A 57,671-nucleotide genomic window follows, 5' to 3' on the forward strand; every position below is an offset into this window, starting at 1 on the left:
ATCATAGAAAGCATTAAACGGCGGGTGCGTGATGGTAGCGTGCTGCGCTTAATCAGCCAGTTCTTAACAAGTGGGGTGATGGTTGAAGGCCATTGGCAGCAGACAGACACAGGGAGTCCGCAAGGTGGGGTAATCAGCCCCTTGATAGCGAACATCTATCTGGATGCGTTTGATAAGGAGATGATGCAACGTGGCCACCGCATAGTGCGCTACGCTGATGATATTCTTATCTTGTGTCGCAGTCGTTCAGCGGCAGAGAATGCGCAACGACAAGCGACCCAAATCCTTGAAGGTAAACTGAAGCTGACCGTGAACACAGAGAAAACCCACATCACACACAGTGATGCGGGTGTCAGGTTCCTTGGTGTGGAAATCGGGACGAAATATACCCGAATCCAAGCGAAGAAACTGGCATTGTTCAAAATGAAGCTAAAGGAGATGACAAAACGCAACGGGGGAAAACCGTTGTCACATGTCATCAACAGACTGAATCCACTGCTAAGAGGGTTCAGCCAGTACTTCAGGATTGCCAATGCCAGCAGGGCATTCAAGCAAATCGCGAGTTGGCTGAGACGCAGACTGCGCAGTGTTCAACTGAAGTTATGGAAAAAGGCGAGCCGCCTGCATCGCTGGCTACGACAGCGGGGCTACAAAGGCAAGTTCGCGTCCATGAGCATGACGAGTTGGCGCAGCGCAAGAAGCCCACTGGCAAGCTACGCGATGCCAAACAGCTGGTTTAACGAACTTGGACTGGTGAATCTGGAAGACGTTAGAACGGGAAATGTGCCCAGCAATTACGCTGGATAAACTGTACAGGAGCCGTATACGAGGCCCGTACGTACGGTTCTGTGAGAGGGATGAGGCGGTGATGCCTCACCCTACTCGATGTGCCTGAAAGAACACAATTTGGTTAAAAGGGAGACAACCAAAAGAGTACAAAAAATAGCCTGAAAACGGCATTTTTCAGAACGTATAAACGCCGCCAATATAGTAATAGACAAACCACAAAACCAAATCCTCTATCACTTTAAAAAATATTTTTAATTTCTTTAAAAACGTTTGTTTTTGAGTGATTTGCGATCTATAAGTTCCCTCAGCAAACGGCCAGTTTGCAAAATTATTAAACATTAAAAACAGAAATTATCACCCACTGAGGGACGTTTTTTTACATCGAAGAAACACCCAGTGGACAGATGACGAAAATCCAGGAAACCACTATGAAAACTTCACTGTCACAAGTGACCAGAAATGTGCGAATTGCACTGGCAGCATCTGCTGCTGTGGGCATGCTCGCATCTGCAAATACCTATGCGCAGGAAGCTGACGAAGCCGAAGCGAAAGATTTTGAACAAATCGCCGTTGTAGGTACCCGTGCTGCCCCTCGTTCTGTTGGCGAGTCTCCAGTACCGGTAGATATTATTTCCAGTGACGAGTTCCAAAACCAGGGCGCAACTGACATGGTCTCCATGATGCAGACTGTTGTTCCTTCATTTAACGTGAACGACCAGCCAATCAACGATGCTTCAACACTGGTACGTCCTGCTAACCTGCGTGGTATGGCATCAGACCACACCTTGGTGCTGGTAAATGGTAAGCGTCGTCACCGTTCTGCGGTAATCACTTTCCTGGGTGGCGGTCTTTCTGACGGTGCACAAGGCCCAGATATTTCTGTTATTCCTTCATCTGCACTGAAGCAGGTGGAAGTACTGCGTGACGGTGCAGCGGCTCAGTATGGTTCTGACGCTATCGCGGGTGTGATTAACTTCGTACTCAACGACGCCGATGAAGGCGGTATGGTTGAAGCCCGTTATGGTTCTTACTACGAAGGCGACGGCGACCTGATGCAAATCTCAGGTAACATTGGTCTTCCACTAAGTGAGAACGGTTTTATTAACCTGTCTGCTGAATACCGCACAGCTGATCCAACATCGCGCAGCGTACAGCGTGATGACGCAGCGGCCCTGATTGCTGCCGGTAACACTGCTGTTGCCGATCCTGCCCAAGTGTGGGGTTCGCCTGAAATTAAAGACGACATCAAGTTCTTCGCGAACTTAGGTCTGGAACTGAACGATAACGCCGAAGCCTACATGTTCGGTAACTACGCAGAGCGTGAAGTGGAAGGTGGTTTCTACTACCGTAACCCGCACAACCGTGGCGGTGTGAATGACGGTGGTACTGATGCCGACGGTAACCAGTTACTGCTGGTTGGCGACCTGACTGGCGATATGTCTGGTAACTGCCCAACTGACATTCAAGTGGGTGACAACGTGCTTGAAAATCCACGTTACATCAACGAAGTTGCTAATAACCCGAACTGTTTCGCATTTAACGAAATGTTCCCAGGTGGTTTCACGCCTCGCTTCGGTGGTACGGTTCAAGATATGTCACTGGTATTCGGTACCCGTGGTGAACTGCCGAACGAAATCGGTTACGACATCAGCTTAAACCTGGGTCAAAACGAAATCGACTTCGCGATTTCAAACACCATCAACCCTTCTTTAGGTCCAGACACGCCAACGTCGTTTAAGCCTGGTACTTATGTTCAGTCTGAACAGACTTTCGACCTTGACCTGACCAAGCCAATTGAAGTGGGTCTGAATGAGCCTCTGTATCTGGCTGGTGGTTTCCAGTATCGCCACGAGAGCTATGAAGCGAAAGCGGGTGATATTGCCTCTTATGAAATTGGTCCATTGGCTTCACAAGGCTTCGGTATCGGTTCAAACGGTTTCCCGGGTTTGTCTAACAAGAGCCAAGGCGAAGCATCACGTCACAACATCGCATTTTATTTAGATGCTGAATTGTACCTGACGGATGATTTCCTGGTTGCCGCTGCGGTACGTTACGAAGATTACTCTGACTTCGGTAACACCACGAAAGGTAAAGTGTCTGCGCGTTACCAGTTAACCGATAACATTGCACTGCGTGGTGCGTACTCTACTGGCTTTAAAGCGCCTACAATCGGTCAGAGCACCGTGCGTAACGTAACCACTGCATTTGGTGCGAGTGGTCAGCTGGAAGATCAGGCAACATTGCCACCAACAGATCCTATCTCTGTACAGAAAGGTGGTACGCCGTTAACGCCAGAAGAATCTGAGTCTATGAGCTTCGGTGTTGTTGCTGAGTTCGACAACGGTCTGTTCCTGACTGCCGACTACTACCACATTGAAGTGACTGACCGTATCAGTACAACTTCAGCAATCGCGTTAACTGAAGAAGACATTGCTGCTCTGCTGGCACAAGGTGTGAGCGATGCGTCTAGCTTCTCTGCGGTTAAGTTCTTCACTAACGATTTCGATACCACAACTGAAGGTCTTGATGTTGTTGCTAACTACAGCCAGGACATGTTTGGCGGTGAAACCAAGTACTCACTGGCATACAACTGGACTTCAACAACGGTTGACCAAGCTTCAGACAACATCACACCAGAGCGTGTACGTATGCTGGAAGACAACCTGCCAGCAACCCGTTGGAGCTTTACTGCCAACCACACTAATGGTGACTGGCGCGTACTGGGTCGTCTGAACTATTTCGGTAGCATCTTTGAAGATCACCTGGATTCAGGTCTGCCTATCGACAATATTGGTTCTGAGCTGAGCCTAGACGTTGAAGTGGGTTATCACTTTACCGACGACCTGCAGGTTGTTGTAGGTGCGAAGAATGCGCTGGATGAGTACCCAGACCGCAATACGCAGTACGATAATGAGATTGCTGGTGCTATGTATCCGGTAACTTCACCATTGGGTATCAATGGTGGTTTCTACTACGTTCGTGGTATTTACACCTTCTAATAGCTAGTACTGTCAATTAAAAGGGGGCTTTGCCCCCTTTATTGGCTGTAAAAAGTACGAAAAAATGCATGACTTATGTAGTAATAAACTGGCAATATAGCCTGTGTTGTAACGGTTTTGCTACATATACTGCGAAGAAAATATGACCAGAAAGTCGACTATTGCTGCCACATTTATAAAATACCGCACAAAAATGATGCGGGCTGTGGGCGCTATTGTCAGTTCGGATGATATCGAAGACATCGTGCAGGAAGCGTTCATAAAAAGTTACGAAGCAGAACTTACCCAAGAGATCCGCTACGAACGCACTTACATGCTCAAAACAGCAAGAAACCTTGCGCTTAATCATGTGAACAGTGCTGCCAGCCAGTTAAATCAGGCGGTAGACGATATGGACATGCTATCTAATGATCTCATTGGATATAACCTTGAAAAGCATGTCGAAAGTAAAGAACGATTTATTCATTTCTGTCGCGCCACTGAATCTTTGTCGCCAGAAGTGAAGCGAGTATTTTTATTAAAGAAAGTTTATGGCATGAGCCAGCGCGACATTGCTGAGCTTGTGGGGCTAAGTGAAAGTACTGTAGAGAAACACGTGGCGAAAGGCCTGTTACAGTGCTCTAAATTTCTGGCGTCATCCGGTGACACATCCAGAGACAAACCCGTTAAGCCTAAACATCATCAGGACAATCATAGTAGTTAAGCCATGAGTAATGTCAGTAAATTTACCAGCAAGGACGATATCCACGAAGAAGCGTGTTTGTGGATAAGCCGGATTGATCGTGGTTTGAGTAGTGAAGAGACCGAATCACTGCAAGCATGGTTGGGCGCAAGTTCCAGTCATCGCAGGATCCTTTTCGAAGTGGCTCAATTGTGGGACGACTTGAGCGTACTTAATGAATTAAAAGGGCTGTTCCCAGACCGTAATCAATATAATGGCGAAGCCCGCAAAGCAAAGAGCATTTTACGTCAAGCGCGCTGGAGCGTTGCCGCTGGTTTTATTTTGATGGTTGCCGCTGCTGCCATGATGGTGGATTCCTATTGGCTTAACCAGAGTGATTCCGGCTATCAGTTGGTCCAGCGAGTGGGAACGGCCATTGGTGAGCAGAAAACCCTGACCCTAAACGACGGTTCAGTGGTGCACATGAATACTAACTCCGCGATTCACATTAAGTTTGATGAAGACGAGCGGATCATTGATTTAATCAAGGGTGAAGCTCACTTCACCGTCGCTCACGATGCAAGCCGACCTTTCACCGTGACTGCTGGTATTAATACCGTCACCGCTATCGGTACGGCGTTTAACATGCAGTATACCAACGACGAGGCATTTGAATTGGTCGTCACTGAAGGGCGAGTTCTGGTGCAAGATAAAGTGTCTTCGATTTCCCGGGAGGAGATTGCAGATGTGATAAAGTCTGGAACAACTCGCGCTGACCTTAAGTTACTGGCCGCTGGTGAAAAAGCCAATGTCGACGGTATCCTCAGCGATTTGAGAAATCTTGATGATGATGCCATGGAGCAAGATCTCGCCTGGCAACAGGGCATGATTGTATTCAAAGGTGAAGCGTTAGAAGATGCTTTACGTGAAATTGAACGTTACACCGCTGTCAGCTTTGAAATAGATGGCGCAGAACTGCGTAAAAAGCGTGTGGCTGGATATTTCAAGGTAGGTGACATCAGTGGCCTGCTATCCGCACTTAAAAACAGCTTCCACATCGAGCACAAGCGAGTAGATGCCATGACGATTCAATTGTCAGAGCAAGAAAGCTAATTCAAGAGTAGCCCGCTTCATAGCGGCGCTATTTTTGTGCCTAATATCAACTTTTATAGCCGTGTTCACAGTGGATGTGGCAATTCTCAAGTTATCTCAGTATTAATTTTTATTATTCCGGCCATTGGTATATTGTGCCGGTCGTAGTATGTAGGTAGCGTTGTGGAAGTCAGAAAAGTCGTTATACTGCATTAACAGCAACATCAATACTTTGTAACTCACTATATGTATAGCCTGTAAGCGAATCAGCGCTGAATAATAATAACGAAACCACGTAATAGTGAAGAAATTCGACAATGTTAATTTTTAATACTTTTGACAACTAGCCTGTTCATGCGCTTTTCATTAGTAAGCCAACGCCTTAGACGACAGCTTCGCATCACCGGATTAGTTGCAGCCAGCTACTTCGCTGCATCTGTTGCAATGGCTCAACAGAAAATTGAATTCGACATTCCTGCGCAGCGGGCGGATGTTGCGTTAACAGAATTCGCTAAACAAGCGAATACCACCTTACTGTTTCCCTATGAACTCGCCGAGAAAGTGCAAGCTAATGGCTTGTCGGGTACTTTTACCCTGCAGGAGGGGTTAATTCATCTTTTGAAGGGAACCGAGCTCGCCGTGCAGATTGATGCTACTGGCATGCTAACCGTAAAGCCTATTGTTGAGTTACGCCAGCCACCACCGCGTCCACCTAAAACCCGCATTAATGATGACATCGGTTTTTCTATTGAACGTATCGCTATCGTAGGCACCCGCAGTGCACCACGTTCAGTGGTTGAGTCGCCGGTACCGCTGGACATCATTGCCGGTGATACACTCCAAGCTCAGGGCAGTTCCGATGTGTTAAGCATGCTGGCCGGTGTTGTACCGTCACTGAATGTAAACGATCAGCCCATAAACGATGCCGCTAGTTTAGTTCGCCCGGCCAATCTGCGGGGTATGGCTGCCGACCACACGCTGGTGTTACTTAATGGCAAGCGACGCCATCGATCCTCTGTGATTACGTTCCTGGGAGGCGGTTTATCAGATGGTGCACAGGGGCCTGATATTTCAGTCTTGCCCGCCGGTGCCATGAGACAGGTTGAAGTGCTTCGCGACGGCGCCGCAGCGCAGTACGGTTCGGATGCGATTGCTGGGGTTATCAACTTTGTGCTCGACGACCGCCGAGAGGGGGGATACCTCAGCGCAAAAACCGGTGAGTATTATGAAGGTGATGGCGAACTGGTTCATCTACAAGGGAACCTTGGCACGTCATTGGGAAGTGGCTTTTTTAATATCACGGCAGAGTATCAACAACGGAATGGCACGAGTCGTTCCGTGCAGCGCGCAGACGCACAAGCGCTTATCGACGCCGGTAATACGTTTGTTTCATCCCCCTCCCAGGTATGGGGAGCGCTGGATGTAAATAGCGACGCCAAACTGGCTTTTAATGCGGCGGTTCCGCTAACCGAGAAAGTCGATGTCTATTGGTTTGGTACCGCTGCACGTCGTGAAATTGAGGGCGGATTTTACTATCGTCACCCTCATACCAGACTGGGGATTTTTGCTGATCCAAACAGTGATACAGCCAAACTTCTCGTCGCAGACAAAGATGGCTTAGGGCAGGGGATAACGTGTCCTGATATTTTTATCACCGACAACAACGTGTTGGACGACCCCGCCTATTTGCAAATTGCGGATAATTCTACGTCGCTGGGCCAGAACTGTTTTGCATTTAATGAATGGTTTCCCGGTGGCTTTACCCCACGCTTTGGCGGTGTGATAAAAGACGGTTCTGCCTTTGCGGGCATTCGCGGTGAGCTCAATGATGATTGGCTTTTTGATCTTAGTGCCAGTGTCGGTTATTCGAATGTGAGCTATCGCTTGCATAACACCATTAATCCCTCGCTAGGCGAAGCGACGCCAACCAGTTTTACGCCCGGTGCGGTCAGTCAGTTAGAGCGTACCATCAACCTGGATTTTTCTCGTTTCTTTGACAGTTGGACGTCTAAACCTATCAGTTTCGCAACGGGTATGGAGTGGCGACGTGAGCGCTATAGCCAGCAGGCAGGCGATGAAGCGTCGTGGATTGAAGGGCCGTTTGCGAACAATGCAGAAGTTGCGACTTCTCCTGGCTTTGGGATTGGTTCTAATGGCTTTCCGGGTTATCAGCCGGTCACTGCAGGGGACTGGAGCCGCCACAACTGGGCCTTGTATGCCGATGTGGAAATGTACCTGAGTGAAGATCTGCAACTTGCCACCGCATTGCGCTCAGAGCACTTCTCTGATTTTGGCTCTACCCTAGATGGTAAGGTTAATCTGCGATACCAGTTAAACGATATCGTGTCTTTTCGAAGCTCTCTAAGTTCGGGCTTCAAGGCGCCCACGGTGGGGCAGAGCAATGTCATCAATATTACTACGGCCTATGCGTCAACGGGTCTGGAAGATCAAGCAACGCTGCCTCCTACGCACCCTATATCGCAAATGCTGGGTGCCGAACCGCTAACCCCAGAAGAATCGATTAACAGCAGCATTGGACTGGTCGCCTTTTGGGACGAGGATTTTTATCTCACCATCGATTATTTCAATATTCGTCTGTATGACCGTATCAGTACCACATCCGCCATTCCCCTTACTGCAGACGACGTGGAACAACTCATCGCACAGGGTAATCCGGAAGCCGACAACTACCGCGCTATTAAATATTTTGCCAATGATTTTGATACCGCGACACAGGGTGTCGATATTGTATTGAATTACCGGTTTGATTTGGCTGATGTGACCAATGCGCTAACGACATCATTTAACTGGACAGATACGCGGGTTAAGCGGCTTTCGGCTTTTCCGCAAACTCAGCCTGATGGTGAAGTGTTACTGGTACCTAGTCTGACACCGCAGCGGGTGCGCATGCTGGAAGACAACCTTCCTGCCGTGCGGATAACCACTACCTTAAAGCAACACTGGCAGGCCTGGTCTATGCTGTGGCGGCTTAAGTACTATGGCGCGTTTTATGAAGACCATGTTGATGCGGCTGCGGGAATGGATATCGACGGTAGCAGCATGATTACCCTGGATGCGGAATTAAGCTGGCACTATTCTGAAAACCTGACGCTGGCGTTAGGGGCTTCGAATGTATTTAATACAACGCCGCAAATTAATCCTTATGCAGATGTAGTAGGGGCGCTGTATCCACCTACATCACCTTCAGGTATGAACGGTGGATTCTGGTATTTGCAGTCGCGATATGATTTTTAACAACGTGTGCAGGTTCGTGTTCGAAGAAAGCTTGAAGGCGTTAAACGTGCTAGGGCGCTGAACCCTGGAAGACGTAGAATAAAGCTGAAATTAAAGGGGAAGGCTAGTTAGCAAACCTCTTTGAATAACGTTTCATCGATAATTGTTGAATCGATAATTTGCTGAGCCATCTGAATACACTTTCCGCATTGATTACCCAGATCGAGTTGCTGACGAAGTTCACGGATGTTACCTACGCCATCTTGTTCTACTGCATTTTTGATGTCTTTATCTGTTACGCCATAACACATGCAAACAAACATACTACCAACCCGTTAAATTAAATCGTTAATGATAATAATTGCTATTTGTATGTTTGGCAAGGTTGAAAGATCATTTTTATGATTAAACTTTAGACTAAATACAGTGGCGATTAATAATATCGATAGATTTTGACAACAGAATACTTGGCTTTCATTTATCCGCACCTATATTGAAAGTGCCGCAATGGCAAAACTATAACAATCTGAAAAAATTTGGAGCAAACAATGAGCGTACTGGTAGGCCGTCCGGCCCCTGACTTTACTGCAGCAGCTGTTTTAGGCAGTGGTGAAATCGTTGATACTTTCACTTTAAGCGAAGCAATTAAAGGTAAAAAAGCGGTTATCTTCTTTTACCCGCTGGACTTCACTTTTGTGTGTCCTTCTGAACTGATTGCTTTTGACAAGCGTTACGAAGAGTTCCAGAAGCGCGGTGTAGAAGTGATTGGTGTATCTATCGATTCTCAGTTCTCTCACAATGCGTGGAGAAACACGCCAGTAAATGAAGGCGGTATTGGTCCGGTTAAGTACACACTGGTTGCTGACGTTAAGCACGAAATCTGCCAGGCATATGACGTTGAGCACCCAGAAGCAGGTGTCGCGTTCCGTGGTTCCTTCCTGATCGACGGTGAAGGCAATGTACGTCACCAGGTCGTTAACGATCTGCCTCTGGGCCGCAACATCGACGAGATGCTGCGTATGGTTGACGCACTGAGCTTCCATGAAGAGCACGGTGAAGTATGTCCAGCAGGTTGGACTGAAGGTAAGTCTGGCATGGACGCATCGCCAGCAGGTGTTGCTAAATACCTGTCAGAAGAAGCTGACAAGCTTTAATCGACGGTGTGATATCTACAACGCCGCGCTAATGTAAATCAGCGCGGCGTTTTTGTTTCTAGCGCTTCCTGGCAGACAGACTCTTACCAAGATGTTCCAGTGTTTGTCCTCGGGTTTCGGGGAAAAAGCTGATGACACAAACAAGTTGCACAGCCATCATCAGGGTAAAGAAGCCAAATAACAGCGCAGGTGAAAATTGATTGAGTAGCCAGGGCATCAACAAAGCGATGAGGGCTGCAAAAATCCAGTGGGTGCTGCTTCCCAGCGACTGCCCTTTGGCCCGCACGGCATTAGGGAATATCTCTGAAATAAACACCCAAATTACCGCTCCCTGACCCATGGCGTGCGCCGCAATAAACAGGAAAATCAGTCCTACTACCATGATCCCCTGCCACTGAAAATAGAAGGCGCAGGTTAACAAACTCAACGAAATCAGATAGCCAATCGAGCCGATATACAGCAGTTGTCGTCGACCCATTCGATCAATTAATGAGAGGCCCACGAGGGTGAACGCCAGATTAACCAATCCAATGCCCGCACTGGAAAGTAGCGCAGAAGAGGCATCGAGACCGGCGAGCGTGAAAATACGGGGTGCAAAGTAAATAACAAAGTTAATCCCTGATAACTGATTAAACATGGCAACCAGAAAAGCCAGTAGCACAGGTAACCGGTAGGCCGCATGAAATAGCGAAGGACTGGTATGTGTGGCCGCATCGAGTTTCACCGATTTAAGCGTTGCTTCGGGTGTAGGGTCACCTGCCAGACGCAACACCTCAAGGCTTTGGGTTTCATCATGCTTATGCAAGAGTAACCAGCGCGGACTTTCTGGCACATTCATTACCAGAAGCAAATAAATAAGGGCGGGTACCGCTTCTATGCCCAGCATCCAACGCCAGTCGAGGCTAAACCATTCTGCGAGTAAGTAGTTAGACAGAAAGGCCAAAAGAATGCCGAACACAATCTGAAACTGATAGGTCGCGACCATTCGCCCCCGTTTTTCTGCAGGCGCAATTTCAGCGATATATGCAGGTACAGCAATTGACGAGACACCCACACCAAAACCGCCAATGAATCGCATCAGGCTGAATATATATGGGTCTGTAGCGAATGCAGAGCCTAAGGCTGAAACCACATACAGCACACCTATGGCGACCAGAGTGGGTTTTCGGCCGAATTTGTCACAAGGAAAGTTAGCCAGCAGTGCGCCGAGCACCGTTCCCCATAAGGCAGAGGACATAACCAATAGGCCATGGGTCAGATCAGAGGTTTGCCAGAGTGCCTGAATAGGCTGGTCGGCACCCGATATCACCGCTGTATCAAAACCAAATAAAAATCCGGCGAATGCAACGGTGAAGGTCCATAACACGATAGGGTGTTTCATAACGTGAACAACTTAAACGATTCAGATTAAGTTAGTGTACGTTACGTTTTGTTAACAATAAAGTGAATAACAACAAACAAGTGAGTGTGTGAGATTTGCGTGGGGCTAGTGGAAAAGGAGAGGCTGTGCTCTCCCCATATCGATAATACGTGTTATGTCTCGCGCGCGGCTTAAGCGTTCTCGGCTACAGGCCATCCGCCTAACGATTTGTAGCGGTTAACGATGTAACAGAACAACTCAGCGGTTCTCTCGGCATCATAGAGCGCGCTGTGTGCTTCACTCTGATCAAACGGGATGCCGGCTTCACGGCAGGCTTTTACCAGTACGGTTTGCCCTACAGCAAGACCTGCTAAGGTAGTGGTATCAAACGAGACGAAAGGGTGGAATGGCGTGCGTTTAATATTGCTTCGCGCAATAGCAGCATTCACAAAACTCTGATCAAAGGTCGCATTGTGGGCAACAATGACCGAGCGTTGACAGTCTGCATCTTTTTGCAGTTTTCTGATTTGCTTGCACACTTCCTTCATAACTTCGGTTTCATCAAGGGCGCCGCGTAATGGACAATGTGGATCAATACCGTTGAAATCCAGCGCAGCCTGTTCGAGGTTCGCCCCTTCAAACGGGTTAACATGAAAGTGTACGGTTTTATGAGGGTGTAGATCGCCGTTTTCATCCATCTGAAGTGTCACCGCAGCAATTTCAAGCAGGGCGTCGGTGGCGGCATTGAAACCGGCAGTCTCCACATCAATAATGACGGGGAAATAACCGCGAAAGCGATGCTTCAGTACATTGGCATTTTCAGACATAAACAGCAGAAATCCTTGATAATAAAGGCGTGCATTTTACAGATAGTCGCTGAAAAACCAGCCTCGGCGTTCAGGAATATCATGGCGAAAGGCGTGATTATCGCAAGAACTGCTTTGGGTATCTACCTTTGAAAACTAAGCAATGCTGTGAATACGCGAATTGTTGTCGTGCTGTGCTAAACTTTTTTCTCATCGTGGCGATAAAGAAAGTGCAAATCATCTTTTGTAGCAGGGCGGAATATGTTTCGACAGGTAGTAATCGGCATTTTTTTGATTAGTGCGCCAGCAATGGGCGCAATGCGGCAGTATGCCGCTCCCGTGGAAGCATCTGACTGGATGCTGAAAGAGCAAACGCGCCTTCAGTGTACTCTTGCTCATACCGTGCCGGGCTATGGTGATGCGCTATTTTCAAGTGTGGCTTCCAAACAGTTAAACATGGAATTTGAACTGGACATGGATTTGTTACCAAAAAAATTCGATGTCGCTGCGGTGTATTCCGTGCCGCCTACCTGGATGCCAGGAGCAATGCCCAAGAATATTGCTGACATGACGCTACGAACCCAATACAACGGCGACTTACCTGAGCAAGCTGCATGGACCATGCTAAGCGAGCTCGAAAAGGGTTACTGGCCCACGATTTATTACAAAGATTGGTATAACGAGTACGATAAAGTTGCCGTGGCACTGAATGCCAGTAACTTTACACCTGTATATCGAAATTTTGTGAAATGTGTTTCGCAACTCCTGCCTTACAATTTCGACGATATTGCTTATACCGTGTTGTCCTACGAGAAAAGCAGTGTTGACCTCACAAAATATTCGCAAAAGCGATTGAGTATGATTGGCGAGTACTTAAAAGAAGATAAAGAATTGGAGCTAGTACTTCTCGATGGCTACACCGATAGCTATGGTAGTCGCTATAGCAACGAGCAGTTATCTATTCGTCGTGCGGAGCAGGTGAAGTCATTCTTCACCTCAATGGGAGTGGATGCTGAGAGAATTGAAGTCACCGGGCATGGTGAGAAACGCCACATTTCACCAAACACCAATGCCGATTCACGGGCAATGAACCGTAGGGTTGTAGTGCGCTTGTCTAAAGGATAGACATGTTACAGTGAGAGACTAAAACGCCGGCAACACTGCCGGCGTTTTACTATTTACCACTTTGTAGCAGAAAATTCTTCACGGGGGGAATTTGATCGGTAAATACGCCATCTACTGCCAGTGGCCCCGTCAATAATCCAATGATCTGCTCTGCAGTCATTCCCGTGGGGAGTGCATCAATCCGAAATGTATAAGGGTGGATAACCAGGCCTTCCTTTTTTGCCGTTGCTAGCCAGGGGCTCGGAACAATCTTACCTTGCTGTAGTGCTTTCATGTCTAATAGCTGTGGGAGCCAGGGGCCAATGCCGTCGGCGTATTTTGCTATGTCTTGCATGCCTTGCTCGGTTAGTAGTGTCTGATAATCGGTCGCAGACTCGCCCCAACTGTTGTCGGCCAGCAGTAAGACAATCTTGCCTTTAAAACCAAGCTCGTTGCGTAAACGCTTCACTTCAGCAAAATCAAAACACTGCACATAAATGTTCGCATTCTCGCCATTGAGATTGTAGCGCGCCAATGTGTCTAGTAGTCGTTGACTGATATCTACGCCTTCTTTTTTATGCCAGGCAGGGGATTTGATTTCAGTATAAAAGCCAATATTGCTATTGAACTCGCGGTTAAGTTCACTGATAAGCTCAATGTGTTCATCTAGCGTAGCAACGGTAAACAGAGCTTTGCTGCCATGATAGCGATTGGCAAACACTTGTTTTCCATCAGTATCCGACCGTTCTTTTACTTGCAATGTACGTAATTCCGCTAGCGTGAAATCCAGTGCGTACCAACGACCATCGTCACGAACGCGATCGGGAAACTTCGCAGCCACATCGGTTACGGTATCCAGATGAATATCGTGAAGCACAACCAATTCGCCGTCTTTCGTCGCCACCACATCTTGTTCGATGAAATCGGGTTGTTGAGCAAATGCCAGGGTAGCAGCTTCCAGGGTATGTTCAGGCAAATAGCCAGATGCGCCGCGGTGGGCAATGATATCGAAGGCGCTGGCTTGGCTGGTGATCAGCGCGGTGGATAACGCAATGGCTTTTAGTTTGCTGGTAAACAAGAGTAATCCTTTTTTGTGATGCTCGCCGAAAGATCATGACGATGCTTTAAATGTTAACACGCGTTATAGACAGTAATGTGGCAGTGGCACTATCTCAAGAAAAAACGGTTAGATAGGGCGCTGAATGGGTTCGGCAAAAGTGATTGAGTGAAAACTTAAAAGGGGGATTATTCGCTATTTTAAGCGCTAGGTTGAAATGCTATCAATGGCGGCGAAGGGCAAAGAACGGGTTTGCAGGCAAACAAACCCGTTCAATTCGTTACTTATGACGCTTAAAAGGAGGACGATTACCTTTTAATTTGGGTTTGTCCTCATCTTCAAGTAATTCTAACTGCGCTACATCGTAAACCGGCATGCGAGTGGTAACCCGTCGATAGGGAGGCTTGCCGCGTTTAATGACTTCTTTTACTTCCACGTACTCTGTGGCGGCTTCTCCGAGTGCTTCGAGTTGAGCAACGTCGGAAACCGGTACCGTTTTAACTACACGCTTGAACGGCGGCTTGCCAGAGTAATCTACAACTTGAATGTCGATAGTGTCTTGATCGTTACTTGCCATTACTAAGCTGCTCATCGAAGAGGCTAAAGCGAATGTGGCTAATCTTAGCGCGAATTTCATCATGGTGTCCTTATCTGTTTTTGCATCAAAATGGTGCTTGATTATTGTGATAAACAAATAATTAACAAGCAATCCTATCTGGTGATAGCATTTTGCTATCAATGTGTATTTATTTTGGTGATGATTGCTATCTGTTTAGGCCATTTTAGGCGCACTTTCATAAAATTTGCTTCTTAGTGGTGCAATCTCGTTGTGCGGTGCTCATTAGTGGGGCGATAGCCAATTTGATGAAGACTTTGATGTCTGTGAGATCAGGCACTTACATACTGGCCATATAGTTGCTGTGTAATTGGGGTTAGTAAACAGGACAATGATCATGAAACCCCTGAATAACCGTGCACAGTCGTTTAATCTATTAAAGAGCCCATTAAAAAGCGTACTGATATTCTCGCTAACATTGCTGTCGATGCATGGGCTAGCCAGTGAGCAAACCATCAGTCTACAACAACATGCGGGTGGCACGCTGTACCTGGATGCCACGCTCGACTCGGCGATTAACGCATCATTCCTACTCGATACGGGTTCCAGTTTATTGACACTCAATGAGCAAACCTTCAAAGCGTTAAACCGAAACAAAAAGCTGATTGCAACCACTAAAGCCGCTGCGCGAATGGCCAACGGCAAAATTGTCACGGTGTCCCAATATCGTCTCGATTCAGTGCGTATCGGTGGGCATTGCGAAGTTGGGCCGGTGGATGTCTCTGTGCTGCCAAGAGGCAGTAATATTCTTGGTGTGAATGCACTACTCAAAGCGGCGCCGCTAACCCTGACAGCGGAACAAATAACACTGTCAGGATGTTTGCAAGAGTAAACACTGGTAGCAGTTTTGGAGTACATTTAAGAAAGATTGCGGTTAGAGCCTTATTAACGGCAAGAGACTATATTTCTCGTCGGTCCATTCAACAGCGAGATCCGAGTTTGAACGGGTACTATTGGCTTGGAAAGGAAAATGCTCAGCAGTAAAGTCATGATCATTCGTGAGTACAACCCAGTCAGAACCAAAATTGCTTTGTAATTGCGCTGTGCTTCTCCATTGAAATATAGCCTTATCAAAGTAAGTCGCATGGCTTAGCAACACGGGCATAAGATCAATGTGATTGTTGGATATATGAATAATTAATAGTCCATCTTCCTCTAGTCGTTGCCAATAAATATTAAAAGCCTCTCTGGTAAGGAGATGAGCAGGAATGGCATCACTGGAAAACGCGTCAACGATGATTGCGTTAAACTTCTGTTTTGATGAATTCAGTTGTCTGGCAATCGCAATTCTCCCATCGTCAACATTCACCGTTACAGAGCCTTGTGCATTTTTGAGATAAGAAAAATATTTGTTGGCCATTTCGTAAACGGCTGGATTTAATTCAAAGAAAGTAATGCTGTCGTTCGGGCGAATGTAACTCGCCAGTACGCCAGCGCCCAAGCCAATAACGCCAAGATTAATTGATTCCCTTTGCTGTAAATAATTTACAGCGACAGCAACGCCGCTGGTTTGCTGGTAATAGGAGCTTTCACTCGCGCTTCTTAATTTTAGAGGTTCGGAGCCATGAACTGTGGTGCCATCTACGAGTCTCCGCTCTGCTATATTGCCTGCCGTTACATCTTTAACCGTCACGTATCCATAAAAATTACGTACAGTGGCAACATCATACTGGTCAAAACGGTTTTCAATATACAGGTAGCAAACAAGGAGCGTTGTCAGAACACATATGCCACCAAAGTTCGTAATCATTCTGGTTTTCTGACTAGCCGCTCTCGGGGCGTTACAGATATAGACAATTACCACCAAAAATAACCCCAGAACGTATTCGGTGATTCGCTCGAAGATCAATGGGGCAATGATTGACGAGAACAAGCTGCCTAATGCGCCGCCCATTGCAGTAGCCACGTAAAATGTTGTCATACTATCACTGGCTGGTGCGCGGGAACGAAGTTCTCCATGGCAAATAATGCAGCAAACCAATAATATCAAACTGTAAATGATAAGCTGAGAAAGGGTATTAAACTGGCTGCCCAAAAAGTACATTATCAGACCAAAGAAAATGGCAGCGAACAACAACGGCAACATCTTAGTGCGTTTGTACGTTTTTTTGGAAGAAAAACAGAACGTGTAACTGGCTAGATAGATTAACAAAGGTAGCAACCACACCAGTGGCATTGGTGGAATATTGATACTCATTAACTGGGTAGTAGCAATGAGCATGATGGAGCTGGTGGCAGACAGCGTAATCCATAACAGTACCTGCTTGCGGTGCACGCTATTAGGCTGTGGAGTTTTATTGTTTACTGGTTTTGATGGCTTAACGGTATACAGGCTTGCCATAAGAACCAGTTTTAGTATCACTGTAATCACATATAATTCGAACCAATAATGCTTCTGTTCAGACGTTGGCAAATAAGCCTCAAAGAAGAAAGGGTAGCTTACTAACGAAATCAGAGAGGCTAGATTGGAGAACGAATACCAGTGGTAAGGCACCTCAGTATGGCTAGTACGACAGTACCATTGCTGCAGTAGCACACTGGTAGCTGCCAGCAGGAAAAATGCGAGGCCAATTTCGGTGGTGAGTTTTCCAATTACGGCTAATGCCGGATAGTCATTATTGCTGTACTGGACAGACTCACCGTTAAGCGTGATTAAGGTGGAAAGAAGAAGCAAGAAAGCATGGATGATAAACTGTGAGTGGAGTTTAAGTTTACTCAGGCCGTGTGCGTAAAGATATCCAAGAAGTAACATGCCTTGGTAGAACAGCATACTCGCAGACCATACTGAAGAACTGCCGCCGAATTCAGGCAATAGGCCCTTCGATATAATGGGTTGGATCTGAAACAGAAGGAACGCACTGCACAAAATAGGTAGTATAAAAAGAAGTCGTTTCACGGTTAGCAACGTTATTGTAATTATGTTGCGTGAAGCCTCTCCGGTATGCCATTTAGCAGCAATGTAGTCAGGCTTATTTTTTCCTTAAGAAAAGCTTAGTGTTTGTTTTTAATGTATTTATGAGATGTAGATGGACAAGTTTCAAATAGGGAAGTTTGATGTTGATGTGAAGCGTTGTCGGATTTCATCGGCAGATCACGTTGCTGTCGTTGAACCCAAAGTGATGGAAGTGCTTCAATATCTGTATCGCAATGCTGGCGAGGTAGTGAGTCATGAACAGCTGTTTAATGCGGTTTGGCCCGGCTCGATATTCAACACCAGTTCAGTGCAGCGTTGCATTGCGTTACTACGCAAAGCGCTCAATGAAGATTCCAGAAATGCCGCGATTGTTGTGACCCATCCTAAGCGAGGATATTCGCTGGAGCTTCCCCAACAATTACCCAAAAAACGCAGAAATTATCATTACGCCTATTCATTGGCATTCATCGGTCTGTTGGCTCTCGGTGTCGGTTTGTGGCTCGCAATTGCACCTGCACAAGTAAAAATGGATTACGCCAGATTATTGCCATTGAGTTCTAGCGGTGCCAGCGAGTCATTCCATGCTCTTTCTCCTGACGGGCAATTTCTAGCCTTTGTTCGCGAAGGTGAAGTTGAAAGGAAAAATGAGACACAAGGAAATATTTGGCTTAAAGAATTAAATACGGGTAAAGAGCAAAAGCTAACAAACTATGATTCCCACTATTCCAGCTTGGGCTGGAAGCCCGACGGTTCAGCGCTGGCCTTTATGGAAAAAACTGGGGGCTTATCAACCATGTCCTATTTTGCCTTCGACACGTCAACACACAAGGTGATTAGCAAAAACGAGATTGTAAGCTTTCCGTTATTTTACGTAAGCAGCGATAAACTTGAGTGGCATAGCGAAAACCGCATTTATTTTGTCGAAATGGATAAGCGTAACAACGATACATGGCTATCGTACATTGATGTATCCAGCGAAAATAAACAACAGTTGCTGAAAGCGACAGGGCAGGATTGGCTAAAAACGCTGGCCCTCTCCCCTGATGAACAAAGTATCTTGCTGGGTTATGAAATGGGGCAAAATCGTTACCGCATCGATGTACTCGATACCGAAAAACTTCAAGCTGATGTACTTATTAAAATAGAAGACAGCCTTTATGGGCTTAGCTGGCATCCCTCCGGAAAGTCAGCACTTATCAGCAACCGCACAAAGCTTCAGATCGTTGATATGGAGGGTGAATTGTCGGAAGTCGCGTTTAACAATTACAAATTTATTCAGAATGCGCAGTTCGATCCGACAGGACAGGAAATTGTCATGGAGTTGCGTAACGTAGATGTCGATATCTTGCGAAAAACAAAACTCGCTCCGGATACTTTTGAAACCTTGGTTGACACATCTTCACTGGATTTCCTACCGGTATTCTCACCGGATGACAGCCGCTTCGTGTTTGAATCTCACCGCGCAGGGCTTAAACAGTTATTTGTTTATGAACAGGGAATGCAGCGAGTGATTTTCTCCAATCCTGACAACGAAGAACTCTTCGGAGTAGTGTGGACGCCCGATGGTGAACGGGTTGTTGCAGCCAGTAGTGAAAAGCTGTTTTATGTTGATGTAGCAACTGGTAATTACACTGAAATAGCTCACGGCCACGCACCATTCGGATTACGCGAGCATTTTAAATATGAAAACGCGGTATTGGTAACATACAGAGCGGATGATGGAATAACATTCTACGTAGCAAAGTTGGATCTGGACAGTTTAAAACTCACAACCTACGAAACCGAAGGTGAGCGGCTGGTGTGTTATTCAGCTGCACTGGGGCCGCAGGATCAAGTGTATTTTGCCAACAATAAACAAGTGTTTCGTATCAGCCCTCAGGGACAAACTGAGAGCGTTTGGACAGCAATAGAACGAACAATCAGTGGTATTCACATTGTAAACAATGCGCTTTCAATGAAACTGGATAGCGAAGACGGATTTATCCTTTCCTCTGTTGATATGAATAGCGGAGCGAGAGAAATTATTCATCAGGGAGTGGAAACCGGCGACATGCTGATAAATACGTCGAATGATGAGCAGCAGTTTTTGTATTTGAGTAAACCCGTTAGAACCAGTGAGTTGGTAAAATTGCAATAGCAGACGGGGAGAGTTCCTTCCTCCCCTTAATCATTTCACTCGTAATCCGATGCGTAAGTATCTTCATAGGAATGGGAGTAAAACTCGAACAAGTTGCCGAATGGATCTTCAAGATACACCATTTGTGCTTGCTTAAGCTCATCATCAGGATGATAGCGGTGAATATCCATACGCACTTTGCCGCCATAGGCTTCAACCCGCTGAATCGCCATATCGAACTGTTCCTTAGGTAATTGTACGCAGAAGTGGAAGATACCAAGGCGTGAGAAATCTACCTGGTGGCGTTCTTCGCGGTCTACCATTTCAAACAACTCGACGCCGATCCCGTCGGAGGTGACCAGGTGAGCAATGTTGAAACCCTTAAAACCTTCGCCGAATACTGCGGTGCACATACGGCCAATGGCTGATTCCCGCTCTTCGACAACCTTGGTGTTGTTCATTACAATTCTAAGGCCTAACGCGTTGGTGTAGAACTCAACGGCCTTATCCATGTCGCCAACCATAATGCCCACGTGATTCATTTTCATAGTGTTCTCCTCAACTAAAACAACATGAGCAAGCGTAAGGAAACTACTTGATTACGTGAAATTATCATTAATAATTAAATTGATAATTTTCTGTTATGGTCTTTCTATGTTGAATCCGATTTGGTTACACACCTTTGTCACGCTGGTGGATACAGGGCATTTTACTCACACGGCAGAAAAGCTGTTTATGACACAGCCGGGTGTGAGTCAGCATATTAACAAGCTTGAGCAGGCATGCGGCCATGTGCTGATTAAGCGCGAAAATAAATCTTTTGATGTGACTGAGCAGGGCAAACTGGTTTATCGCTATGCCAAGGGGTTGGCCGCGCGGGAACACAGTCTGTTCGAGCAACTTGCTTATGATGATCCTCACGTGGGAGACATCACCATTGCCAGCTCTGGCTCAGTGGCGCTATTGCTTTATCCTCAGTTGGTTGATCTGCAAAGCCGGTACCGACAATTGTCTATTCGGTTTGTTGCCGCGCCAAACCATCAAATACTGCAAGATGTGCAGGATAATCGCGTAGACGTGGGGATTGTCACAGATATTAATAATTCACAATTATTTGATTCCCATAAACTGGGTGAGGAAGAGCTTTGTTTGGTGGTCCACAAAGAAACCGATTTAAACGTGGATAAAGCTGACTTACTGATGCAAGCCGGCCTGATATCTCACCCAGATGCGAGACATTATTTGTCACTTTATTTTAGTCAATGCCAGGTGCCATCGCTGTCGAAAATTAATATCAGCGATATACCGGTAGTCGGTGCGGTTAACCAAATTGGCCAGATCTTGCATCCCATCGCACAGGGCATCGGGTTTACTGTGCTTCCGAAAAGTGCAGTCTCAGCATTTCCGTTAAACGCACAGTTGCAGATTGTGCCGCCGGTACGGCCTGTAATCGAAGAGCTTTATCGAATTACCAAAAGAAACAGAGTGCTGCCAGCACGTTTTGATACCGTCAATCAGGTGATTGAAACGGTTTGGTGAATGTGGCGATTTCCCGTGCTGGCGCACCACTAAATCTCAGTTTTCTCTTTGAACTCGCACAAATCTTCAATTATGCAGGAGCCGCAACGGGGTTTGCGAGCGATACAGGTATAACGACCGTGCAGAATAAGCCAGTGGTGCACATCAACTTTAAATTCTTTGGGGACCACTTTAAGTAGCTTTTCTTCCACTCGGTCTACATTCTTGCCCATGGCGAATTTGGTGCGATTTGATACCCGGAAAATGTGGGTGTCGACAGCAATCGTGGGCCAGCCGAAAGCGGTATTGAGCACCACATTAGCGGTTTTTCTACCTACGCCGGGCAATGCCTCTAGTGCTTCGCGGCTTTCTGGCACTTCACCGTTATGCTTCTCAACGATAATTTTACTGAGCTTGTGTACGTTCTCTGCTTTCGCGTTGTACAGGCCGATGGTTTTAATGTATTCCTTTAGGCCATCTACACCTAAATCTGCAATGGCTTGTGGCGTATTGGCGACGGGGAATAGCTTAGCTGTGGCCTTATTCACACCCACGTCTGTAGCCTGTGCAGACAGGGTTACCGCAACCAGCAATTCAAATGGCGTAGTAAAATTGAGTTCGGTGGTCGGATGGGGATTCGCATCCCGCAGGCGGGTAAGTATTTCCCGTCTTTTTGTATTATTCATAGCGCAACATTAACTTTCAGCGGTTACCCTGATACGGGTAACGGTTTTCGTTTCAGGCTGTTGTCTCGCGGCCAGGCGAGCATCGATAACATTCTTCACGGCAATCAGTAATCCCATGCCAAGAAAGGCACCTGGCGGCAGTATAGCCAATAAAAATGGCTGCTCTGTATCAAACAATGTGATGGTCCAGTTAGTCGCAATACTGCCAAAAAGCCGGTCTGCGCCGGCAAGCAGCGTGCCTGAGCCCAACGCTTCTCGCATGCCGCCTAAAACCATAAGCACGGCTGTAAAACCGGCGCCCATCATCAGCCCATCTACCGCTGCAGGCAGAACCGCATTTTTCGACGCATAGGCTTCGGCGCGGCCGATGATGGCGCAGTTGGTTACGATGAGGGGAATAAAGATACCCAGAGTGAGGTATAGCTCGTAGGTGAAGGCATTCATTAATAACTGAACAATGGTCACAAACGCGGCAATCACCATGACAAATACCGGGATACGGATTTCGTTACGCACGATGTTGCGTACCAGGCTCACGGTAACATTTGAACCAATAAGCACCAGCATGGTAGCAAGACCAAGTCCCAGGCCATTAATGACGGTAGCGGTCACCGCCAATAAAGGGCATAAGCCCAGCAGTTGCACTAACGCTGGATTATTTTTCCACAGACCTTCAACGGTGAGCTCTTTTAATTCGCTCATTTTGCGTCTCCTGTCGGTACGGCACAATTAGATGGTGCCGAAAATAGCTTGTCTTGATTGGCTTTCACGTACAATAACGAGGCTTTCACAGCGCCGACAACGGCTCGAGGCGTAATGGTAGCACCGGTGAATTGATCGAATTCGCCACCGTCTTTTTTCACTTGCCACTTTCCGAGATTATCAGCCTCAAAATGTTCACCATTGAAGCTGGTGATCCAATTGCTCACCGCCAGTTCAATTTTGTCGCCTAGTCCAGGGGTTTCCTGATGTTCCACCGCACGCACACCCAATACAGTGAGTTCAGTATTTACCCCAATCACCAAATCGATGTCACCGCTATAACCGTCTGGTGCGGTGGCTTCAATAACAAGTGCCGAGGGAACGCCATCTAGTCGGCCACGATACACGCGGTGCTGACTATCGGCGCTACCTAGCATGGGATCTGACACGATTGTACAGTCGGCATACAGTTCATTATCATGGGTGGACTGCGGCACGACCTCATTAAGAATAGACAGCAAACGCTGTTGTCTCTGCTGTTCAATGCGCGTTTCAGTGCCGTAAAACGTGACACCGATGAGACCTGTCGTTACCAGCGCAAATGCGCCAAGCATTACCCCATTTTTAATTATGGTGTTCATTATTGCTTACCCCGCGAATAGCCATAAGTGCGCGGACGGGTGTAGTAATCGATAAGTGGTACTGCCATGTTCATGATGATCACGGCAAAAGCCACGGCATCCGGGTAACCTCCGAAAGTACGGATTATCACTATCCAGAAACCAATCATAGCGCCGAAAACCAGACGACCTTTTTGTGTGGTAGACGCTGATACCGGGTCGGTGGCGATAAAAAATGCACCGAATAACACGCTACCGTTGAGTAAATGAAATAACGGCGATGCGTAAATGTCTGGATTAATAAGGTGCATGAGCAGTGCACATATTATTACGCTTAGCACCATGCTACCGGGAATATGCCAACTGATCACTTTCAGCCGCAATAACAGCAAACCGCCTAGCGCGTATGCGAGACCAACCCAAGACCAACCCGCGGCGGCACTGTCTGCAACACTGCTATTAAACAACCCCGAATTCAGTAACTCAGAGTATGTTTGCGACTGCGTTAAACCCGTTTTAACGTAATCGAGAGGGGTGGCCGACGTGATGCCATCTATCGTTGTTTTTACCTGCGTAATATCCATTCCATCCACGGAGAAGCCGGTAAAAATTAAACTTAAGGTGTCAGCAAAATTCAGTTCTGTTGCCTGTAACGAGACCGGGGGAAGCCACTGTGTCATTGCCGCAGGGAAAGACACCAGTAACACAACGTATGCAATCATTGCCGGGTTAAAGAGGTTGTAACCCAGTCCACCATAAAGTTGCTTCACGATGGCAATGGCAAAGAAGGTGCCAATCACTGTCATCCACCAAGGTAAGGTGGGAGGAATACTCACTGCCAGTAAACAGGCTGTGAGTACAGCACTGTAATCGCTGAGGTTGCGTATAACGGATTTATTCCGCAAAGCGAGAATAGCGGCCTCGGTTGCAATTGCGGTAATAAGGGCAATAATAGCCTGAACCATTACACCCCAGCCAAAGAAGTACAGTTGACAGGCAACGCCTGGCAGCATGGCATAGAGCACCAGACGCATCACCTGTCCGGTATCCCGTTTGGTGCGCAGGTGAGGGGAGCTAGATAAGGTTAATTTCATTAGGCTTTATTCTCGTTTTCTTTCTGTGCCTTCTTGGCCTTTGCCTTGGCGACTGCGGCGGCGATACGCTTTTTCTTTGCCTCTGCGGCGCTGTCTTCAGCGCTTACATCAGGACTCTCTGGCGCAGGTGCCTGCTCACTTTCTTCTACCGGTTTCGTTGCTGGCGCTGAAGAGTCTGACTGAGGTGCGGATTGCTGTTCGGCCTCTCTCGCCGCTTTCTTCGCCTTGGCGCGTGCGACGGCGGCAGCCACGGCCGCTTTACGATCGTTCGCTGGTGCTGTTGCTGGCGCTGGTGAATCTGCGGGAGTCACAACTTGGTCAGAAGGGGTCTCTGCTGTTTCAGCATTCTGCGCAGCCTTTTTCGCTTTTGCCCTTGCAATAGCGGCGGCGACTGCAGCTTTCTTGTTACCGGCGGGCTTCTCAGTGGCCTGGGGCGCGTCCGCTGTTGTTGCTTCCGCGTTTTCTGCGGAAGCTTTTTCGCCGGTAGCTTGAGCAGCTTGTGCGGCCTTTCTCGCTTTTGCCCGAGCCAGTGCAGCGGCGACTTTATCTTTTGCCGGATCGGCTGTTGCATCGGCCGCTTTTCTCGCCGGCTTCTCAGCCGCGGCTAATCTGGCTTCTTTAGCTTTGCGATGCTTCTCTTCTCGCTCTGCTTTTTCTTGTTCAAGACGGGCTTTACGGGCTTCAAAACGCTCTTTGGCTTTTTCCGATTTTGCTTTTTCGTCGAGCTCGAGGCGAACATCGGCCTTTGCTTTACGGTAATAATGCACCAGAGGAATTTCACTGGGGCACACATAGGCGCAGGCACCACATTCAATACAGTCGAACAGATTGTATTCCTGAGCTTTGTCGTATTCGCGGGCCTTACTGTGCCAATATAATTGCTGGGGCAATAAGGTGGCAGGGCAGGCATCGGCACAAGCGCTACAGCGAATACATGCCCGTTCGTCTTCGCCTTGCGTCAGTTCATGGGTTTCAGGAACCAGCAGGCAATTGGTGATTTTAACCACTGGCACTGCTGCGTCATTCAGGGTAAAGCCCATCATTGGCCCGCCCATAATCACTTGCGGTGTTTTTTGTTTATCCGCTAAATACCCCGCCTGAGACAATAAATGATTCACTGGCGTACCAAGGCGGGTACGGTAGTTGCCGGGGCGTTTTACTGCTTTACCCGTTACCGTGACAATCCGTTCAATGAGTGGCTTGCCAAATGAAATGGCATCATTGATTGCATGACAAGTACCTACGTTGAACATGGTAACGCCAATATCCAGCGGCAGGCCTTTTCGCGGTACTTCACGGCCTGTCACCACTTGAATAAGTTGCTTCTCGCCGCCAGCCGGGTACTTCGTCTCGATGCTCACTACACGGACATGAGGGCGTGAAACCACCTGTTTTCGAATGGCGTCCAGTGCTTCTGGCTTGTTGTCTTCAATAGCAAAAACCACACATTTAGGTTTTAGCAAATAGCTGAGGATATCGATGCCAGTGAGGATACTCTCTGCATGTTCTCGCATTAGGCGATCATCAGAGGTGATGTAGGGTTCACACTCCGCACCGTTGATAATGAGGAATTCAACCTCGTTATTCGCTGATGCTTTGATATGAGTGGGGAAACCTGCACCGCCCATACCTGAAATTCCTGCGTCGCAAAGCTTTTCAATCAGGGCTGTTTTATCAAGCGCGGTGTAATCATCGCACGGGGAAAGTGGTGCCCAGATGTCCTGGCCATCGGCTTTCAGCACCACGCAAAGTTCGTTTAAACCACTTGGGTGCGCGGTAACATGCTGCGTAATGTCGGTAACAACACCGGAAGTCGGTGCGTGTACCGGTACGGAAAACGGCTGATTACTTTGCGTAAGGGGTTGGCCTTTCATGACCTTGTCGCCCACGCGCACAAGCAGGGCACCGTCTGTTCCAATATGCTGTCGTACGGGAATAACAAATTCATTTGCCAGCGGCAGATCGGCAATCTGTGTCTGATTCGACAGCGCTTTGTGGTCCTGAGGATGAACACCCCCTGGAAAAGTGGCAAGTTGGCCTTTATCCAGTCGTGAAACGACGTCTTCAAATTCCGGGAACATCACGCTTAAGACACCATCTTTATCGGAATATCGCCCTTAGGCGTTTTATCAAAATCCCATTTCCAGGATGCTGGTGTTACCTCCACAGGTAACATATCAATACAATCTACCGGACAGGGATCAACACATAAGTCACAGCCAGTACATTCCTGGGTTAATACGGTATGCATTTGCTTCGCTGCACCCACGATGGCATCAACGGGACAGGCTTGAATGCACTTTGTACAGCCAATGCATTCATCTTCGCGAATAAAGGCGACTTTTTTAACGTCTTCCTCGCCATGAGCGGCATCCAGTGGCTTCGCTTCTTTACCCGTTAAATCGGCAAGTTTCTTAATGGTTGATTCACCACCTGGTGGACATTTATTAATGTCATCACCATTGGCAATCGCTTCGGCATACGGGCGGCAGCCGGGATAACCACATTGGCCGCATTGCGTCTGCGGGAGTACTTCATCGATTTGTTCTACCAGTGGATCGGCTTCCACTTTAAACCGAATGCTTGCATAGCCAAGCAACAAGCCAAATGCAACGGCTAACACGCCTATGACGATAAGGGCGATAGATACTGTCATTATAATTTCACCAGACCAGTAAAGCCCATGAATGCCAACGACATTAATCCAGCGGTAACCATCGCAATTGATGCACCTTTGAATGCTACCGGAACATCGGCAGCGGCGAGGCGTTCACGCATGGCTGCGAATAAAATAAGAACCAGCGAAAAGCCAACGGATGCGCCGAAGCCATATATTAAGCTTTCCACAAAGTTATGTTGTTCGGTGAGGTTTAACAAAGCGACACCTAAAACGGCACAATTGGTAGTGATAAGCGGGAGAAAAATACCGAGCAGGCGATACAAGGTGGGGCTGGTTTTGTGCACCACCATTTCTGTGAACTGCACCACTACAGCAATTACCAGAATAAAGGCAAGGGTGCGAAGGTAGCCAATTCCTAATGGTGCCAGCAAGTAAGTTTCTACGAGGTAACTGGTTACGGATGCAAGCGTGAGAACAAAGGAGGTGGCCATCGCCATACCAATAGCGGTTTCCAGCTTGCCAGACACACCCATGAACGGGCAGAGACCCAGGAATTTAACCAGAACGAAATTGTTTACAAGTACTGTGCCCACTAAGAGCAACAAGAAATCTGTCATAGTAAAGTTGCGGACGCGAATCTATGGTTTGAAATAAAACACTCAGGCTACTGCCTGTCAGGTGGCGTATTATCGCTTTTTGTCGCGTGATTAACAACTTAATACAAAAGAATAATGGTAATCTTAAAATGAATAATTTGAGAGAATTTAAAGAGGGGAGGGAATTATAAATCGAACTAAGAGAGATTTGGCTCCCCCTCCCCGACTCGAACGGGGGACCTGCGGATTAACAGTCCGTCGCTCTAACCAACTGAGCTAAGGGGGAACCGAAATTGACATTGAAAAGTTGGCTCCCCCTCCCCGACTCGAACGGGGGACCTGCGGATTAACAGTCCGTCGCTCTAACCAACTGAGCTAAGGGGGACCTGCCTTTCAACGGGGCGGAATATTAATGACGTAATCGGTTACTGTCAACAAACGTTTTGAAGATTTTTTACTGTTCGCTCAAAAAATAACTTTTTTAATGCTTATCAGTCAAAAAAGCATCAAAGCGATTAAAAAACGCACTTGAAGAAACCCAGTTGAGGTAGGTTGTTGAAAATAAAGTCAGAATTTTGACAAGGCGAAGTCTAAATATATTGGATTAAATGCTTATAACTATTTTTTAGTCATAAGTATGAAATGAATATGAAAAAGACTTTGACTACTGTATTAAAGTACAGTTATTAATAGAACTGTAACGTTGTTCAGCCAATTCTAAGGTTAGTCTTCACTTACATAAAATGATGCGGGATCGGCACAAATACCCGAGAATACTGGCCTTTAGCCAGTTATCCACTAAATCTGTGGATAACTATGTTGATAGGTGGGCTTTTAGTTTAATTATTCAGCGATCGTTGTGCTTAATTAAGCCTGGTGTCTTACGCTGATATCTTAGTATTTTATTTGTTATCAATGGTTTATTGAAAAAGATCTAGGTGCGTAGACTATTTGATCTGATTTGTACAGACATTGACAAACTTGTGTGTTAATTCGCTAGTCGCGCTTAATAAGCCATCAGTATTTTGACACCTGAGCATAAACTTAACGCTAATTTAACATTTTGTGCGATCCAACCGTTTGCGGTTTATTAGGATAATTGGGTCAAAAGCCTGACAAGCACTGTCAAAATGCTGTCATCTGAGTGTCACAGAATTACAAACCGAGATCTCATACGATTGTTGTAGTAATAAAGGTAACTTTTGCCGCTTAACCCCGCCGCCGGGAAGATATGATGCTCTGAGAAGATTAAACCTCTATGCCGATGGTATAACCATACGAAACCTGGCATTTAGAGACATCATGATGGCGTAAATAAACAGTGACTGATTAAATCCCATATAGTCGTGCAAGCGGGGAGGCAGTCAAGTAAACTGAATGGCTAACTGCTCTAACTCCATTAATCCTACTGGATTAATTTTTATTGAGACTGATGTGACAGATTCGAAAAAAAATGTGCGTGCTACAAGTTTAACAGAAGGTGATGTTGGCACCATTTTGAAGCGCATGACCATTCCGATGATTCTGGGAATGATCATGATGATGAGCTTCGGCTTGGTGGATACCTTCTTTGTCAGTTTGCTGGGAACGGAGCCCCTGGCAGCAATTAGTTTTACTTTCCCGGTAACGTTTACCGTGATTAGTCTGAATATTGGCTTAGGCATTGGTACCTCCGCCATAATCGGTAAGCTTCAGGGCAGCGGCAACCTGGAAGAATCTCGGGAATATGCGACTAGCTCACTGATGTTGTCATTTTCATTGGTCGGTGGGTTAGCCGTTATCGGTTATCTTACCATCGATCCTATCTTTGCTTTACTTAATGCCGATGCGTCATTAATGCCACTCATTCACGACTACATGACATTATGGTATCTCTCCAGCGTGTTTCTGGCTTTGCCGATGGTGGGTAACAGTGTATTGCGCGCCAGTGGCGATACCCGTACACCCAGTATTTTAATGGCTGTAGGAGGCGGACTTAACGCTGCGCTTGATCCTATCTTTATCTTTGGTGTAGGCCCCATTCCAGCCATGGGCATAGAGGGGGCTGCTCTGGCAACCTTACTCGCCTGGATTGTGGGAGCAGTTTGGATAATTTGGTATATGGCGGTAAGAAAACAGTTAATGGTGCCGCGCTTGCTTACGTTTAGCGAATTAAAGAAAAGCGCGCTGCCGGTTTTACGTATAGGTTTGCCTGCTGCCGGTGCTAACATGTTAACCCCCATTGCCGGCGGTGTAATGACGGCGGTGGTGGCAAATTATGGTGCAGAGGCAGTGGCTGCATGGGGAGTTGGTAACCGGCTTGAATCGATCGCCTCTATTGTCATTCTGGCATTATCAATGACGCTGCCGCCCATTATCAGCCAAAATGTGGGAGCCAGTTTATATGACAGAGTGGAAGCGTCTTATCGCCTGACACTGAAGTTTGTCGTTTTCTGGCAATTACTGGTGTTCGCCATTCTGTGGCTATTATCGGACTGGATCGCTACCTCGTTTGCCGAAGAAGCTGAAGTGGCGTCTTTAATTCACTTATTTTTAATGATTGTACCATTGGGATATGGCTTTCAGGGCATCATTATATTAACGAATTCATCATTGAACGCGATGCACCGCCCGATGGCGGCGTTGGTGCTCAGTTTCATCCGATTATTTATCTTCTACGTACCAGTATCCTATGCGGCCAGCCTGTTCTTCGGACTCAAAGGCCTATTCTGGGGCGTAGTGGCTGCCAATCTGTGTATGGCAACGGTGTCCTATATTTATTTTAACCGGGCGTTGTCTGAACATCGTCAGGAACCAGGAGAGCAAACAGCATAATGAGTAGAGGCTTTGAACTGCAATCCAAATATCAGCCAGCGGGCGACCAGCCAAAAGCAATAGAAGCGCTGGTTGACGGGCTTGAAAGCGGCCTGGCGAGTCAGACATTATTGGGGGTGACCGGCTCCGGTAAAACCTTCACCATGGCTAACATTATTCGGGATGTGCAGCGTCCTACGCTTATTCTTGCTCACAACAAAACGCTGGCAGCACAGTTGTATGGCGAAATGAAAGAATTTTTCCCCAACAACGCAGTGGAATATTTTGTTTCATATTACGACTATTACCAGCCAGAAGCCTATGTGCCGAGCACCGATACTTTCATTGAAAAAGATGCCTCGATAAACGATCACATTGAGCAAATGCGGCTATCTGCTACCAAGGCGCTAATGGAGCGTCGAGACGTAGTTATTGTAGCCAGTGTGTCGGCCATTTACGGTTTGGGCGACCCCGAATCCTATATGAAAATGTTGTTGCACCTGCGTCAGGGTGACACCATGGATCAGCGTGACATTTTGCGCCGTTTAGCAGAGTTGCAATATAAGCGCAATGATTTGGCATTTGAACGAGGCACATTCCGTGTGCGCGGTGATGTGATTGATATCTTTCCGGCTGATTCTGAGAAGCAGGCGGTGCGGGTTGAGTTGTTTGATAGCGAAATCGAGAAAATCAGCTTGTTTGATCCGCTCACCGGCGCGGTGGATAAATCCGTAGTACGGGCAACGGTATTTCCTAAAACCCATTACGTGACACCCAGAGAAAAAATTCTCAATGCCATTGAAGATATCAAAGAAGAACTGAAAGGGCGCAAAGCGCAGTTACTGGAGAGTAATAAGTTACTAGAGGAACAACGGATTTCTCAACGTACTCAGTTCGATGTAGAAATGATGCTGGAATTGGGTTATTGCTCGGGTATTGAAAACTACTCACGTTACCTGTCGGGTCGTGCACCGGGCGAGCCGCCTCCTACCTTGTTGGATTATTTTCCTGCCGATGGTTTGATGTTTATCGATGAGTCTCACGTAACCGTATCGCAGATTGGCGCTATGTATAAAGGCGACCGCTCGCGAAAAGAAACGTTGGTGGAATTCGGATTTCGTTTGCCTTCGGCCCTGGATAACCGGCCGTTGAAGTTCGAGGAATTTGAACAGATCTCCCCGCAAACGATTTACGTGTCTGCCACCCCGGGTGATTATGAACTGAAAAAATCCGACGGCGAGATTGTCGAGCAGGTAGTACGTCCAACCGGTTTGCTTGACCCAATCATTGAGGTGCGCCCTGTAGCGACTCAGGTAGACGATGTGTTATCTGAGATCCATAAACGTGTGGCGCTGGATGAACGCGTGTTGATCACCACGTTGACGAAACGGATGGCAGAAGATTTAAGTGAATACCTGAATGAGCACGGCGTTAAAGTACGTTATCTGCATTCAGATATCGACACCGTTGAACGTATCGAGATCATCCGCGACTTGCGGTTAGGGAAGTTTGACGTACTTGTTGGTATTAACCTGTTACGGGAAGGTCTGGATATGCCAGAGGTTTCTCTGGTGGCTATTTTAGATGCCGATAAAGAAGGTTTCCTGCGTGCAGAGCGCTCGCTGATCCAGACAATTGGTCGCGCAGCTCGACACGTTAATGGTAAGGCAATCATGTACGCGGACGTGATCACCAAGTCGATGAAAAAAGCCATCGACGAGACCGATCGTCGCCGCGCGAAGCAAGAAGCACACAACAAAGCAAATGGTTTAACGCCTCAGCGGCTGAACAAACCCATCACTGATATCATGGATCTCGGTGGTGACGGTGCCCATCCTGCTTCTGGTAAGGTTAAACTGCGTAAAGTTGCGGAGAAAAAGAAAGAGCTGCAGGCTGCCAGTGCAACCGACTTGATGTCTCAAATTGCAGATTTGGAGAAGAAGATGTTCGAATATGCGCGAGAGCTTGAGTTTGAAAAAGCCGCTTCGACCCGAGATGAAATTGAGACCTTGCGTAAACAAGTCGTCGCCATTTCTTAACGGTTTTATCCTTCCTACGCGCCTTTATAAACCGCTTTCTATGTTTCAGTTTGATTAAAAAGCGGTTTATCGCTAAGAAACTTGCAAAATAGCGTTGTAATCCCCGTGACAGTTACATATTATGATTCTAAAGTATTCATAACTATACCTATAAGTTCAGGGATTGCGCCATGTTGAATCGTTTACAAGAATCAGACATTAAATTGCTAAGGGTTTTTTATGCGGTAGCCAGTTGTAACGGATTTACTGCTGCAGAACCTGTATTAAGAATGCAGCGTCCGAATATTAGTGCTGCAATCAAAAAGCTCGAAGAACGTTTAGATTTGGTACTGTGTCATCGCGGCCGGGGTGGTTTTCAGATGACCAAAGAAGGTGAGGTGGTTTTCCAGGAAACGAAGCGCATCTTTAATGCTTTCGATAACTTCGTCTTTAACCTTAAATCCCTTCACGACGACTATTCTGGTCATATCACACTGGTAATGATGGCGGGTCTGCCACTGTCTATGCACCTTGCCGTCAGTAAAGCAGTGAAAAGTACGATGAAGAAGTTCGACGACATTCACGTGAACATTCAGACGCGTCTTTACAACGAGGTAGAGCACGTAGCGCTGTCTGGTGAATGCCACCTGGTTATTTCTACCTACGATATGGTGAAACCTGAGTCTGTTACTTTCCATCCTGTGGGCGTTAACTGTACTGGGCGTTTGTACTGCTCACCAACGCATTCGCTGGCAAAATACCGTGATGTCTCGTTACCGGAAGATATCAAGATTAGCGATTATCCTGCGATAGGTATTTCTGGTTTGTCTTCGGCGAACTATATCGAAGATGATCAACGTTTAGCGATTCAGACTTTTTCTGATTCATTTGAAGCGGCGTTGTCAGCCATTATGACCGGCGAATACGTTGGTTTGCTGCCAGATTATATTGCTAAAGAGCAGGGCGCTAGTTTAGGGCTTGTGCCAATTGCGAAGGGTAGCTTGTTCAATTTCGAACACGAATTGTTTGTAATGAATGGCAAAAACACTCGCCTCAATCCGGTTCTGCGTCATTGTATTAAAGAGCTCGGTTATTTTATTTCTGAAAGTCAGAAGTAAAAATCGCAAATTAATAAGAAAGCGGGAAATGTTATCACTTCCCGCTTTTTTTGTTGTTAGGTCAAGCTAGCTTATCCGAAGGTACGCGTTAAAGCCCGCGCAGCATCTAGTCTGCTTTCAAGGTTAACAATGCACTGCTGGTTTTTGCTTTTAAATGCTGGCTGCTGTTTAGCAGGAAAAGCCTGCTGGCTTTTATGTCAGCTTCATTTGCAAGAAACACCTTCACGGCTTTCGCCCGTTCTGCCGCCAACGCAAATAAATCCCCATCGGATATCACTACCTGATTTCTCAGTTGATTGTACATGGCGATGTGCAAAGCGCGGGTCACTTCATCTTCTTCGGGCGGGGTGTCTTTGCCTTGCTGAAGTTGTGCACGAAGGGTTTCACGCTCGGTTTCCACCGACTGTCCAGTGCGTTCACTAAACAACTGCGCAACCGCCTGTGACAGTGGTCCCTCAAGGGGAATTTCGCTGGCAGAAAAGTTGTCAGGCAAGCTTTCTAGTCCTGCCGTTTTTACCAGATCACTGTTCAGACGATCGATTTTCATCTGCCTGGTATCATTCACTTCGTTCACGGTGCCTTCAATGCTTAAGCGAAGTCCCGGTCGTTGTCTCAGTGCGTCTGCCAGGGTTTTTAGTTTCTCGCTTGTGGCGGTATTCAGAGTGACGCTACCGGCAGAGAAGTCGACTTCGTTGAGTTCATCTTCATCACTTCCGACAAGGTTAGCCAGGAATGAAAAGGGGGCGGTTACCGCTTTTTTGAAGATGTTCCCCAGTGCATTGAAAATGATCGATCCGAAGCTAAACGCGGGGTTATCCAAATCACCAGAGACTTCCAGGCCCAAATCAATTACGCCATCGCTATCTTGAAGTAGCGCGACGGCAAGGCCAAGGGGAAGACTCAACGCCTGCTCGGAATCACTTTTTCGCCCTAACGTGAGCTGATCAATAACCACATGGTTATCACCCTCCAGTTGATTATTTTGGAGCTTATATTCAACATCAAGCGACAACAGACCGGCATCAATGTAGTAACCCAAGTATGTACCGGCGTAAGGGTTTATCGAGGTCAGTTCAGCACCACTTACAGAGAAATTAAGATCAAGGAAGATGTCTTCCACCAGCGGGTTCAGTGCGCCTTTCAACGATACCGGGGCGTAATTATCGATCTTGCCTTCAATATCTACCTTCGCCGCGGTGCCAGAGCGGGAATATAAGTCGGAAATCGAGCCATTTAACGATTCAATCCCAGAAGCAAAGCGGGGAGTGAGAGAGTTATCTGCAAAATAGGCACTGCCATTTTGGATGTCGATACCGTTTATTTTGACTAGTAGCGGCGTGGTTTTATCTACGACGGCTTCGCTTTGCGCTTGTTCTACTTGCTCACTGGGCGTGGAGTCAGCTACGTTCGTGTCGGTACTGTCTCTTTTGATAATTGCCCCTATATTAGTGCGGCGCTGTTCATCAATGAGCAGTTTACCGTAGGGTGCTGTAAGCCCGATATTATCCACAAGCAGTTCGTTATCGTCGCTGCTATAACGAATGCCAGATACTTGCATGTCCTGCCATTTTAGTAAGGGTTCAAAATGCAGGCCGTCCAGAATGTTTAGTGACGTGATGCCCGCACTACCGTCAAACAGAATACTGCCTTCCTTATTCGCTTTAAAATGCCCCTGAGCCGTTGCGGTACCTTCAGTTAAAGACACATTGGCGAACGGTGTGATGTAAGGCTGAAATTGACTCAGGCTAAGGTTTTCAAGTGAAAAATCACCGGTAAAGCTGAGGGTATTGATATCTGCTTCGCCCGATGTTGAAAGGGTACCGGCATGCGCTTGCGGCACGTTATCTGGGTCACCGGCAATACCAAACCCAATTTCGTACTTTACGGGTTGACTGAAATCAGACCGTATTGCGCCCGTCATCACATCGAGCTCACTGACTCGCCAATTTACCGACTCCGCAATGTGTTTTTCTGCCAGTTGAATATCACCGTCGCGGAGAGAAAAAGCATTCAGTGTAACGAGCCAATCATTGGCGGAAGTATCAGGCGCTGAGGTAGAGGAACTTTGTGATGGCGCGCTAGCCGATGTGGCGTTTTTTACGCGAGGCGTAAATATAGCAACTAAATCTACATTACCTTCGTTATAAACCCCATTCACTGTAGGGCGCGCGACTGTCAGTGATTCAATATCAATCCGGCTACTGGCCGTGTCCATGGCCAGCCCTTTCAAAGCAATTTCATCGACGGTGACTCTTTCTTTTTCACTGTCTGATAGTGCCAGTTGAGATAAGGTCAGGTTACCGTTCCCTGCTTTTAAATTGATGCCATCGGCTGTTTCGGCAAGACGGTACTGTACATTGAAATTTAAAAGTCCGCTGCTGAGTCTGGCCTCAATGATGTCTTCAGATAACGGCCACAATGGCGGCAGGTTGATATTGTTTAATCTGATTTGTCCGGCAACTTCGAGCGGTGCCAATTGGAACAAACCATCGAAATGAAACTTGCCGCCATCGTTGGATTCGATATCCAACCGGTAACGATTTTTCAGCGCGTTTTGTTCAACTTTCTCAGGTTGCAACGAAATGGTGGAGCGCGTATCGAGGTTAGCAAGGTCCAGATCTAAATCAGGATACGACAAGGTTGCACCGGTAACCTTATCGGCTAATTCAATATGCCCCTTTTGAAGATGAAACGCGTCCAATCGAATATGTGGAACAGCGGTTTCCGGTGATGATTGCTGGGTTGCCTGCGGCTCTGGCTCGCGGTTTTTTGCCAGGTGGTCGAGGATATCAGAGAAATTAAAGCGAGTATCTTCTCCCTCATCCAAGCGTTCAATTTTTGAATAGGGCGCTATCAGGTAAACATGTTCAACGGTTGGCGTAAACGACATGAGGGTACGCCAAAAGCCAATATCAGCTTCCAACAGGTCGAACTTAACAAAGGTATCATCGCTACTGTCTTCGGCAATAGCAAAGCCCGACACTCGGGCCCGCAATAAAAAGGGATTTATGCGAATTTTATCGATACTGACTTGCCTTCCCAAAGTTTCTGATAACGACGACGGCAGTTTAGATTGTAAGACGAGTGGTGTGATAACCCCCACCAACAGTGCATAAAGCAGATAGGCGAGTATCAGGTAAGTGCTAAGCCGAAGCCAACGAGGAAAGCGGGAAAATGCGGTAGTCAGATTTTTCAGAGCCATGATAACGAGATTGCCAGGTTAGGGTGGCGGGACTCATAGGCAGCCCCGCAGAATGCGTTAAAGATTGCTAACTAATTTATCCAGACCACTGCGGAATAAAGATTGGGTCTGTTGGCCTTCTTCTGATTGTAAATAGGTGCTTATTTGACTGACAAAACTGCTGATCATTTCTGGCGTCAGCCCCAGTGCTTCAAATTGATTTTTAAGATCGTTAATCGACTTCATCGAACCACTGTATTCGGAAGCTTTATTTAACAATCCGGACAAAGAAGAGGATTTGCCAGACGTTGAGCCTGCAGTGGTTGTCTCAGGTACCATGCTCATTAAGCTGTCTAAGCCCGGTAAACTGTCAGACAGTGACGAGAAATCACCGGAAGATAAATTTCCCTTAACATAGTTAAACACAGACGCAATACCACCTTGCGACTGTGCTTCCGTTACGCCCAGGTTTTCTGAAACGCTGGTAACCAGCCCCATAATATCTGTGCCCTGTAGATCCATTAGCGCTGATGTGGTTGCGGTGGATTCGGCGGGTTTCTTGCTATTCAGTAAACCGGACAATGTTTGTTGATTCACACCTGCATAGGCGTGTGATGACATCACCAGTGATACGGTAATAGCGGCGATTGATAATGCTTTCATACATTACTCCTGTTAATGATTAGGCTTCGTATGCCAGCGGGTCAGTAGCCTGATTGTCACGGAATGCTTCAAGACGCTCCTGACAAGCACCACATTTTCCGCAAGCTTTTTCCCTGCCGTTATAGCAGGTCCAGGTTTTTCCGTAATTCAGTCCCATCTGCAAACCCGCCGTAAGAATAGCGGTTTTGCTTACCTTCAGGTAAGGCGTGACAATTTCAACGGCTTCGTAATTAGCAATAGCGCATACATCATTCATTTTTTCAACGAATTCGGGACGACAGTCCGGATAAATGGCATGATCGCCTGAGTGGGCACCGTAATATACCTTGGTAGCTTCTTCACTTACCGCGTAGCCTACAGCCAGTGAAAGCAGGATCATATTACGATTGGGCACCACGGTGGTCTTCATTGATGGCTCTTCATAATGACCTTCTGGTACATCAATGTCGTCGGTTAATGCAGAGCCGCCGACCAACGCGTTAATCGCTGAAATATCAACGATTTTGTGCGGCACATTTAATTCGTCACAAACACGGGCTGCATAATCAAGCTCCTTTTTATGACGTTGTCCGTAGTTGAAAGACAGCGCATACGGTTTTTTCCCATCGGCAAGCGCTTTATGCAGCACGGTAAATGAATCCATGCCGCCGGAATAGATAACAATGACTTTTTCAGACATAAGTTTCGTTTTTTTCGCGAAAAGATGCCTGAATTCTATTTGATTCTTGGTAAAATCCCAACCTGAATACACCACAGGACCACCACATTGCCGCAAACTCAGCTAAAAATTAATGAAATGTTCGAAACCATTCAGGGTGAAGGGGTACAAACCGGTTTGCCTTCTATCTTTGTCCGCCTTCAGGGGTGCCCTGTGGGATGTCCATGGTGCGACACTAAACACACCTGGACGCTGGACGACGCATTTCTTACTTCTGCCGATGCGGTGTTAGACAAAACGCAAGAAAGTGAAGCCTTCTTCGCCTGCACTGATGGCGCGCTATTGGAAATATTTGCAAAGCGCGGCTATAAGGCACGCCATGTGGTGATCACTGGCGGTGAGCCCTGTATGTACGACTTAACCTCGGTGACATCACTGCTGCATGCGCGCGGCTTCACCACGCAAATCGAAACAAGTGGTACCTTCGAGGTGCTTTGCCATGAGGATACCTGGGTAACCGTGTCGCCCAAAGTCGATATGAAAGGCGGCATGCCGATTCTGACCAGCGCATTGCAACGAGCTAACGAAATTAAACATCCGGTGGCCATGCAAAAGCATGTGGATGAGTTAGATGCACTGTTGGCGCGTTTAGGTGACGCGCAACCGGCGCACATTTGTTTGCAACCTATTAGTCAGCAGCAACGTGCAACCGATTTGGCGATTGCGACTTGTATTGCCAGAAACTGGCGTTTATCGTTACAAACACACAAATACATCGGTATCGAGTAAAGGGAAGGATGTCGCTTATGCGCAAGTGGTTCGCAGTCTCACTGCTGTTATTAAGCATTAATGCGCAGGCCGCATTATGGTCTATTACCTATCCTCGACCTATAGACGACAAAGATTTACGTACCGAATATCCACTGGCGCTGTTAACCTTGGCGCTGGAAAAAACCGGTGTGAAGTACAGTTTGTTGCCCTCCGAGCGTATCATGCTGCAGGGGAAGGCACTTCGCCAGTTGCGTGAAAATCGCGAGGTGAATGTGGTTTGGAGCATGACTGACAGTCAGCGAGAAAAAGATCTTCTCCCAATTCGTATTCCGTTGGCCAAAGGGTTAATTGGCTGGCGGGTATTCCTCATCAACGACATGAATGAGGCGCGATTTAGCAAAGAGATGAGCAAAAATGACTTGCTCAAACTGGTCCCTATTTCAGGTGAAGAATGGCCAGATACCAAAATTTTGCAGGCAAACGGCTTTAATGTTTTTACTGTTCCGTCTTATGGCAACGCGGCTGAAGTGCTCGAAACCCACAAGGCTGACTTTTTTCCTCGCTCGGTGATGGAAGTGCTTAATGAACTGAATGCCGATACCATGCCCTCGGATATCATGTTAGAGAAAAACGTCGCCATGTATTACCCCACGGCGCTGTATTTTTTCGTCAATAAAGGTAATACAACACTGGCAAGGTTAATTGAGACAGGCCTTAAAATGGCCATTGAAGACGGCTCTTTTGATGCCCTGTTTATGTCGACGTATGAAGATGCGTTAAAGCAACTGGATTTGTCGAATCGCAACACCATTGTGCTCGACAACACCTTGTTGCCTGAACAAACCCCGCTGCAGGACTCATCGCTCTGGTACAAGGCGTCTCTCGATAACCAGGATAATCCCTGACAGCTCGGTCACTTATTCTTTAAATTGGTATATTGCAATACAAAAAAGCCCGGTCAATGACTGGGCTTTGTATTTCTATGTATGCAACTTAGTGGCTTTTGCCCGAGTGCACATCTTTCATAGAACGACCTGATGGGTCAGCGTTGTTCTTAAAGCTTGCATCCCACTCCAGTGCTTCAACGGTGCTACAAGCGATTGATTTGCCGCCCGGTACACAGCGTGCCGCGCTTTCTTGCGGGAAGTAGCCTTCAAAGATAGTGCGGTAGTAATACCCTTCTTTGGTATCAGGCGTGTTCACCGGGAAGCGGAATTCTGACGTAGCCAGTTGTTGATCAGACACTTCGGTTTCTACGAAATCACGGATAGAGTCGATCCAGGAGTAACCTACACCGTCACCGAACTGTTCTTTTTGACGCCACAGTACTTCAGGCGGCAGCGTTTTGCCATCGTCGAAGGCTTTACGCAGGATCCATTTTTCCATGCGGCCATCCACACACATTTTATCTTGTGGGTTCAGGCGCATTGCCACGTCCATGAAGTTCTTGTCGAGGAACGGTACGCGCGCTTCAACGCCCCAGGCGCTGGTGGCTTTGTTCGCACGGGCACAGTCAAACATGTGCAGGCGATCCAGTTTACGTACTGTTTCTTCGTGCAGTTCTTTGGCGTTTGGTGCTTTGTGGAAATACAGATAACCACCAAAAATTTCGTCAGAACCTTCACCAGACAGAACCATTTTGATACCCATGGCTTTGATCTTACGGGTCATCAGGTACATTGGCGTCGCGGCACGAATGGTGGTGGTATCGTAAGTTTCCAGATGATAGATAACGTCACGAATGGCATCCAAACCTTCCTGAATGGTGAAGTGGATTTCGTGGTGAACAGTACCAATCATGTCAGCTACTTGTTTCGCTGCTTTTAAGTCTGGTGCACCTTCAAGGCCAACGGCAAAGCTGTGCAGACGAGGCCACCAGGCATCAGACTTGTCTTCGTCTTCAACACGCTTAGCAACGTATTGGGCGGCAACGGCAGAAACCAGAGAGGAATCCAGACCACCAGACAGCAGTACTGCGTAAGGTACGTCAGACATCATGTGCGACTTAACGGCTTTCTCGAAAGCCACTTTCAGGTCGTCCAGGTTAGTCTCGTTGTCTTTAACGGCGTCGTAGCTCATCCAGTCGCGCTTGTAGTACTTAGTCAACTCGCCGGTTTTGCTCCACAGGTAGTGGCCCGGAGGGAATTCACTGATAGTTTTACAAATTGGCGCCAGCGCTTTCATTTCTGAGGCAACGTAGAAGTTGCCATGTTCATCGTAACCGGTGTACAGCGGAATAATACCGATGTGGTCACGGGCAATCAGGTAAGCATCCTGTGCTTCATCGTAGAGGATAAAAGCAAACATACCTTCCAGTTCATCAATGAACTCAACACCTTTTTGCTCATAAAGAGGAAGAATAACTTCACAGTCCGAACGGGTCTTGAAGTCGTAAGGTGTTGCCAGATTCTGGGCAAGCTGTTTGTGGTTATAGATCTCACCGTTAACGGCCAGGATCTTATTATTATCCTGGCTGATGAGCGGCTGAGCACCAGTGTCTACATCGACGATGGCCAACCGTTCATGGCACAGGATGGTATTGTCATTATTCCAGATACCCGACCAGTCAGGGCCGCGATGACGCAGCAACTTTGTATAATCTAGCGCTTGGGTTCTGAGTTCAGACACGTCGGTCTTGATATCAAGGATACCGAAAATACCACACATAAAACGGGTTCTCTCTTGTCACTTGTTGAAAATAGGATTGTTTTTTCTGTCGGGTCGCTTAATCGCGGCCGCGGGTGAGACTTTATTGTTTTTGAAGGGTGCAAACTCCGCGTTTGTTGAATGTGCCAGTATGAGAAAAAAAAGCAAGGATTAACTTAACGGAATCGCAAATAAAGTGACGATTTTGCCATATAGGGCGGGGGAAACAGAGGAATTATGAGGGTGAGTGCAAAAACGGGCCACCTTTATGATGACCCGTTTTCGTTTAACCTTATTGTGGTTTAAGGGCGTTGAAATTCGCTAGTGGCATTCCACTGCGGCCAACTGTCAGCATTGGCAACGTCATAACCCACTTCAAACAGCAGCTGTGTGTCCTGGGCAATGCCGGATAAATCCCATTCTTTACGAAACTCGTCACAAACCTGATGGTAGCAACCTTTAACAATGACATTCATGCGCTTTTTGTAATCGGCAGTGGCCGCATCCCAGGGTTCGCTACCGCCTTTTGCGTAAAGTGCCGGTACGCCTTTCTTCGCGAAGCTAAAGTGATCTGAGCGGTAGTAATAACCGCCAGCAGGGTGTTCTTCCTGGGTAAGGTATCGGCCCTGACGCACTGCCGCCTTTTCCAGATAGCTTTCCATTTCAGATTTGCCCATACCTACCACGCTAACGTTTTTGGTTTTACCCAATACGTTCATGGCATCCATGTTGATATTAGCCACGGTTTTATCGAGGGGGATAATTGGGTGGTCAGCATAATATTTTGAGCCCAGAAGTCCTTGCTCTTCAGCGGTGACAATGAGGAAAGTCACGGAACGCGCTGGACGTGGAGACAACGTGCTGAACGCATGTGCCATCGCAACAGCGGCTGCTGAACCGGTGGCATTGTCATGGGCACCGTTGTAAATTTGGTCGCCTTTCAGGCTTTCATCTTTACCCAGGTGATCCCAGTGGGCCGTATAAATCACATGCTCTTCGGGCTTTTCAGCGCCGGGCAGGGTAGCAATCACATTATTGCTTACCGATTTCTGGAAAGTATTTTTCACCGTTACAGACGCCGTTAAGCCTAGATCTTGATAATAAGGCCCGCTCAGTGCGGCTTTTTTCTGCTCGTCAAAATCAAGTCCCGCGTCAGCAAAGACTTTCTTTGCTGCATCCAATGTCAGCCAGCCTTCAACAGCCACACGGCTTGCGCCACCGTCTTTGGTAACCAGACCGTACTGCGGGCCGCTCCAACTGTTGGCTACCACAGACCAGCCATAAGAGGCGGGGGCAGTCTCGTGAACAATAATGGCACCCGCTGCACCCTGGCGACTGGCTTCTTCGAATTTGTAGCTCCAACGACCGTAATAGGTCATAGTGGTGCCCTGGAATTTGCCTGAATCAGGATTTTCAAAACCCGGATCATTTACCAGAATCACTACGGTTTTGCCCTTTACATCAAGACCTTCGTAGTCGTTCCAGTCGTATTCTGGTGCATTCACACCGTAACCCACAAAAACCAGCTCAGAGTCTTTCAGCTCTACCAGCGATTGTTCGCGTTTAGAGCCAGCCACCATATCTTGTTTATACGCAAAGGCATTGTCGCCAATGGTCATGGTCATGTCTGGATCAGCCGTGATTTCCATCAGATCAACAGGCTGCAAATAGCTGTTGCCATTACCAGGCTGGAAGCCGGCTTCTTTAAATTGGCCAACTAAGTAATCCAGGGTTTTCTTTTCTCCTGGGGTGGTCGGTAAACGACCTTCAAACTCGTCGGAAGAAAGGGTTTTCAGCGGGCCGACAATTTCATCGGCAGTAATGCCGGCGTAAACCTGCTCGAAGGTGGATGTGGTTTCTGCTTTCGCTTCTGTAACCGGCGGTTGATCACTGCTACAAGCCGTGAGGCCTAGTGTTGACAGGCCCACCATCGTTGGAACCATGAACGGCAAAAGAATTTTTTTCATTGTTAGTCTCTGTTTGCTCTACAATAACCTCCCAGTATAGAGAAACCCGCCAGGCTAACCAATACATCATTTATGAATTCCACCGCAGTCTCATGGTCATCTGCCATAAATCATCCCGAGCTTGTCAGCCCTATTAAGCAATTACTTTGTGAAACAGGTTTAACAGAAACCGCCGTTTTCCCTCAGCCAGATAAACTGATGGCAGTGACAAACCATTGGCATAACGGCAATTGGTCGGGGCCGGAGTTCAAGGGCCAATCGACGTTTAGTGATGATGATGGTCGTTACTACGAGGAAATTATCTTTCAGGATAACGTGTTGCCAACCCGGGAATCTAACTGGCATGACTTTTTTAATGCATTAATTTGGATGCAATTTCCGCGTACTAAAGGATTGTTGAATCGAATGCATGTGGAAGACATTGCCGCGCATGGGGTTCATCCTCGCACAGCATCACGCAATCGTATTACCCATTTTGATGAATGTGGGGTGGTGCTTGCGGTACCCGAACGTTTGCAACCTCAAGGGCGTGAACTGCTGTATGCGCTTGCTCATCATAACTGGATTGAAATTATGCTGGAGAAACGGGCAAACTGGGGCGACGTGCTATACCCATTTATTTTCGGCCACGCGAATTTAGAAATGTTACTTGAACCCTTTATCGGACTTACGGGGAAGTGGCTGGCGGTGACCGTACCTGATGATTTCAATCAGATGTCTTTTCAACAGCAATGCCACGCCGTGGACACGGCGCTGTTTCAACGGTTCACAAAGACAGATGTCTTTTCTGTTAAAGGGCACTTACACCCATTACCCTTGTTAGGTGTGCCAGGCTGGTACTCGCCGCAGAACCTAACGTTTTATCAAAATACCGATTACTTCAGGCCTCTCATAAAACAAAAAACGGTTGGGGAATTACTTCCCTGACCGCTGGGTTGATTGGTTGATATTTTTTTACTTCGCGCTTGTGTGTAATTTACGGTTACACAATGGCGAAAATCAGCCAAATGCCGTATATCACCGCCCCCGGTGCGAGAGCAACAATCCACGATTTTTTGGTAGAGAATGACGTCCACTGGCCTAGTGCGACAGCGGTAAGGTAATAACTCCAGAACATATCGAGACGAATTGACTGACCCAGGCTAAAAAAAGCGGAGGTGGGCTCAAGACCAAAAATGTAGGCAAGCGACAGCGGCGACAGGGAAATTGGGTCAATCTGATGTGAATCTGCCATTACCAGTAACACCAGCGCGATCAGGCTTGGAATAATGGAAGGCAAAGCCGTCCACCAGGTCATGCCATACCAGTCGGTAAACCCCTGAATGCTTTTTTCATCGTTGCGGGTCATGAAAGTCAGGTAACCGGCTACCAGGGCATTAATGATTAAAAAGCCCAGGAAGGAGCCAATCAGCGTGCTCCATTTTATCATTCCTAATGTGAGTTGATCTTTGTAAGCTTGTTTTTCAGCCGGACTCACATCACCTAGTTGAACATCAGCAAGGTAATTGCTGTACCAGGCAAAGTCGATAGTTTGAAAAAAAAGATAAAGCGGCAACAAGGCCAATGCCATCACGATAAAAAACGGCACCCATGACCAGTTGTCTGTGTTTGCTAATTTGGCAAATACTTTGTTAGGCCGGATAAAGGTTTCGTTTACTGCCTGAAACGGATTGCTAACCTCTGACATGTTCTTTTCCTGTCTTATTTTGTGTTTTCCATAATGGCGTAATAACGCTGATATTAGCGCTATACGGTATGAAAAAAGCGGGCAACTGTATACTGCGTATTTGTAAGGAAATATTCTGTCGCATTTTTTTCCTGTGCTTCGTAATATTTTTTTCCTAATCTTGACTGGTAGCAACGTGAGCAGTTTAGAAAGTGCTTCTGCATTGACTGCTTTTTGCAAATAACAATATGGACGCTATTTACGTCAGGAAGCTATATAAATGATAGAAATCAGTCGATTAGCTAAGAAATTTAAAATTGAAAATCCGAAAAAGCTGAGTGAGCAAGAAAAGCAAGACCCTCGCTTGTCCGGAAAGTTTTTTAAATCAGTAGAAGATGTTTCCTTGTCTTGTGCAGCGGGAGAGGTTTTAGGATTACTCGGCCCAAATGGGGCAGGAAAAACCACGACATTACGTATGCTTTCAACCGCTCTGAAGCCGGAAGCGGGCAGCATTACCATCAATGGTGTCGACGTGCTGAAGAACCCCGTTGTTGCTCGTCAAAAAATTGGTTTTCTTTCCGGTGCTACCGGATTATACGGACGGTTAACCGGTAGAGAAAATATCGCCTACTTCGGTCAACTTCATCAAATGACAAAAACACAAATCGATGACAGGATTGCTGAACTCGCCGACTTACTCGACCTGCACAGTTTTCTGGATCGTCGCTGTGAAAATTTCTCCACGGGAATGAAACAGAAAACTGCCATCGCGCGAGCAGTGGTTCACAAACCTGAAGTGGTTATTCTCGACGAGCCGACTACCGGCCTCGACATCATGGCGTCGCAAACGGTACTTAACTTTATTCGCGGCCTCAAATCCCAGGGCGTTCCTGTTATTTTCTCAACCCATCATCTTGATGAAGTGGCCGAGTTGTGTGACCGCGTTACCGTAATCAACCATGGACGTACTCAATTTAACGACGATATTGCCGCATTCAGAGCGCTAGCACCGGGCTCTCTGAACAGCGCATTTCTAGCAGCACTGGAACAAGGAGTTTGATATGTGGCTGGTATTTCTAAAGGAAATAAAAGAACTGCTAAGAGACAGGAAAACCCTATTTTTCATGATTGCATTGCCAATATTAGTGTTTCCCGCCATTTTCGGCGTCGTCACTTACGTGTCATCAAAAGCGATTCAGAAAGCGGAAAGCGAAATACTCGATTATGCCATTGTTGGTGCTGAATACGCCCCCGACCTGGTCGCGCGAATAGCTGAGTCGGAAGAATTTAATCTTGTCACAGCACCGCAAAACACCGACATCAAACAGTGGGTAAAAGAAGAAAATGCGGATTTTGTGTTGGTGATCCCGGAAAACTTCAGCAATGACGTGTTAGCTAACGGTCAAATATCGCTTACCTTATACCTCAACGACTCGGGGTTAAATTTGGTACAGCGCCGACTCAATGAAATTGTCGACGCCATTGAAGAAGAAAATCAGCAAAGCGCGTTCTCTACGTTGGGTCTGAACGAAACACAGCAAGTAGCGCTTATTGATCCTGTGTTGGTTGAGAAAGTGAATGTGGCCGATCAGCGGGAAAATTGGGGGGAAAAAATCGGTGGATTTATCCCATACCTGGTATTCATGCTGTGCTTGCAAGGCGCGATGATCCCCGCCACCGATTTAGGCGCAGGGGAAAAGGAACGTGGCACGTTGGAAACTCTGCTTATTTCTCCTATTGCCCGTCATAAATTGGTGTTAGGGAAGTTTATGGCCATCGCGCTGGCAGGGGTGACTTCTGCCATGGTTACCGTAGGCAGTATGGCAATCTGGGGCATTGTACTGAGTCAGGGTATGGCCATTGAGTTAGTGGCCGACTTCATGGGCTCAATAAGCGGTATGGATTTCCTGCTTATCTTCTTCATGCTCATCCCGGTTGTGGCTATTTTCGCGTCGGTATTGCTGAGTCTGTCTATTTACGCCCGAAGCTTCAAAGAAGCACAGGGATATATGACTCCGCTGGTGATGTTCACTATCGTACCGGTGATTATGGCAATGCTGCCTGGCGTGGAGCTAAAAGGGGGGTGGGCCTGGGTGCCACTGACCAACGTGGCGCTCGCCATTAAAGAGCTGATCAAAGGCACCATGGACTATGTGCAGCTAATTGCCATATTCGGCTCGACTGCTTTGATTGCTGGTGCCCTTATTGCCTTTAGTGTGTACTGGTTTAATCAGGAAAAAGTACTTTTTCGTTAAGCACATCATAAGTGACTGCGGCTAAGTGTTTTAAGTCGCAGTCATTCGATATTTTGCCAATCTTTTACTTCCATAAATATTGTCATTCATTTTATTGTTTAGCGCTTCAAATTTTGGAGTAACTTTATCCAAAAGTATAAGTAACCTTTAAGCCATTTCATGTAATCATTTCTTGGCAGTATTGATGGTGCCAACCCCTTTTTCTTCCTGTTGGTACAGTCTGTTTAGACTCTTTTCCGGAATGGCCATGTCGCTGAGTAAGCAAATCTACAAAGTTCTCTTTACCCCTCTCGTTCTAACTGCTGTTGGTGCGGTTATTTGTGCCTTGCTGATTTATAACAGTCAGAATCAGATGCAAAAATCGACTGATATATTTATGCAGAAGAAACAGTATCTAGAGCAGCTATACACCAATCTTGGTTACGGCGGGGGTATTCACTCTTTTAAGAACTATATTATTCGACGTGATCTTCAGTACAAACTAACAGCTGAAGAAAAGCTCAACGAGGCGCTACGTGCATCTGGGAATTACAAAGCCTTACCTAATGTAAGCCGTGTAGAGTTGGCGCAGATCACTGATATAGAGCTTGTTATCAATCAGTATCTTGAAAAGATTAGTTTATTGAACTCTGATCAACTCGCTAGCTTATCCGTTGTGGACCTTGATGCACAAGTAAAGGTGAATGATGAGCCCGCCATTTCTGCTATCGCCAGGCTCGACAACCTGCTCGATGCACAGAACAGACAAGTTGGCGAAACGCTGGAGGATTCAACCTTCAGAATAATCAGTTTTATCTTTGTTGTGCTAGCGCTTACCGTATTGCTGTCATGGGTTGTAGCACAGCGTCACGTTACTAAAATGCTGCTGTCTGTGAAAAGCGTTACCAGGCTGTCTCGTAAAATTGCAGATGGGAAAATGGATTTTTCAGTTGTTGATAATTCTGACTATGGCAACGGTGAGATGAATAAGCTCGCTGGCGACCTGTCCAAGATGGGCAAAAAGCACCGAGATTTGCTAAACGAAACTCAGCAAAAATCTGCCTTGGATAATTTGCTCCAACACATGTCGATGGCGTTTACTGGCCAAAATAGCAAGCAAGACGTTTACAACGCCATTATCAATAAGCTTGCAGAGTACATGAGTGCAGCCAGCATTTGCCTGTATATCGCTGATGGTAAATACCTGCCGCTGGTGGCTCAGTGGGGGCTGACCTCACTGGACGCCGATAAACCGGTTCCCCATAGAGACTTTTTGAAACAACTTCTGAATAACCGTGAAGTGACTACCATTGATCAAGTACCCGAAAAATTCTGGCGTTTAAAATCCATGATGGGCAGTATGGTGCCAACTAAATTGCTTTATTTGCCACTGGTTTTCGAGTCTGAGCAATTGGGCATTGTAGAGATTGCTTTATCAGACAATGGTGAGTTCACCAACAATGTTGTAGCTGACAAATATTGCCAGGTGATTAGTCAGGGTTTGTATAGTCTTCACATGCGTGAAGAAAATCAGGGCTTGTTACAAGCGAGTCAAAAGCAAACGGCTGAGCTTGAGTTGCAACAAGAAGAATTGCGGGTATCAAATGAAGAGCTCCAAAAACAGTCCAGGGAATTGGAGATAAAAACCGTCTCTTTGGATAGCTCTAACAGCGAATTAAGCCAGGCTAAAACGGATCTTGAAGCAAAAGCAGCAGAACTGATTAAAATAAACAACTACAAATCTGAATTTCTCGCAAACATGTCGCATGAATTCAGAACGCCACTCAACAGCCTGATGGTGCTCTCTTCGTTATTGCTAGAAAAGGAAACGTCACTTTCAGGTAAAAATCTGGAATATCTCAAGTCCATTCATCAATCGGGTAATGACCTCCTTATGCTGATTGAAGACATTCTCGATTTAACCAAAATTGAAGCCAGGAAAATCACCCTCAACATCGAAACCTTTTCATTGCGCGACTTTATCGATGAACTCGATGTGTCTTTTAACCCTTTGTTTAAACAAACAAAAGTCGACTGGACTATTCGCATTGAAGATTCAATACAAATTAACAAGCTGACGACTGATCGCAGTCGATTAAAGCAAATACTGCGTAACCTGATTTCAAATGCCCTTAAATTTACCAGCGAAGGCAAAGTCGAGTTGTCTCTACATCAGCGAAGTGCGGATACGATTTCTCTTTCCGTTTCTGATACCGGCGTTGGTATAGATGCATCCAAACAGCAGCGGATATTTGAAGCCTTTGAACAAGAAGATTCTTCTGTCGATCGTGCGTATGGTGGCACAGGACTGGGTCTCTCTATCTCAAAAGAGTTGGCGAGTTTGCTTGAAGGGGGCATCACGCTGGAATCTGAGAAAGGTAAGGGCAGTAAGTTTGAGCTAACTATCGCAACTGAACTCGATACGCCTGAAGCCATCAAGTTACCTGCAGCGTTAAATATGGCTGAAAAGGGGATTCAGCAAAAGGCCCAAACCTTAAGTAGTGAATTTATTAAACAAGACGATAACGCTGATGAGCTTATTGATCTGAAAAAGCAGGTCGAAGAATTGGATGCAAATAAGCTCAGTTTGTTGATTGTTGAAGACGATAAAGCGTTTGCCATGGCGGTTGGAGCTGCGGCTAAAAGACTGAATATGCAGGCCGTGTGTGTTGCCAGTGGTGAGTTGGCCATGGCGTTGTTAGAAAGTTTTACACCTGATGCCGTGCTATTGGATATCAAACTGCCTAATCTTAGCGGTATGGCCATTCTTGAGTCTTTGAAATCTAACGTTAAAACGCGCCATATTCCTGTTCATATGATATCGGGTATGGACTATCAAAATAATGCATTGCGTCTTGGGGCGATGGGGTATCTGACTAAACCCATGACGATTGATAAAGTTTCAGCCGCATTGGAACGGGTTAAACGAATTATTACTACGCCTCATCGTCGACTGCTATTGATTGAAGATAATGCCGGACAGCAGCAGGCTATTTCAGCGTTGTTGGGTTCTAAAACCACGGAAGTCATGGTGTGTGGTTACGGTGAGGATGCTATTGCGGCGCTCAAATCGTCTAATTACGATGCGATTGTGCTGGATTTAAGTTTGCCTGACACAACGGGTTTAGCATTTCTTGAAACCATAAAACAGATGGATATTTCGCTCCCCCCTGTCGTTATTTACACTGCAAAAGAGTTGGACCCCGAAGAAGAGAACACGCTATCCGGCCTGGCGGAAAGTATTATTCTAAAAGGTGCTCGCTCACCAGAAAAATTGCTAGAACAAATCAATCTTTTCCTACATCGCGATGAAGCTGAGTTATCCATAGTGCAGCGTAAAGTGTTAGAAAAAAATACCCTCGCTGACTCAGAGCTATCAGGATATAAAATCATGCTGGTGGATGATGATATGCGCAATATCTTTGCCTTAACCAGCGCGCTTGAGCAAAGGGGCGCAGATGTCGTTATTGCCAAAGATGGGGTAGAAGCAATGAATCTGCTTGCTTCTGAAAGTCATTTGGATTTGGTGTTAACCGATATCATGATGCCAAACATGAACGGCTACGAACTCATAAAAGCCATTCGGGACGGTAAAGTGAAAAAATACGCCCGGGTACCGATAGTGGCGTTAACGGCAAAAGCTGGAAAAGAAGATCATGATCAAATTATCGAATGTGGCGCCAATGATTATCTTGCAAAGCCGTTAAACCTGACCTCATTAATGTCTGTATTAAGAGTATGGCTGCCAGAACAAGGGCTCATGGTGTGAGTCAGTTTCTACTGCAGGAAAATGACCTTTTTCTGCATGGGCTAAAAACGTGCTTCAATTATGATTTTCAGCATTACGCGGACGATTACATTGCCCGCAGACTAGATAGCCTGCGCGGCCAAACTGGTGGTCGCTCATTACTTGCGCTTCTGGATGATTTGCTTAAAGGAAAAGAGTCACCGGCGTGGATAATTGATATTCTGACGGTGGGGACCACCGAGTTTTTTCGTGATCCTGAAACGTTCCAATTAATCAACGAACAGTTATTACCCTACCTTGAGACTCGCGGGCCTATAAAGATTTGGTCTGCAGGTTGCAGCAGCGGTAAAGAACTCTACAGCTTGTTGGTGCTGCTATCGGAACAGGGGTTGTTATCCCGCACCAGCGTTTATGCCTCGGATGTGAATACAGCGGCACTGGAAAAAGCGCAGCGCGGTGCTTTTTCCCAAGATGAGATCAGGCAGTTTATTCGTCATTACACCCAGGTTTCAGCGCAGAAACATGCCAGTGATTACTATTTTTTCCGTTACAACCTTGGCTTCTTTGATCAAGCGCTGTTAGAGCACGTTACTTTTATTCAGCACGACCTTGTTAAAGATGAACCTCTTGATGACATGGATCTCATACTGTGTCGTAATGTATTGATTTACCTGAACGAAAGCGCGCAAAACAACGCGTTGTCGTTGTTGGTATCGTCTCTTCACCAATCCGGTTTTCTTGTTCTAGGGCAATCCGAATCGCTGTTCAAACGAGAAAGTGAATTCGGACTTCTAGCCTTCAATAGCCCAAAGCGTATATATCAGCGAAATGCAGAGCACGTGTAGTATGTCTAATAAAATTCTTGTCGTAGACGACAATATCAGAAATCTAATGGCCATTGAGGCCCAGTTGGAAACCCTTGACCAGGCAGAGATCATCACTGCACAAAGTGCCGATGAAGCCCTTGCTTTACTCACCGAGACGAACTTTTGTCTTGCCATAATCGACATCGAAATGACCCCTGTTTCAGGCTTTGAGTTGGCGCGTTTGATCCGCGGCGTGAGGAAGTTTCGCGAGCTGCCTATTGTGTTTCTTACTGCCCACAGTCACTCAGAACAGTTTGAATTAGATAGCTATGAAGCCGGCGGCGTGGATATTCTTTTTAAACCTGTGTCTCGGCCGGTTATTCAATGCAAGGTGAAAGCTTTTTTGCAGATGCATCAGCGTAAGCAAGAGCTGGTGGCCAAACTGGAAAAAGAAGAAGCGTTGCGCCAGAAAGTGGAAGCTGCAAATAAATCCATCGCGTTGATGTTGGCGAATGTTTCTCATGAACTGCGTACGCCATTGGGAAATATTACGGGGTTTGGTGAATTGCTTACCATGTCAGAATCCTTAAGCGATGAGCATCGCTATTTAGCCGAAAAGGTGCTCAAAAACAGTCGCGAGCTGAAGAACATTATTGATGACGTGCTTGACCTTTCCCGGATGGAGGCAGGCCGTATTTCTATCGATAGAACGACGTTTTCTCTGCGGGAACTATTAAGAGAGGTAGACGAGCAAGCGTTACAAGCCGCACAGGCCAAAGGTTTGCGATTTATTTTGGCTATACAAGATCCGCTTCCCGTTAAAGTTATTTGCGACCCCTTGCGAATGAAGCAAGTACTGAACAACATGATAAGCAACGCGGTTAAGTTCACTGAATCTGGCGTCGTGACCTTATCGGTTTACTATGAAGACGAGATCCTCACCTGTAAAACCCAAGACACCGGTATCGGCATTAATGAGTTTCAACAAAAAGCGCTTTTCCAGCCTTTCAAACAAGCGAACAAAGCGATTATGGGGCGCTTTGGTGGTACTGGATTAGGGCTCGCGCTGTCAAAAGACATTTGTGAAGAATTGGGTGGCTCACTGGTACTGGAAAAGTCTTCACCGTCAGAGGGAAGCCTTTTTGCTGCAAGTTTTCATGCACCGGTAGCAGAGCAGGTGGTACCGGAAAAAAGTAAGCAGAGTAAAAGCGATCTATTGGCTGATATCAGAGGCGCCGCACTACGAGCTCTGTACGTAGACGATTTAGAAGAAAATCGTTTTGTTACTGAGGCGTTGCTCTCGCACATCGGTATCGACCTTCACACGGCCGAATCTGGCCCAGAAGGACTAAGGTTAGTCGCCGAAAACCAATATGATTTCATTTTACTGGATATCCAGATGCCAGAAATGGACGGTTATGAGGTTCATGCTAAACTGCGAGAGATGGGATACAACAAAACCATCATCGCACTAACCGCTCATGCTATGCCTGAGAACGTAGAAAAGTGTAAAGCGTTGGGGTTTGATGGCTTTTTATCGAAGCCGGTTTCGATAGATAAAATCGCAGCAGAGTTGAAGGCTTTGCTACCCTGACAACAAGTTTGCTTTTTTAAACGCAAAAAGTAAGCCCCGCAGTGCGGGGCTTTGTTTTGTCGCCGGTTTGACTTATTCACGCTTAGTCATCTCAGAAATACGTCATATTCAGTAAGATGAGCACTATGCTGCTGTAGGTTAGCGATATGGGTAGCCCAATTTTAATAAAGTGGGAGAACCGATAGTTCGCCGCGTTATACACCAGCAAGTTCGTCTGATAGCCGTAAGGCGAAATGAAACTGGCACTGGCCGCGAATGCGACAGCCAGTGCGAATGGCATCAGAGGCGCACCAATGAGGCCAGCTACACCATACGCAAACGGGAACATCAGCGCTGCCGCCGCATTGTTGGTGACAAACTCGGTAAGCAGCAAGGTAGCGACATACACTACAATCAGCGCAACAAACCAGTTGGTGTCAGACAAGTACGGCATCAGCATTTCGGTGCTCATACTTATCACGCCGACGTTTTCAAGCGCACTGGCAAGGCTTAACGCGCCAACAATCACCACGATGAGGTTGAGTGGTAGATTGCGTTTAATTTCGCCATTGCTGGTTACTTTGGCCGCGATAAGCACCGCAGCAAAGAACAGCAGTCCTATGCCGAGGCTAAGTATATCCGTTGCTGATAGGGCAACTACCATTAAGAAACCACCCATGGTGATCCATTCCTGCCAGTTTGACAGTGGTCGGGTGATCTTCTGCTCCGAGAGGATAAAGAAGTTTTTCGACAAATTCTGGCGAGTCTGGAAATCCGGACCGGTGGCTAACAGTAAAAAGTCACCCGCCTGCAATTTTATTTCACCAAGCTTGCCCGATAGCTGCTCACCATCCCGGCGAATCGCCACCACCGCAGCATCAAATAACGCACGGAAGCCGAGCGCTTTGATGGTTTGGCCGATGATTTGCGCGCGGTTAGATATAATCACTTCGGTAAGGTTTTCGCGAAGAATGCCGTCGGCTTCAGCGAACATGGTTAAGCCTTTAATGTGGCTTAAATTGTCCAGCTTCTGCACGTTACCAGAGAATATCAATTTGTCGCCTTGTTCAATAATGAAGTCTGGAGACACCGGCGTGATCAACTGACGGTCACGAACGATCTCTACCAGGAACAGCTCAGGCAGATTACGAAGGTGATTGTCTTCCACCGATTTACCAATCAGTTCAGAGCCCGCTTCTACTTCCGCTTCAACAATATAAGACCGGTAATCGGTTTTCTTGTTGGCAATATCCGGTAGCAGACTGGCTAGCACGAACATCAGCAAACCACAGCTTAAACCCGCAGTAAGGCCATAAAGGGTGAAATCCCAGAAGGCAAAACCCGGATGACCGTGTTCCTGCAGAAACGAATCTACAATCAGGTTGGTAGAAGTACCAATTAACGTGACCGTTCCACCAAGAATAGCGGCATAAGAAAGTGGGATAAGTAAGCGGGATGACGGGTGATACTGATTCTGTTTTACCGGGCCTATTAAACTTGCTACCACTGCCGTGTTGTTGAGTAAGGCAGAGGAGAAGAAGGTCAAGCCGAATAAACGCCAGTAGGAGAGGGCAAAACTTGGGGCAATAAGTTTGCGACCAATTTGCTTTATCAATGCCGTCTTATCGATAGCACTGCTCACCAGCAATAGCAGAATAAGTGTGATCAGACCTTTATTGGTAAGGTTTTGCAGTATTTCGTCAAAGGTTATTTGCTGAGTGACCAGCAAAATCAACATGGCCGCCGCAAAGATGGTCGACGGACGCGTGTTGGTAGCGACTAGCGCAAAAATGGTGCTGAAGAAAACCCCCAGCACCATGATCTGGTTGACATCCATTTAAACCGTTCCGGCTGTTACAGTTTGCTGATGTCGAGCGCGTTCCAGTGTGGGAAGTGCTTGCGTACCAACTCGTTGAATTCCAGTTCAAACGCTGAGAATTCTGGAGTTTTGTGCTGCTTGTCTTCGGCCAACTGGTCGATAATCATACCTGCACCTACCGTACCGTTTGTCAGACGATCGATAACGATAAAGGCACCGGTTGCGCGATTGCGCTCGTAGCTGTCACAGGCAACTGGCTGAGTGAATTTCAGGTCAACTACGCCAATTTCGTTCAGGTTAAGATGCGCACCCGGCTTGTGTTCCATGGTGTTAACATCAATCTGATACTCTACTTCTGATACAGAACCTGAAGTCGATTTGGTCGCAAATTTAAACAGATACTGTTTATGCGGCATCATCGGCTCTTCAGACATCCATACCAGGTGAGATTTAAACTGGCTGGACAGCAGCGGTAAATTGTCAGACTTAACAATCATGTCACCACGGGAGATATCGATTTCATCTTCCAGTGTTAACGTCACAGCCTGAGGTACGTAAGCACGCTCCTGATCGCCTTCAAACGTTACGATAGATTTAACCTTTGAAGTCTTCATGGAAGGCAGGGCAGTGATTTCATCACCGGGCGCAACCTGACCGGATACCACGGTACCGGCAAAACCACGGAAATCCAGGTTAGGACGGTTTACATACTGAACCGGGAATCGGAAGTCGTCTTTGTTGTCATCATTACCGATTTCAATGGTTTCCAGCATTTCCATTAATGGCTTGCCAGTATACCAGGGCGATTGTTCGCTGCGGTTTACCACGTTGTCACCTTCGAGAGCTGACAGCGGGATGAACTGAATATCAGGGATGTTCAGGTTTTCAGAGAACTTCAGGAAGTCCGCTTTGATGTCTTCAAATACTTTCTCGCTGAAGCCCATCAAGTCCATTTTGTTCACTGCAACGATAACGTGCTTAATGCCCAAAAGGCTGGCGAGGAACGAGTGACGGCGGGTCTGAGTTTTCACTCCTGCACGGGCGTCAACCATCAAAATAGCCAAATCACAGGTAGACGCACCGGTAACCATGTTACGGGTGTACTGTTCGTGTCCCGGGGTATCCGCAATGATGAACTTACGCTTGTCGGTAGAGAAGTAGCGGTACGCGACGTCGATAGTGATACCTTGCTCACGTTCAGACTGCAGACCGTCAACCAGCAGCGCCAGGTCAACTTTGTCACCGGTGGTGCCGCTCTTTTTACTGTCTTTAGTAATAGCCGCAAGCTGATCTTCATAAATCATTTTTGAGTCATGAAGCAAACGGCCAATCAGCGTACTTTTACCATCGTCTACACTACCGCAGGTCAGAAAGCGCAGCAGGTCTTTCTTTTCGTGTTGTTCCAGGTAGCCCAGAACGTCTTCTTTCAATAATTCGTTATCTACATTCATTGCTTATGCGCTCACTAAGAAATAAGGGTTCAACACAGATTCTTTCTGGTTATACGTCAGGTCAGGGGCATCTTCGGCTAGCGGGTTTGCACCATCCAGCACAGTGACCTTTGCACCTGCTGCGGTGGCAACCGCGTGGGCTGCGCCGGTATCCCATTCAGATGTGGGGCCTAAACGCGGATACAGGTGGGCTTCACCAGAAGCGACCAGGCACAGTTTCAATGAACTGCCCATGGCAACTAACTCCGCTTCACCGCCAAGATCTTCCAGCAGTTTCTGGATTTCAGGGCTCTGGTGAGAACGACTGCCTACCACTTTCCAGACTTCACCGTCTGCGTGTTTCTTCGCGGAAATCGGTGCAAAACCGGCTTCGTTTTCAATCCACGCGCCTTGTCCGTCAATACCGATGTAAGAACGTTTCAGGGCCGGGGCGTAAACCACACCCATGACAGGCTTACCGTTTTCGATAAGGGCGATGTTTACTGTGAATTCACCGTTCTTCTTGATGAATTCTTTAGTGCCATCCAGCGGATCAACTAGCCAGTATTTATCCCAGCCACGACGCTCATCCCAAGGAATATCCGCAGATTCTTCTGACAGGATAGGGAGGTGAGATACCGCTTCTAAGCCAGCAACGATAACGTTGTGTGCAGCCAGATCCGCTTCTGTCAGCGGGCTGGTATCTTCCTTTTCATAAATGGCGAAATCTTTCTCATAGATTTCCATGATTTTGTCACCAGCTTGTTTGCTGATGGCGAGAATTTTTTCTGCTAATGGATCAGGTAATGCCATTACACAAGTCCTTTTTCTTCAAGCATGGC

Annotated in this window: 45 protein-coding genes and 2 tRNA genes (1 of these 47 running past the window's edge); 21 read left to right on the plus strand and 26 right to left on the minus strand. The window is 46.9% G+C overall.

Annotated elements, in window-relative coordinates; all coding sequences use genetic code 11:
• The 5 genes from BFC18_RS02575 to BFC18_RS02595 form a co-directional block, all read left to right on the plus strand.
• Window positions 1–807 (plus strand): reverse transcriptase domain-containing protein (locus BFC18_RS02575; RefSeq protein ID WP_245680317.1); only part of this gene is annotated, 807 nt, incomplete at its 5' end.
• Between the two features lie 410 nt (window positions 808–1,217).
• A complete protein-coding gene (locus BFC18_RS02580; RefSeq protein ID WP_070123638.1) occupies window positions 1,218–3,788 on the plus strand; it encodes a TonB-dependent receptor plug domain-containing protein in 2,571 nt (856 codons plus the stop codon).
• Between the two features lie 142 nt (window positions 3,789–3,930).
• Window positions 3,931–4,491: an RNA polymerase sigma factor gene (locus BFC18_RS02585; protein ID WP_070123639.1), complete on the plus strand. Its 561-nt coding sequence runs from the start codon at window positions 3,931–3,933 to the stop codon at window positions 4,489–4,491.
• Between the two features lie 3 nt (window positions 4,492–4,494).
• The gene (locus BFC18_RS02590) at window positions 4,495–5,562 is read left to right on the plus strand and encodes a FecR family protein (protein WP_070123640.1); all 1,068 of its coding nucleotides are present in this window, start codon (window positions 4,495–4,497) and stop codon (window positions 5,560–5,562) included.
• Window positions 5,563–5,985: 423 nt separating this feature from the next.
• Complete coding sequence (locus BFC18_RS02595) at window positions 5,986–8,796, plus strand: TonB-dependent receptor plug domain-containing protein (RefSeq protein ID WP_245680326.1); 2,811 nt, start codon at window positions 5,986–5,988, stop codon at window positions 8,794–8,796.
• A gap of 107 nt (window positions 8,797–8,903) precedes the next feature.
• On the opposite strand, the gene BFC18_RS02600 is transcribed toward BFC18_RS02595, so the two are convergent.
• Window positions 8,904–9,098 (minus strand): bacterioferritin-associated ferredoxin, encoded by a 195-nt coding sequence (locus BFC18_RS02600; protein WP_070123642.1) that lies wholly within the window; start codon window positions 9,096–9,098, stop codon window positions 8,904–8,906.
• Between the two features lie 225 nt (window positions 9,099–9,323).
• Here BFC18_RS02600 and BFC18_RS02605 point away from each other — a divergent pair, with 225 nt between their 5' ends.
• Window positions 9,324–9,929: a peroxiredoxin gene (locus BFC18_RS02605; RefSeq protein WP_070123643.1), complete on the plus strand. Its 606-nt coding sequence runs from the start codon at window positions 9,324–9,326 to the stop codon at window positions 9,927–9,929.
• Window positions 9,930–9,987: 58 nt separating this feature from the next.
• Here the strand turns inward: BFC18_RS02605 and BFC18_RS02610 are convergent, their stop codons facing one another.
• Window positions 9,988–11,310 carry a sugar porter family MFS transporter gene (locus BFC18_RS02610; RefSeq protein ID WP_070123644.1) on the minus strand — a complete coding sequence of 441 codons (1,323 nt, stop codon included), beginning with the start codon at window positions 11,308–11,310 and terminating at the stop codon, window positions 9,988–9,990.
• A gap of 170 nt (window positions 11,311–11,480) precedes the next feature.
• Window positions 11,481–12,116: a ribonuclease T gene (gene rnt, locus BFC18_RS02615; RefSeq protein WP_070123645.1), complete on the minus strand. Its 636-nt coding sequence runs from the start codon at window positions 12,114–12,116 to the stop codon at window positions 11,481–11,483.
• Between the two features lie 240 nt (window positions 12,117–12,356).
• Here rnt and BFC18_RS02620 point away from each other — a divergent pair, with 240 nt between their 5' ends.
• A complete protein-coding gene (locus BFC18_RS02620) occupies window positions 12,357–13,220 on the plus strand; it encodes a flagellar protein MotY (RefSeq protein ID WP_070123646.1) in 864 nt (287 codons plus the stop codon).
• Window positions 13,221–13,269: 49 nt separating this feature from the next.
• Here BFC18_RS02620 and glpQ read toward each other — a convergent pair whose 3' ends face one another.
• Both glpQ and BFC18_RS02630 read right to left on the minus strand, forming a co-directional pair.
• Entirely contained in the window at window positions 13,270–14,277 is a 1,008-nt protein-coding gene (gene glpQ, locus BFC18_RS02625) for a glycerophosphodiester phosphodiesterase (RefSeq protein ID WP_083272881.1), read from the minus strand.
• 259 nt (window positions 14,278–14,536) lie between these two features.
• Window positions 14,537–14,833 carry a hypothetical protein gene (locus tag BFC18_RS02630; RefSeq protein ID WP_139138932.1) on the minus strand — a complete coding sequence of 99 codons (297 nt, stop codon included), beginning with the start codon at window positions 14,831–14,833 and terminating at the stop codon, window positions 14,537–14,539.
• Window positions 14,834–15,209: 376 nt separating this feature from the next.
• Here BFC18_RS02630 and BFC18_RS02635 point away from each other — a divergent pair, with 376 nt between their 5' ends.
• The gene (locus BFC18_RS02635) at window positions 15,210–15,704 is read left to right on the plus strand and encodes a retropepsin-like aspartic protease family protein (protein WP_070123648.1); all 495 of its coding nucleotides are present in this window, start codon (window positions 15,210–15,212) and stop codon (window positions 15,702–15,704) included.
• Window positions 15,705–15,746: 42 nt separating this feature from the next.
• Here the strand turns inward: BFC18_RS02635 and BFC18_RS02640 are convergent, their stop codons facing one another.
• A complete protein-coding gene (locus BFC18_RS02640) occupies window positions 15,747–17,684 on the minus strand; it encodes a fused MFS/spermidine synthase (RefSeq protein ID WP_245680323.1) in 1,938 nt (645 codons plus the stop codon).
• A 214-nt stretch (window positions 17,685–17,898) separates the two neighbouring features.
• On the opposite strand from BFC18_RS02640, the gene BFC18_RS02645 reads away from it, so the two are divergent.
• Window positions 17,899–19,923, plus strand: coding sequence for a winged helix-turn-helix domain-containing protein (locus BFC18_RS02645; RefSeq protein WP_070123649.1), 2,025 nt, complete (start codon window positions 17,899–17,901; stop codon window positions 19,921–19,923).
• Window positions 19,924–19,958: 35 nt separating this feature from the next.
• On the opposite strand, the gene BFC18_RS02650 is transcribed toward BFC18_RS02645, so the two are convergent.
• Window positions 19,959–20,450 (minus strand): VOC family protein, encoded by a 492-nt coding sequence (locus BFC18_RS02650; RefSeq protein WP_070123650.1) that lies wholly within the window; start codon window positions 20,448–20,450, stop codon window positions 19,959–19,961.
• Between the two features lie 106 nt (window positions 20,451–20,556).
• On the opposite strand from BFC18_RS02650, the gene BFC18_RS02655 reads away from it, so the two are divergent.
• The gene (locus tag BFC18_RS02655) at window positions 20,557–21,441 is read left to right on the plus strand and encodes a LysR family transcriptional regulator (RefSeq protein ID WP_070123651.1); all 885 of its coding nucleotides are present in this window, start codon (window positions 20,557–20,559) and stop codon (window positions 21,439–21,441) included.
• Window positions 21,442–21,470: 29 nt separating this feature from the next.
• Here BFC18_RS02655 and nth read toward each other — a convergent pair whose 3' ends face one another.
• The 9 genes from nth to BFC18_RS02700 all read right to left on the minus strand — a co-directional run bounded on the left by nth (window position 21,471) and on the right by BFC18_RS02700 (window position 28,123).
• Window positions 21,471–22,106, minus strand: a complete 636-nt coding sequence (gene nth / locus BFC18_RS02660) for an endonuclease III (RefSeq protein ID WP_070123652.1) — start codon at window positions 22,104–22,106, stop codon at window positions 21,471–21,473.
• 9 nt (window positions 22,107–22,115) lie between these two features.
• On the minus strand, window positions 22,116–22,808 hold the full coding sequence (locus tag BFC18_RS02665; protein WP_070123653.1) for an electron transport complex subunit E: 693 nt from the start codon (window positions 22,806–22,808) through the stop codon (window positions 22,116–22,118).
• Window positions 22,805–23,449, minus strand: a complete 645-nt coding sequence (gene rsxG / locus BFC18_RS02670) for an electron transport complex subunit RsxG (RefSeq protein ID WP_083272882.1) — start codon at window positions 23,447–23,449, stop codon at window positions 22,805–22,807. Before rsxG ends, BFC18_RS02665 begins: the two co-directional genes overlap by 4 nt.
• The gene (rsxD, locus tag BFC18_RS02675; RefSeq protein ID WP_070123655.1) at window positions 23,449–24,522 is read right to left on the minus strand and encodes an electron transport complex subunit RsxD; all 1,074 of its coding nucleotides are present in this window, start codon (window positions 24,520–24,522) and stop codon (window positions 23,449–23,451) included. The genes rsxG and rsxD overlap by 1 nt, the downstream gene beginning before the upstream one ends.
• Window positions 24,522–26,603 (minus strand): electron transport complex subunit RsxC, encoded by a 2,082-nt coding sequence (gene rsxC, locus BFC18_RS02680; RefSeq protein ID WP_070123656.1) that lies wholly within the window; start codon window positions 26,601–26,603, stop codon window positions 24,522–24,524. The genes rsxD and rsxC overlap by 1 nt, the downstream gene beginning before the upstream one ends.
• Window positions 26,604–26,608: 5 nt before the next feature.
• The gene (gene rsxB / locus BFC18_RS02685) at window positions 26,609–27,178 is read right to left on the minus strand and encodes an electron transport complex subunit RsxB (RefSeq protein ID WP_070123657.1); all 570 of its coding nucleotides are present in this window, start codon (window positions 27,176–27,178) and stop codon (window positions 26,609–26,611) included.
• Window positions 27,178–27,759 carry an electron transport complex subunit RsxA gene (gene rsxA, locus BFC18_RS02690; protein ID WP_070123658.1) on the minus strand — a complete coding sequence of 194 codons (582 nt, stop codon included), beginning with the start codon at window positions 27,757–27,759 and terminating at the stop codon, window positions 27,178–27,180. The genes rsxB and rsxA overlap by 1 nt, the downstream gene beginning before the upstream one ends.
• A gap of 188 nt (window positions 27,760–27,947) precedes the next feature.
• Window positions 27,948–28,024: transfer RNA gene (locus BFC18_RS02695), tRNA-Asn, on the minus strand.
• A 22-nt stretch (window positions 28,025–28,046) separates the two neighbouring features.
• A tRNA-Asn gene (locus tag BFC18_RS02700) sits at window positions 28,047–28,123 on the minus strand.
• A 1,049-nt stretch (window positions 28,124–29,172) separates the two neighbouring features.
• Between BFC18_RS02700 and BFC18_RS02705 the strand changes: the two genes are divergently transcribed.
• The 3 genes from BFC18_RS02705 (at window position 29,173) to BFC18_RS02715 (ending at window position 33,667) form a co-directional block, all read left to right on the plus strand.
• A complete protein-coding gene (locus BFC18_RS02705) occupies window positions 29,173–30,552 on the plus strand; it encodes an MATE family efflux transporter (protein ID WP_070123696.1) in 1,380 nt (459 codons plus the stop codon).
• Entirely contained in the window at window positions 30,552–32,570 is a 2,019-nt protein-coding gene (gene uvrB, locus BFC18_RS02710) for an excinuclease ABC subunit UvrB (RefSeq protein ID WP_070123659.1), read from the plus strand. The genes BFC18_RS02705 and uvrB overlap by 1 nt, the downstream gene beginning before the upstream one ends.
• Window positions 32,571–32,740: 170 nt before the next feature.
• On the plus strand, window positions 32,741–33,667 hold the full coding sequence (locus BFC18_RS02715) for a LysR family transcriptional regulator (protein WP_070123660.1): 927 nt from the start codon (window positions 32,741–32,743) through the stop codon (window positions 33,665–33,667).
• Between the two features lie 106 nt (window positions 33,668–33,773).
• Here BFC18_RS02715 and BFC18_RS02720 read toward each other — a convergent pair whose 3' ends face one another.
• The 3 genes from BFC18_RS02720 to queC are packed head-to-tail and all read right to left on the minus strand — an operon-like array spanning window position 33,774 to window position 38,190.
• Window positions 33,774–36,869: a DUF748 domain-containing protein gene (locus tag BFC18_RS02720; RefSeq protein WP_070123661.1), complete on the minus strand. Its 3,096-nt coding sequence runs from the start codon at window positions 36,867–36,869 to the stop codon at window positions 33,774–33,776.
• Between the two features lie 57 nt (window positions 36,870–36,926).
• Window positions 36,927–37,511, minus strand: a complete 585-nt coding sequence (locus BFC18_RS02725; RefSeq protein ID WP_070123662.1) for a DUF2780 domain-containing protein — start codon at window positions 37,509–37,511, stop codon at window positions 36,927–36,929.
• Window positions 37,512–37,530: 19 nt separating this feature from the next.
• Window positions 37,531–38,190: a 7-cyano-7-deazaguanine synthase QueC gene (queC, locus tag BFC18_RS02730; protein WP_070123663.1), complete on the minus strand. Its 660-nt coding sequence runs from the start codon at window positions 38,188–38,190 to the stop codon at window positions 37,531–37,533.
• 117 nt (window positions 38,191–38,307) lie between these two features.
• On the opposite strand from queC, the gene queE reads away from it, so the two are divergent.
• Together queE and BFC18_RS02740 are read left to right on the plus strand one after the other, a co-directional pair.
• A complete protein-coding gene (gene queE, locus BFC18_RS02735) occupies window positions 38,308–38,958 on the plus strand; it encodes a 7-carboxy-7-deazaguanine synthase QueE (protein WP_070123697.1) in 651 nt (216 codons plus the stop codon).
• A gap of 17 nt (window positions 38,959–38,975) precedes the next feature.
• Window positions 38,976–39,845: a type 2 periplasmic-binding domain-containing protein gene (locus BFC18_RS02740; protein WP_070123664.1), complete on the plus strand. Its 870-nt coding sequence runs from the start codon at window positions 38,976–38,978 to the stop codon at window positions 39,843–39,845.
• An 88-nt stretch (window positions 39,846–39,933) separates the two neighbouring features.
• Here BFC18_RS02740 and asnB read toward each other — a convergent pair whose 3' ends face one another.
• Entirely contained in the window at window positions 39,934–41,607 is a 1,674-nt protein-coding gene (asnB, locus tag BFC18_RS02745; protein WP_070123665.1) for an asparagine synthase B, read from the minus strand.
• Window positions 41,608–41,888: 281 nt separating this feature from the next.
• The gene (locus BFC18_RS02750) at window positions 41,889–43,553 is read right to left on the minus strand and encodes a M28 family metallopeptidase (RefSeq protein WP_070123666.1); all 1,665 of its coding nucleotides are present in this window, start codon (window positions 43,551–43,553) and stop codon (window positions 41,889–41,891) included.
• Between the two features lie 198 nt (window positions 43,554–43,751).
• Here BFC18_RS02750 and BFC18_RS02755 point away from each other — a divergent pair, with 198 nt between their 5' ends.
• A complete protein-coding gene (locus BFC18_RS02755) occupies window positions 43,752–44,480 on the plus strand; it encodes a DUF3025 domain-containing protein (RefSeq protein ID WP_245680324.1) in 729 nt (242 codons plus the stop codon).
• Window positions 44,481–44,535: 55 nt separating this feature from the next.
• Here BFC18_RS02755 and BFC18_RS02760 read toward each other — a convergent pair whose 3' ends face one another.
• Window positions 44,536–45,240, minus strand: coding sequence for a Yip1 family protein (locus BFC18_RS02760; RefSeq protein WP_070123668.1), 705 nt, complete (start codon window positions 45,238–45,240; stop codon window positions 44,536–44,538).
• Between the two features lie 259 nt (window positions 45,241–45,499).
• Between BFC18_RS02760 and BFC18_RS02765 the strand changes: the two genes are divergently transcribed.
• The 5 genes from BFC18_RS02765 to BFC18_RS02785 all read left to right on the plus strand — a co-directional run bounded on the left by BFC18_RS02765 (window position 45,500) and on the right by BFC18_RS02785 (window position 53,601).
• Entirely contained in the window at window positions 45,500–46,279 is a 780-nt protein-coding gene (locus tag BFC18_RS02765) for an ABC transporter ATP-binding protein (protein WP_070123669.1), read from the plus strand.
• A gap of 1 nt (window position 46,280) precedes the next feature.
• Window positions 46,281–47,474, plus strand: coding sequence for an ABC transporter permease (locus tag BFC18_RS02770; protein ID WP_070123670.1), 1,194 nt, complete (start codon window positions 46,281–46,283; stop codon window positions 47,472–47,474).
• 247 nt (window positions 47,475–47,721) lie between these two features.
• Window positions 47,722–51,222, plus strand: coding sequence for a response regulator (locus tag BFC18_RS02775; RefSeq protein WP_070123671.1), 3,501 nt, complete (start codon window positions 47,722–47,724; stop codon window positions 51,220–51,222).
• A complete protein-coding gene (locus BFC18_RS02780; protein ID WP_070123672.1) occupies window positions 51,219–52,046 on the plus strand; it encodes a CheR family methyltransferase in 828 nt (275 codons plus the stop codon). Before BFC18_RS02775 ends, BFC18_RS02780 begins: the two co-directional genes overlap by 4 nt.
• A 1-nt stretch (window position 52,047) precedes the next feature.
• Window positions 52,048–53,601: a response regulator gene (locus tag BFC18_RS02785; protein WP_070123673.1), complete on the plus strand. Its 1,554-nt coding sequence runs from the start codon at window positions 52,048–52,050 to the stop codon at window positions 53,599–53,601.
• A gap of 91 nt (window positions 53,602–53,692) precedes the next feature.
• Here BFC18_RS02785 and BFC18_RS02790 read toward each other — a convergent pair whose 3' ends face one another.
• The 4 genes in view from BFC18_RS02790 to cysC are tightly spaced (at most 17 nt apart) and all read right to left on the minus strand, a layout consistent with a single transcriptional unit that may run on beyond the window.
• Window positions 53,693–55,417, minus strand: coding sequence for an SLC13 family permease (locus BFC18_RS02790; protein WP_070123674.1), 1,725 nt, complete (start codon window positions 55,415–55,417; stop codon window positions 53,693–53,695).
• 17 nt (window positions 55,418–55,434) lie between these two features.
• On the minus strand, window positions 55,435–56,850 hold the full coding sequence (cysN, locus tag BFC18_RS02795) for a sulfate adenylyltransferase subunit CysN (RefSeq protein WP_070123675.1): 1,416 nt from the start codon (window positions 56,848–56,850) through the stop codon (window positions 55,435–55,437).
• A gap of 3 nt (window positions 56,851–56,853) precedes the next feature.
• Window positions 56,854–57,642, minus strand: coding sequence for a 3'(2'),5'-bisphosphate nucleotidase CysQ (gene cysQ / locus BFC18_RS02800; RefSeq protein WP_070123676.1), 789 nt, complete (start codon window positions 57,640–57,642; stop codon window positions 56,854–56,856).
• A protein-coding gene (gene cysC / locus BFC18_RS02805; RefSeq protein ID WP_070123677.1) for an adenylyl-sulfate kinase crosses the window boundary here: on the minus strand, window positions 57,642–57,671 show its 3' portion. 564 nt of this gene lie beyond the right edge of the window; only the last 30 of its 594 coding nucleotides appear in the window; its start codon lies off the right edge, out of view; the stop codon is at window positions 57,642–57,644. The genes cysQ and cysC overlap by 1 nt, the downstream gene beginning before the upstream one ends.

The sequence above is a fragment of the Alteromonas confluentis genome (assembly GCF_001757105.1).
Classification (GTDB): Bacteria; Pseudomonadota; Gammaproteobacteria; order Enterobacterales; family Alteromonadaceae; genus Alteromonas; species Alteromonas confluentis.

Excerpts from the sequence above, each read along its gene's own strand:
- BFC18_RS02580 (WP_070123638.1), top strand. The coding sequence starts at position 1,218 with ATGAAAACTTCACTGTCACAAGTGACCAGAAATGTGCGAATTGCACTG.
- BFC18_RS02585 (WP_070123639.1), top strand. The coding sequence starts at position 3,931 with ATGACCAGAAAGTCGACTATTGCTGCCACATTTATAAAATACCGCACA.
- BFC18_RS02590 (WP_070123640.1), top strand. The coding sequence starts at position 4,495 with ATGAGTAATGTCAGTAAATTTACCAGCAAGGACGATATCCACGAAGAA.
- BFC18_RS02595 (WP_245680326.1), top strand. The coding sequence starts at position 5,986 with ATGGCTCAACAGAAAATTGAATTCGACATTCCTGCGCAGCGGGCGGAT.
- BFC18_RS02600 (WP_070123642.1), bottom strand. The coding sequence starts at position 9,098 with ATGTTTGTTTGCATGTGTTATGGCGTAACAGATAAAGACATCAAAAAT.
- BFC18_RS02605 (WP_070123643.1), top strand. The coding sequence starts at position 9,324 with ATGAGCGTACTGGTAGGCCGTCCGGCCCCTGACTTTACTGCAGCAGCT.
- BFC18_RS02610 (WP_070123644.1), bottom strand. The coding sequence starts at position 11,310 with ATGAAACACCCTATCGTGTTATGGACCTTCACCGTTGCATTCGCCGGA.
- rnt (WP_070123645.1), bottom strand. The coding sequence starts at position 12,116 with ATGTCTGAAAATGCCAATGTACTGAAGCATCGCTTTCGCGGTTATTTC.
- BFC18_RS02620 (WP_070123646.1), top strand. The coding sequence starts at position 12,357 with ATGTTTCGACAGGTAGTAATCGGCATTTTTTTGATTAGTGCGCCAGCA.
- BFC18_RS02630 (WP_139138932.1), bottom strand. The coding sequence starts at position 14,833 with ATGGCAAGTAACGATCAAGACACTATCGACATTCAAGTTGTAGATTAC.
- BFC18_RS02635 (WP_070123648.1), top strand. The coding sequence starts at position 15,210 with ATGAAACCCCTGAATAACCGTGCACAGTCGTTTAATCTATTAAAGAGC.
- BFC18_RS02645 (WP_070123649.1), top strand. The coding sequence starts at position 17,899 with ATGGACAAGTTTCAAATAGGGAAGTTTGATGTTGATGTGAAGCGTTGT.
- BFC18_RS02650 (WP_070123650.1), bottom strand. The coding sequence starts at position 20,450 with ATGAAAATGAATCACGTGGGCATTATGGTTGGCGACATGGATAAGGCC.
- BFC18_RS02655 (WP_070123651.1), top strand. The coding sequence starts at position 20,557 with ATGTTGAATCCGATTTGGTTACACACCTTTGTCACGCTGGTGGATACA.
- nth (WP_070123652.1), bottom strand. The coding sequence starts at position 22,106 with ATGAATAATACAAAAAGACGGGAAATACTTACCCGCCTGCGGGATGCG.
- BFC18_RS02665 (WP_070123653.1), bottom strand. The coding sequence starts at position 22,808 with ATGAGCGAATTAAAAGAGCTCACCGTTGAAGGTCTGTGGAAAAATAAT.
- rsxG (WP_083272882.1), bottom strand. The coding sequence starts at position 23,449 with ATGAACACCATAATTAAAAATGGGGTAATGCTTGGCGCATTTGCGCTG.
- rsxD (WP_070123655.1), bottom strand. The coding sequence starts at position 24,522 with ATGAAATTAACCTTATCTAGCTCCCCTCACCTGCGCACCAAACGGGAT.
- rsxC (WP_070123656.1), bottom strand. The coding sequence starts at position 26,603 with ATGTTCCCGGAATTTGAAGACGTCGTTTCACGACTGGATAAAGGCCAA.
- rsxB (WP_070123657.1), bottom strand. The coding sequence starts at position 27,178 with ATGACAGTATCTATCGCCCTTATCGTCATAGGCGTGTTAGCCGTTGCA.
- rsxA (WP_070123658.1), bottom strand. The coding sequence starts at position 27,759 with ATGACAGATTTCTTGTTGCTCTTAGTGGGCACAGTACTTGTAAACAAT.
- uvrB (WP_070123659.1), top strand. The coding sequence starts at position 30,552 with ATGAGTAGAGGCTTTGAACTGCAATCCAAATATCAGCCAGCGGGCGAC.
- BFC18_RS02715 (WP_070123660.1), top strand. The coding sequence starts at position 32,741 with ATGTTGAATCGTTTACAAGAATCAGACATTAAATTGCTAAGGGTTTTT.
- BFC18_RS02720 (WP_070123661.1), bottom strand. The coding sequence starts at position 36,869 with ATGGCTCTGAAAAATCTGACTACCGCATTTTCCCGCTTTCCTCGTTGG.
- BFC18_RS02725 (WP_070123662.1), bottom strand. The coding sequence starts at position 37,511 with ATGAAAGCATTATCAATCGCCGCTATTACCGTATCACTGGTGATGTCA.
- queC (WP_070123663.1), bottom strand. The coding sequence starts at position 38,190 with ATGTCTGAAAAAGTCATTGTTATCTATTCCGGCGGCATGGATTCATTT.
- queE (WP_070123697.1), top strand. The coding sequence starts at position 38,308 with ATGTTCGAAACCATTCAGGGTGAAGGGGTACAAACCGGTTTGCCTTCT.
- BFC18_RS02740 (WP_070123664.1), top strand. The coding sequence starts at position 38,976 with ATGCGCAAGTGGTTCGCAGTCTCACTGCTGTTATTAAGCATTAATGCG.
- asnB (WP_070123665.1), bottom strand. The coding sequence starts at position 41,607 with ATGTGTGGTATTTTCGGTATCCTTGATATCAAGACCGACGTGTCTGAA.
- BFC18_RS02750 (WP_070123666.1), bottom strand. The coding sequence starts at position 43,553 with ATGAAAAAAATTCTTTTGCCGTTCATGGTTCCAACGATGGTGGGCCTG.
- BFC18_RS02755 (WP_245680324.1), top strand. The coding sequence starts at position 43,752 with ATGGCAGTGACAAACCATTGGCATAACGGCAATTGGTCGGGGCCGGAG.
- BFC18_RS02760 (WP_070123668.1), bottom strand. The coding sequence starts at position 45,240 with ATGTCAGAGGTTAGCAATCCGTTTCAGGCAGTAAACGAAACCTTTATC.
- BFC18_RS02765 (WP_070123669.1), top strand. The coding sequence starts at position 45,500 with ATGATAGAAATCAGTCGATTAGCTAAGAAATTTAAAATTGAAAATCCG.
- BFC18_RS02770 (WP_070123670.1), top strand. The coding sequence starts at position 46,281 with ATGTGGCTGGTATTTCTAAAGGAAATAAAAGAACTGCTAAGAGACAGG.
- BFC18_RS02775 (WP_070123671.1), top strand. The coding sequence starts at position 47,722 with ATGTCGCTGAGTAAGCAAATCTACAAAGTTCTCTTTACCCCTCTCGTT.
- BFC18_RS02785 (WP_070123673.1), top strand. The coding sequence starts at position 52,048 with ATGTCTAATAAAATTCTTGTCGTAGACGACAATATCAGAAATCTAATG.
- BFC18_RS02790 (WP_070123674.1), bottom strand. The coding sequence starts at position 55,417 with ATGGATGTCAACCAGATCATGGTGCTGGGGGTTTTCTTCAGCACCATT.
- cysN (WP_070123675.1), bottom strand. The coding sequence starts at position 56,850 with ATGAATGTAGATAACGAATTATTGAAAGAAGACGTTCTGGGCTACCTG.
- cysQ (WP_070123676.1), bottom strand. The coding sequence starts at position 57,642 with ATGGCATTACCTGATCCATTAGCAGAAAAAATTCTCGCCATCAGCAAA.